Raw genomic sequence first — 42,161 nt, 5'->3', positions numbered from 1 at the left:
AGGACGCAACAGATTCTTAACATAACCCCCATCCAGGAACTTTTCAAGCTCAAAACCAAACTTTTTTACAACTTTTCCGAGAAAAACAACGGGGAACACTTCCCGATTACGCTTGACGAACTGTCCGAGGAACGATACATTAATAAAATATTTGACATAACCAATTTTGTGGAGACACCCATGATAACTGCCTCAAGTTCAGCGATCGACGCTTTTTTCAAAAACAATGACTTTTCCAGCCCGGGAACGATCCTCTCTCTGCTCCTGGTCGTTCTGGTTGGAATCTTCATCTTCCTCTTCAACGCCATGGCCATGCGACGCAAACAGCTTGACATCAAGATCCATTTCATTTCCGTGATCCTGAATCGGCGGCGGCAGATCGCAGCAGAACTCGACAATGATTCCCCCTCCCCCGAAAACAACTCCATGACCGCCAGACTCGAATGCGACACCCGGGCGGCGACTCAGATCGACGCTCTTCCCGCAGATACCCTCAGCCAGCCGCTTCTCAACGAATACCGGAAACTCGGAGAGGCTCTGCAGCAGGCCCTGCCGGAATGCCGCGCGGAACTCGAACATTACAACCATCTCGTCGAAAAATCCGATACACGGTGGTTCACAAAACTCTGCCGCTTCACCCCGCGCGAACGCTTCTGACGGCTCAATCCTGTTCTCTTATATGAAATACATCGACCTGCACGTACACAGCAACTCTTCAGACGGCAGCGATCCTCCCGCTGATATCGTGAAAGCCGCCGCCGCTTCCGGCCTCGCAGCCGTCGCCTTGACCGATCATGATACGGTCGGCGGCTGCCCCGAATTTCTCGAGGCCGCACGCACATTCCCGGAGCTGGAAGCCATCCCCGGGGTCGAGATTTCCACCATGTTCGGCAATCGAGAACTGCATATTGTCGGTCTTTTCCTCGACCACAAGAATCCGGAACTGTGCTCATTCCTCGAAGAGATGCGGCAAAACCGCGAGATCCGCAACGAAGCGATCCGCCGCAAGCTCAACTCGCTCGGATATCCGCTTACCTGGGATCACCCGGCTCTCGCGGCCGCAGGCGACACCGCCTCGATCGGACGGCCGCACTTCGCCCGGGCTCTCATGGAAGATTACGGCTTCCCCACTCTCCAGTCCGTTTTCGATAAACTGCTGAAACGCGGCTGCCCCGCTTATGTTCAGCGAACGCTTCCCGATCCGGTCCGCGCTTTCGACGCGATTCATGCCGCCGGAGGCGTCTCCGTCTGGGCCCATCCGGTCTATCGCGAGCGCAATGAGCGGGCCTGGGCGCGGCGCGTCATGAAGCGTTTTGCTCCGCTCGGACTCGACGCCGTTGAGGGTTATTACAGCCTTTTCGGGCCAGGGGAAACACAGATGATGATCGAACTGGCTCAAATCTATGAACTGGCGCTCTCGGGCGGCAGTGATTATCACGGCAGAAACTCCCCGAACATCTCACTCGGCATTGGAGCAGGGAGACTGCGCGTCCCGGCTGAACTGCTCAGCCCGTTGAAAGCGCGCATCCCGAAAAACATCTGATTTTTCCGTTTCTCCAGTTGCAAACCGCGTAGAAACGTGTTATAGTAATGAAATATTTCAATACAAAAATCCGATAAAGGGGGTGAATCAGCATGGATACCGAGGTCCGCGTCAAGAAAGGCGAGATCATCGACCGCGCTCTGCGTCGGTTGAAGAAGAAACTCGACAAAGAGGGCACCCTCAAGGAACTCCGCAATCGGCGTCATTACGAGAAGCCGAGCGAAGTCAAGCGTCGCGAGGCGAAGCAGCGTCATCGCTGAGCCTGAGTTGCGATCTGAAGAGAGCGTCACGGTGAAGTTTCACTGCGACGCTTCTTTTTTGCCTTGACGCGACGCGCGGGCGGTGTTACCTTATGTAAAACACGAACAGGAGAATACCATGAAGATTTCTGCAGAACAGACTTGGGATCTCGAAGCAATTTATCCCGATGCCGATGCGTGGGAAGAGGATTTCAACCGGATTAAACCACTGGCGGAGGCGTTCCTCGCATTCCGCGGCCGACTCGCCGAAAGTCCGGCTACCCTGAAACAGGCGATCGAAGCGCTCGATGCGTTTGAACGTCTCGGCGAAAAAGTCTATGTTTACGCCCACCTCCGTTCCGATGAGAACACTGCCGACAACCGGAACCGCGCCCGGGTCGACCGGGTCGAGGGACTCTTCGCATCGCTCGCCGAAACCAGTGCATGGTTCGATCCGGAGATCATGGCAATCCCGGACGAACGCATAAAAACATTTCTCGATTCTCCCGAACTCGAACTCTACCGCCGCAGCCTGATCGAACTCCTGCGCGAAAAACCCCACACATTGAGCGAACCGGAAGAACGGCTGCTCGGCACCCTAGGCGACGTGCTCGCTACGCCATCCAAGACGTTCAGCATCCTGAACGACGCCGATCTCGATTTCGGGAAAATCAAGGGAGAAACCGGGAAATCCGAGTTGCTGACCCACGGCAGCTATCGCCGCTTCCTCGAAAGCTCCGACCGGGAAGTGCGCAGACGCGCGTTCCGGAAAATGTTCTCCACTTACTCAAAGTTCCGCAATACTTTCGCCTCGACGCTCGACGGTGTGGTCAAAAAGCATGTGGTCGGCGCCCGTATCCGCCACTATCCCTCCGCGCTGGAACAGGCGCTCTTCTCCGATAACGTGCCGGCAGAGGTCTACCGCAACCTGATCTTGGCGGTACATGGCAAACTCGACGTGTTTTACGATTACATGACGCTGCGGCGCGAGGTGATGAAGCTCGACAAACTCGACATGTATGACATGTACAACCCGCTCGTACCCTCCTGCCGCAAGGCGTACACCTTTGCCGAAGCGGTTGAGCTCGTGAAACAGGCGCTCTCTCCGCTCGGGAAAGAGTATGCGCAGCATCTCGAACTCGCGTTCAGTCAGCGCTGGGTCGATGTTCCGGAACGCAAGGGGAAACGGTCTGGCGCCTACTCGAGCGGCTGTTACGATACTTATCCCTATCTGCTGCTGAACTACAATGATACGCTGAACGATGTGTTCACGCTCGCGCACGAGCTCGGACACTCGATGCACAGCTTCTACTCGAACCGGACACAACCCTATCACTACGCGGATTACAGCATCTTCGTAGCGGAAGTGGCGAGTACGACGAACGAGATTCTGCTCTTCAATCATCTGCTCAACCACACCGACGACCGTGATTTCCGCTGCTATCTGCTCGGACATCTTGCCGATGAGATCCGCGGCACGATCTATCGCCAGACGATGTTCGCGGAATTCGAGCTTATGATTCATGAACTGGCCGAGCAGGGAGTCCCGCTGACCGCCGATCTGATGAATGAGAAATACTATGAGCTGAACAAACTCTATTACGGTCCGGAAGTTGATGCTGATCCTCTGATCGGGGTTGAGTGGGCGAGAATCCCGCACTTCTACTATAACTTCTACGTCTACAAATATGCGACGGGGATGTCGGCGGCGGTGAAACTCGCGGGGAATCTGCTTTCGGGCGATCCGGCGAAGCGGGAAGCCTATTTCGGGTTCCTGAAAGCCGGAGACTCAAAAGATGTGCTCGACATCATGCGCGACGCGGGAGTCGATCTCTCGACGCCTGCGCCGGTGGAGGCTGCCCTCGATTACTTCGGGGAGACGGTCCGTCAACTGCGCCGGGAGCTTGCAGTTCGTTGAGTTGGTTTCATTTTTTTCGTAATTTTTTTAAAAGAGGATTTGCATTTTCCCTCAAGAGGGAGTATTTTTAATAACACATCAGGGGCATTAGCTCAGTTGGCTAGAGCATCACACTGGCAGTGTGAGGGTCAGCGGTTCAAATCCGCTATGCTCCACCATTTTTGTCGTGGATTTGGAGATTTGAGGTTAAACTCACTTCTCCGTTTTTTTTGCCATTCCTCCGGATTTTTTCCAAATTCCTTGTTTCGTGCAGAGAGAGAGATAACATCCGGAAAATATGCGCAATTTTCCGGACGTTATCCTAGCCAGAGCCGGCTTCTGGCATATTTCCACGACAAAATGGAGAACTCGTCGGCAGATGAGCACTTGCAAACTTTACGAAAGTGGTATAAGGTAATAAATGTGAGGATCTGACCTCTGCTCGTTTGTCATCTGCAATCACTCAAAAACAAATGTGCACAAAAGATTGGATGCCGCTGAAGTCTCATCCGGGGTTTGTGTTTTTCCTGCAATAACGAAATAACACTCAAAATTCATGGGAGAATTAGATGATACAAAATTATCTGGATTTTCACAGGTCGGTAGCTGCCGGCAATTTCAAACGGATAAAGGAATTTTATGACAACGGCGGCAAAGCCTTTCTCAATAATAATCTCCAATATGGCTGCGGAGCAACTTGGATCATTCCTCTTCCGCTGGTTGTCGCCTTTCAGAAAGGATATTATGACATTGCAAGACTTCTTATTGCAAACGGAGCTGATCTGGATGCGTATTGTAAAAAGAACAATATCACCCCAAGAGAATTGATGCCGAAAGATTTTCTTCTGGAAGACACGAAAACCATTGACATAATCAAAGATTTTCTTTGGAAAATTCGAGACGGGAAACTTGAAGAAGTAAAATCGTTTCTGGAAAATCATCCCGGAACAAATCTCAACGAAAACCTTGTCGTAAACGAGAAACTTTATCCCCTCCCTCTGGCTGTCGCTTTCAAAAAGAACCGGAAAGACATTGCAAGATTGCTTATTGCAAACGGCGCAAGTTCGGATGCGTACTGCAGGAAATATGATTTGTATGTCAATGAATTAAAACCCAAAGATTTCTGACCGGATTTCGGGCAGATTTGCAAACTCACGTCTGTCATCGGTGATCGCTCAGAAACAAATGTGCGCAAAATATCGGACACTACCCACAAATCAAATTGACCGACGCAGGAGAATCGGCTTTTTCAGGGAAAGACGATCCGGCAGCTTTCCCCGTCTGGGAATGGCCGATGAAAACATTCGTCCACGCTTCTCCGACGCCGCCCTCCCCAAAAAATACCAGAATAACACATCCAGAAAACTTCAATAAACATACCAGTAAATATACCAAACATGACAAAAAAAACGGTTTTTTTGCAAGTATTGGTCAATAAACTATTGACTTTTTATTCAAATCGCACTATAATATCCGTGTAAATAAACCAAGCGGAGTAAAAAATGGGACGCCCGTCACTAAGTGGAAAACTTTCAGAGCAGATTTTAACGGAATATGGTCCCTCCGGCCTGTTGCCGAGCGAACGCGAACTGGCAATGCGTTACGGATGCAGCCGGCTGACACTGCGGAAAGCCCTGCACCTGCTTCATGATTCAGGGCTGGTCGCCTCCGCACCCAGAAACGGCCATTTCTTCACGGAAACCGGGAAAGAAACCCTCTTTCAATCCCAGCGGTTCATGCCTAATATCATGCTCTTCTCCATGGAAGAACGCCTCCGGGATCCGGCCCACACCTACATGATCGGCGGAGCCATCCATCAGGCACGCCTCAATCATGTGAATCTGGTCGTACGAGAACTCGCCGACGGCGAAAATAATTTTTCTCCTCTCCGCGGCCATGTCGACGCCGACGGATACATCATTGCCGGAGCCGCACCCTCCGCACTGGTCGACACCCTCGCCGCGGAAGGGAAACCCTGTGTCGTGCTCGGACTGCTTTACGAACAGGACGATATCCCGGCAAAACTCTGCTGTCAGCAGCTTCTGCTGGGCACCACTCACATCTATCGGGAAGTCGGACGCCATCTGCGCAGCCTGAACCACCGCAGAATCATGGTCGCCTATACCTACGGGGAAAGTCACGATATCGTCGAAGCGATCCGCAGCGCCTTTGCGGATCTCCCTCCCGGCGAAGTGACAATCGAACCATTCTGCCCCCCACTGATGCGGCAGGAACGCACGCCGGAAACACTGCGGCACGCTGCACTCGAAACCGTCCGGAAACTCAATCAATACACCGCCCTGGTCATCCCGGAGGGGCATATCTATGCGCTGGAAATCATTCGGCAGATGCAGCTGCACCACATCCGGTTTCCGGAAGATGTCAGCCTTGTGATTCAAGGATGCGAAACCGACTGGTTCCTCGACAGTTACCAGATCAGCAGCGTTTATGCCGAATATCGTGATCAGGGGATGGCGTGCATCCGGGAACTCCTGCGCCAGCTCCATAACGGACGCCGGGAAGCGGGAGTCAGATACACCCCGGCCCAGTATATCATGCGGCAGTCAACCGGACCGGCTCCGGTCCCATCGGAGGTGGTCTCCAGAAATGAATAACAGTACGATCGAAACCCCTACACGTTCTAAAACAATTACAGGAGAATGGTTATGCGGATGAAACACTTCACATTGATTGAACTGCTGGTCGTAATTGCGATCATTGCAATTCTCGCTTCGATGTTGCTGCCGGCTCTTTCCAGAGCACGCATGGCCGGGCAGGATGCCAAATGCAAATCCAACCAGAAACAACTCGGAACGGGATTCGCGTTTTACAATAACGACAACAACGATTACCTGATTCCAACCGCGATCTGGATCGACGGATTGCAGTACAACTGGCCGGCAGCGATCACGAAGCTGAACGGGTTGAGCGAAGATGTTCTGGCCTGTCCGGGCGGAGTCATCGTCGCTCAGCGCGGCGAAGGCAATACCGGAGTCGATCAGACCAAGTTCGGCGGCGGACTCTACGGATACGACGCTGCCGGCGGAGAGTGGAACTCCCCGCTGAGCAGCCCCGGGCAGGGAGGCGGGTCCGTGCAGGTAAGGCGTTGCGGTTATACGGTTTCCGCCTCGTTCAACCTGTACAACGAGCCGGGATGGATGCCGGCGAAAAAAATCACCCGTCTGAAGCTGAAATTCGGGTTGAGCCAGACTTTCCAGGCCGGAGACGGCACCACCGGAACCATCTGGCCCTCTGAGACGAAAAACAGCCGCAACCGCTATCCGGAACTGTGGAACACGGCGCTGCGGCACGGCGGGAAGATGAATTTTCTCTTCATGGACGGCCACGTCGACCGGATCATGAATGTCGCCAACTCGCCTTACGAGGACGAGGATCACTACCGGGAGGAAATCTGATTCGATGAAAGCATTCCGTTACATAATCGGGCTGCTGCTGTGCATCACGTTCCTGCCGCTGGCTGCCCTGGAGGCACCGCCGCCGGGGAATCTGATTCCGGAACTGAACTTTCAGAATCCGGCCGGGTGGAGTCTGGGCAGTGAGGGGTCGATTCAGTCGGTCGGCGGAAAATTCGCCGATCAGGTACTCGAGATCCGGCGGAGCGACCGGAGTCGCTATCAACCGGTGTCCTATCAGTTGAATCGGAAACGGCTGCGGAACAACACCATCTACACGTTCGGCGCCTGGGTTCAGGGCAGCAGGGATTCCAATCCGTCGCTGGCAGTGGAATTTCATGACAAAGAGGGGAAGTATCTCTCGGGAGTCTATCTCGGCGACCACACCCCCTCGATGACGGAATGGCATCTGTTCAGCGGCGAATTCACGATTCCGGAAAACGCCGCCCATGCAAAACTGACGCTCTTTCTGCCGAAAAACCGGGTGGGGGTCAACCGATTCTGCGGAATGTTCGTCGCCCGTGCGGAGCGGGACCCCGAACTGTGGCTCTACTGGAAGAAACCGCGCGGAACACTCTTCACCGATGCGGAGAAAACGGAGATGAAATTCGGCATTCAAATGCTTGGACTGCCGGAGAATCTCGTGGGCAAAACACTCCCGCTGCGCGCCTCAATCGAGCAGAACGGTTCGGTCTATGGCAACTGTTCCGGAAAATGGAAGAGCACATCCGGTGAAATCGCGTTCACGCTGCCGGTGCGTCCCGGTTATTCGGAAGTCAAAGTGGAAATCACCACCCCCGACGGCAAACCCGTCGCCGCACGGAAAATGCCGCTGACGGCGGCGCCCGCCTCCGAAGCGCTCCATTCCGGAACAGTTTCGATCGACGCCGCAGGACGAATCCGGATTGACGGGAAGAAATTCCTGCCGGTCGGTCTTTACATGAACTGCGTCGACGAGCGGCTCACACAGGCGCGGAATCTGGATGAGGATCTGCGCATCATCGCCGAAAGTCCATTCAACTGCATTCTGGACTATTCGGCGATGAACTGGAAAGAACCGGGGAAAGTCATGGAATTCTGCGAAGCGAACGGAATCAAGGTGATCGCACCGATGGGATCGGACCAGAATATTCCGCACATGGGTCGTTTTCAGAACTCTCCTGCGCTGCTCGCATGGTACATCGCCGACGAACCTCCCGGCAATGAGCTGGAAAATATCCTGAAACGCAAAGCGGAACTGCTCAAACGCGACTTCCGCCATCCGATTCTGGCGGTATTCTGCCGGGACAACGATGTCGCCCGTTTCGCATCGCTCTGCGATCTTTACGGAGTGGATCACTATTCCATCACGAATCCCGGAGACACGCTCGACGGCGTGGTCGGCGCGCTGGAGAACACGCTCCGGGCGCTGGAGACACCGGCTCTTCCGCTGGTCGGCGTGCCGCAGTTCCACAACATCGGCAACTACGCGACCCGGAATCAGGAAGAGTATGCGAAGTACCGCGCTCCGACTGAAACGGAAATGCGCGCCTCGGTCTGGCTCGATGCGATTTCCGGAGCCAAAGCGTTTCTCGGATACAGTTACTTCGACCTCTTCAGCGGCGTGAACGGCAAGGCCGAATTCGATCGCCGCTGGCCGGAGGTGTGCCGGGTCGGCGCGGATCTCCGAACTTTGAGCGACTATCTGCTCGGGGATACTCCGATGCGGAAAATTGTATTCCGCGGTGATGGCGGAATTCTGCGCGGCGGACTGTTCACCGCGGACGACGGCAGGCGCTGCGTGCTCATCGCCGCACCGCACGGTCCGGTGAAAGGGAGCTTCACGCTGCCCGCCGGCTGGAAGCCGAAATCACGTTACGGACACGTCCGGCCGCTCGGCGGAAACCGTTGGGAATTCTCCTCCGACGGAGTCGCCGCCGAACTGCTGATCGATTGAACCCAAACACTTCTCCTCTTTTCCCGGGAGAGCAGACCATCCCTCTCCCGGGAAAAGATTATGAGCGGAATATCCTTTTATGAGTGAATCCCTGCAGCCCCCCTTTCTGCGCCGTACGCTCTTCCGGTATCGTCCGGCGGAAATGCCCGGCGCGCCGGAGTTGAGTACCGGGACGTTGCAATATACGCTTCCCGGTCTCATTTCGACGATGACGCTTCTCTGCATCGGCACCGGCATCTTCACGATGATGCAGGTCATGCTCGGCAACGCGCTGCCTCTGATCGCCCGGAACTACGGGGCGAACAACCAGCTGATCGCGCTTCTGGGGACGACGATCCCATACGTGTTCAACATGATCATCACGCCGATCGTGAGTTTCCGCAGCGACCGCACCCGCACGAAAATCGGCCGCCGCATGCCGTATCTGCTGTTTGCGACTCCGTTGATGGCGCTCGCACTCATCGGAATCGGCTGGATCGACCCGATCTGCCGATGGCTGGGGAGCAGTTTTTCCTGGTACAGCGCCTCTTTCGATCTCTGGATTCTCGGCGGACTGATCGTGTTCTACAACATCTTCTACCTGATCATCGGCTCGATCATCTACTATCTGTTTCCGGACGTGATTCCGGAACGGTACATCGGGCGCTTCATGGCACTGCTGCAGCTGAGCGGGTCGCTGGTGGGATTTCTCTTTTCCCGCTATCTGCTGAAGTTCGTGGAGAACTATCAGGGAATACTCTTCACGTCGCTCGCGGTGCTCTTCGTCGCTGGTATGCTCTGGATGATTTCGACGGTCCGCGAGGGGAATTACCCCGAAGTGGATCCGAATGCGGAAAAACCGTCGTTTTTCGGAAACATCATGGTCTTTGTCCGGGAGTGCTACTCGATTCCTTTCTACTACTGTTTCTTCCTCACGATGGCATTGAGCGAAGTGTCGATGATTACGCGCGGCATGTTCAATCTGCTCTACGCGAAAGAACAGCTCCACATCTCGGTGGAGGAGTTCGGCATCATCAGCGGCTGGTTCGGACTGGTCGGAGTGGTGCTGAGTTTTCCGCTCGGATTCATCGTGGACAAGCTCGGTTCGCTCAAAGTGTACGGGTTCGGACTGGTCATGGTGATCCTGACGAATCTCTTCGGGTTCTTTCTGGTCCACGATTACACGAGTTTCTATGCGGTCATGATCGCGCTCGGAGTGGTCTATGCGATTCAGATGACGAGTTCGCTGCCGGTCTTTGTGGACATTCTTCCGAAAGAGTTTTATGGGCAGTTCAGCGCGGCCAACGCACTTTTCCGGGCGCTCTTCATGACGATCGGCTCCTACTGCGGCGGACTGCTGTTCGACCTGATCGGGGATTACCAGTACATTTTCGCATGGGATTTTCTGTTCACGGTCCTGGCGTTTCTCTGTTTTGTGAAACTCTATCGAGACTGGCAAAAGCGCGGCGGCCGCCGGAGTTACGTCGCTCCCGTCTACCGGAAATGACTTTGCCGGAAGTCAAAGTTCGATGACTTTCCCCCAGGGCGGTTCGCCATGCGATTCCGGAACGATCCACAACACCGGATACGGCGGCCGCTTCTCCGGGAAACGGCTGAACAGATCCGACAATCCGATGAACAGCCGCGGGTTGAGCCGGTGCGCGGCGATGTAGTCAAACACACAGACGTGATCCGTCCCGCCGCCGCCGCGGAATTCAGCACGCTCCAGGAACGTCTCAAGTTCATCGAACGGAATCACCTGCTGAACTGCGCAATCCGCCACAATCAGCGTGATCTCCTGCGCATCAAGTCCCCGGATCTCGGCGGCCGCGCTGCGCATCGCCTCCCGGGTCATGCTCCCGGAGCTGTCGACGGCCACCACGATCGAGGAGATCTCCTCGTCGTATTTCCCCGGCACAATCAGGTCGTCGACCTGGTATCGTTTGTTCGGATGCGCCAGGGAATAATCTCCGGAACTGAGTACGGCGTCGGCATAACGGTGCAGCAATCGACGCCACGGAATCTTCGGCTCGCCAAGCAGGCCGATCCGGCGCAGCAGCGAATCCGGCAGATCGCCGCGCCGGTCGTTGGCCTCAAAATTTTCGACCGCGGCGGAAATCCGTTCCCGCAGCAGCTCCCGCCCGTCGGCATCGACGGCCACCGGCAGATGAATGTCGATGCCGCCGCCGTGATCGGAGACGCCCGGAAGTTTCGTCTGCTTCCCCTCCCCGTCCGACAGGAACAAATCGACCGTCTCCGGCCCGGTCCGGAACTTCCGGCTGCAGAGCTCCTCGTAGATCGTCTCCGCAACCTGATCGCGATACCGGGGCTCGTAAAGACATCCCGCCGGAAGCCGGTAGAGGCGCTCCCCGTACCAGCCCGGCGCTCCCGGCACGGGAATCTCCGCGATGATCGCGTTGATGGCGTAATCGGTCGCCAGATTCCATTTGAAAAGTTCCCGCCCGTTCTGCCGCTCTTCCGACGCAAACACCTGATGGCAGATCTCGTGCGCCAGCACGAAACCGAACTCCGCCGTACTCAGACTCCGCGTCCGCACCGGATTGTACCAGATGTGCCGCACGAAATCCGTCGCCGCGAATTCCGGCAGCGTCAATTCGGGAATCAGACGCATCTGAAGCAGCAGATATCCCCAGAACGGGTGCATCTCGAGCATCTGCATCCGCAATGCAGCGATCCGCGCGCGCTCCGCTTCGAGCTGTTGTGGCGTAATCCCGGTCATGAGAGATAGAGCGACGCCCGCAGATTGACGATCTCCCCGGCGAGAATCCGGAATGCACTCAACGCCTTGAGCCGGTCAAACAATCCGGGCGCCCGCCGGCGCAGCTGACGCAGGAACAGAATCCGGAACTCCGGTCCGACCCCCGGCGACGTGATGAAGTCGACGATGTTGCCGAGGTGTTCGTCCGGAACCGCGGCGGAGACAAGATACCCCGCAACCGCGAAAATCACTGCGTAAAGATACGACGGCTCCGACTCCCGGGTGAAATCAACTTTCTCCTCTCCGGAGATGATCCGGGCGGCATCGACCTTGCGGTAGATCTCACGGTAACGGCAGAAACGATCGGCCATCGGCAGCCCGACGCAGGAGGCGACGGCACGCTTCACGTCTCCGGAGTCGACGCGACTCATGATGCGGCTGGCCATCGCCCAGCTCCGCGGTGTCGGGAAACTGCGATCGTCCGAGGCGCGGAACAGCACCTCCTCCCCGTAGGTCCGGATAAATGCCATAACGGACTCCTGAACGCCGTTCGACGCCGCCCATTTGAGCCAGGTCTCCACATCCGGGCGCATCTCGAAGTGGGCGAACCGGTTGCACAGCGCGCTCGAGAGCGGAGCGACGATCGCGTTGTCCTCCTCGCGATTGCCTGCGGCCAGCACGACGGTATCGGGATGGAACTGAAACTCTCCGATCCGTTTTTCCAATACGATCTGATACGCGGCCGCCTGATGAAGTTTCGTCACCGCGGCGTTGAATTCATCGAGAAAGACCAGACAGGGTTCGTCGCACGCGCGTCTGACCCAGCCGGGCGGAAACAGCTCCAGCGTGTGCGTCTCCCGGTCCGGGAAGTAAACTCCGCCGAGTTCCGCCGGATCTTTCTGGGCGAGCCGGATATCGATCAACCTCCGGCGCATGGCCCGCGCGAGCTCCGCCGCGAGAGAGGACTTCCCGACTCCCGGAGGCCCCAGCAGCAGCGCCGAAACCCCGGACTCCAGCGTGGCGCGCAACAGCGGAAAAAGCTGGTCGTAGGTGTAACCGACGGAGACAACCGGCTCGGGGACTTCACTGTGCTTCGTCATAAGAACGCCTCCAGCAGCTGATAGCGGAACTCCTCATTGCTGAGCAGCACCCCGATGATGTGTTTGCAGTATCCGCGTGTACACACCCGCGCCCGCTGCGCGGCGTCGGGGCAGGTGCAGTCGGGATTGGCCAGCCATTCGGGATGGACGCGCACCACATAATCCTGTGTTCCGCCCGTGACGTCAAAGACGACGAACCCGTCTTCGAGCCGGTCGCGCCGGCAAATCCTGTACTTTTTCAGCACCGACTCGGCCGCGCGGAAAAAACGGTCATCCCGCGCCTTGAGGTTGAGAGAATCGATCCGAGAATCTTCCACTGACAATCTGCCTCCCCTGTTTTCCGCTGCGCGGCAGCGGTTCCCGGAAAATCATGCGAACGATTGTTTCTTACTATAAACGGTTTTCCGGAAATTGCAAACCGTCGTCGCGACACCGGGGGAGAGACGGGGATTTCAGCGGTTCGGGGCGGCGTTTCCGAGTTCCGAAAAAATCCAGCCGGCCAGAAACGCCCCCTGAAGTTCCCGCACCCGTTCCACGTAGTGAACGTGATCGGCAAACGCCTCGTCACCGAATTTCCGGGTGAACCCGAAAAGATCGCAGACCGGAATCCGGTGTTCCTCCATCACCCGGTCGGCCAGACGGTTGTAGAGCTCCACATCCGCACGGAACCGGGAAAAATCCCGGCAGCGGAGATTGTGCAGTTCATCGCAGACCCCCGTCGTCCGGCACCAGAGCAGCTGCAATCCGCTTTTCCGCACCAGTTCCACCCCGCGCTCGAGATTGGCGGCGTAACACTCCGGAGAAACCTGCCGTCCCGCCGCCGTGGTTTTGATGTCGTGCAGACCGCAGTTCCAGAGCAGCCAGTCAAACCGTTCCGCCAGAAGCGGCAGATTCGTCTCCAGAAACTCGAGGCAGCTGCGCGAGTCGCCGCCGTTCGCGTCCGAAACCTGATTCAGGTCTCCCGCCGCCAGCCCCTCCCCCTTGCGGGAATACCCGACCGCCGGTTCCAGAAACCGCTTCAGGTACGGGCCGTAATGCATCGAAATGCTGTCGCCCAGCACATAGAGTTCCGCTCGTTCCGCCATGATTGTCTCACTTCTCCTCTCGGGCTCTCTTCTTCCAATATCCGCTGAAAACGGCGGCAACTGCGGCGGCCGCCCGTTTCGGCCGCCGATATTCGTCAAACAACCCCTTGTTGTTGAACGCCCGGGGACGCCCGAGCGCACGGCCGCAGTTGTAGGTCCGGCAGTCGCAGAACTGCCACAGCGCCACCCCGGCGATCCTCCGGTTGCGCACGACTTCGCGGCAGATCGTCCGGAGCAGCTCCTCCTGAAACTCCTCCGTCCACGGCCCGTTCAGCACATCGTGCCAGCCGTAGATCGCCCCGCCCCCGATCTCGGAGAAAATCAGCGGCTTGTCCCGCAGCTCCGGCCGTCCCTGCAGAAACGCGATATCCGAACGCATCTTCGGGAGCACCTGCTCAACCGGATTCTCATCGTCGACGGCATTGTACCAGCCCGGATAGGTGTTGTATCCGATCACATCGACCTGATCCAGAAAGAGATCGGTCCGACGTTTGAACGAGGCGTAGGTCACGAGCCGGCCCGGATCTTCCTCGCGAATCAGACGGATCAGGCTCTCATAACAATTCCGGGCCTCCTCCGCATCGCTCTCGCCCTCGTTCAGGAAACCGCGGAGAATCACGCACGGATGGTTGTAACTCGCGCGGATCATCGCCCGGGTCTGCTCCAGCTGCGCCGCGACAAAGATCGGATCGGTAAAATGCGTGCGATTCTGTCCCCAGCCGAGACTCTCCTCCCAGACCAGAATCCCCAGTTCGTCGCACAGCTCGAGGAAACGACGGTCCTGCGGATAGTGCACCCCGCGGACAAAATTGCACCCGAGCCGGCGAATCAGCTGCAGATCCTGCACAATCTGCGCGTCGGGCAGCGCGGGCCCGAACTGCGGGTGCGCCTCATGGCGGCACACCCCGAGCAGTTTCACGGGACGGCCGTTCAGCAGAATCCGCCCCGCTTCGGTCCGGAGCTCCCGCAGCCCGAAGCGGACCGTCACATCATCCGTTCCGGCGTCGACCCGCAGCGTGTGTAGCTGCGGCGACTCCGGACTCCACAGCCGCGGAGACGGCACCGTCAGCTCCAGCTCCGCCATGCCCGCCTCGAATCGCACGGATTGCTCCAGTTCCGCCCCGGAGTCGAACGCAAACCGGAGCGGCCGCTCCCCGGTGAATGCGGGGGCGAGTTCGAGTTTCACCGAAACAATCCCCGCCGCCGCATCGCGCGGAGTCACTTCGCAGCGCCGGAAAAACAGCTCCGGCAGTTCGTAAAGCGTCACGCTGCGGAAAATCCCGCCGTAACAGTAGAAGTCGAAAAAGCGCTCGTACAGCGGTGCGCGTTTCCAATCCTGGCGATTGTCCACCACAACCGTCACTTCCCGGACCGGCGCATCGGCGGGCGGAACCGGAATCGTGAACGGCACATAACCCGGCGTGTGTTCTCCGCACGGAACGCCGTCGATCCAGACCCGGACCCACATCCCGGCCGACTCAAATTCGAGCTCGCCCGCGCGTCCGGGCGTCATCGGGAACCTCCGCCGGTAAAGTGCCGTTCCGCGCCGCCCCGCCCAGGCGGGATACGCATCGAACGCGGAGGGAACCGGAATCGGGTCCGGGGTCTCGATCCCGGCAGGATCGAGCGTTTCCGGATCTCCGCAATCCGGCAGGAAACAGAACTCCCAGATGCCGTCCAGCACCATCTGCCGCCGCCGGGAATAACGGGGATAACTCATACTGCGCCTTTCACTCCAGAATCAATTCGCCGATTTCCGCCCGCTGTTCCGGAGCGATCGAGACATTCTCGCCGGAGATCGCCTCAAAGCGATTGCCTTTCACCACAACCCGGCCGACACCGCTGCAGCTTGAAATCCAGACCCCGTTTGCCGCGCTCTTCCGGATGCGGTTTCCCTCGATCTCGACCTCGAGTTTTCCGCGGCTGCGGCGCTTGGCGGCCGTGACGTAGAAGACCGAAACGGCGCCGGGCAGATAATTGAGTTCTCCGAACGCGCAGTTCGACAGTTCGTTCTCCGCGATCCGGATCCGCTCCGGCGGGAAAATCGCATTGACGTAAAAGATCCCGACCCCCGCCATGTACGTGTCGGAAATCCGGTTGCCGCTCACGCGGATCTGATCCCCGTAAGGAACCGCAATGCCCGATCCCTCCCGGGTCCCCTCGATCCGGTTCCCCTCGATCGCGACGAACTGCGGCAGCCGGGCAACCCCGCCGATGCTGCCGACGAAAATCGCGTGATCCCGGCTGTTCGCAATCCTGTTGTTCCGCAGAAACGTGCGGCGCATTCCGGCCAGCATGATCCCGTTCTGCCCCGCATCGGTCACCGTGCAGTTCTCAATCCGCACGGAAGAGCAGTTGTCGAACCGCAGTCCATGTCCCGTCGAACGCGCTCCGGCAATGTGTTCCGCGATAAAGCTGCGGCAGGCGACCACGTCGAGCAAAGCCCGGTTCTTCCGCAGCGGTGACTTCGCAGTCTGCTCAAAAGAAACTCCGCGTATCGAGGAATCCTGCAGTTCAATCAGCCGCAACCCCTCGTGTTCCGGACTGGTGAACACGAGTACGCTGCGCCCGGGCTCGCCGACCAGATGCACGTTTCTGCGCCGCTCGAGCAGCAGATGGTGGCGGATCACGGAAAACGGAATCCGATCCATGTCCGGAGCCGGTTCGATCCGGTACCGGCCCGCCGGAATTTTCAGAACTCCGCCCTCCGCCGGCAGCGCCGCCAGCGCGCGCCGGAACGCGGGTCCGTCATCAGCGACGCCGTCACCGACCGCGCCGAAATCGCGGACGCTCCACTCGCGCCCCGCAACCGGAAAATCCGGTGCGCTCCCCCACTCTTTCCAGTCGGGTTCGCGGCGGATCTCTCCGTAAATATCATGATACTCCTCCGCGACCGGTCCGACGGTGACGCCCGGCACCCCGGCGACGGGCTCAGTATCGGCGCGGTTGCCGGAACCGGTTCCCTCGACCGAACCGGCAAACCGCACGCTGCCGGCATCATTTCCGGCAATCACGTTTCCGGAAAGCTGCAGATTGCGGATGAATGCCGGCTCCCGGTCGGCACGCAGCGAGATGCCGCAGTTCAGATTTCCGAAACTCCGGTTGTTCACGATCCGTACGCCGTCGATCGCCACCCGGGTACTGCTCGGAGACCCGATCCCGTCGGATCCGCTCCCGGCGATGAAGTTGTCCCGGATCGTGATGTCGCGGAACGGATAGTTCAACGAAATCGCTCCCCAGTAGCGGTGACCCCCCAGACGGTTGCCGCGAATGCCGTGCAGATCCCCGCGGATGATCCGGTTGTCCGCCACGACGTGTCCGGTGTTCTGCTGCGCCGCCTCGGGACGACTCCCTTTGAAGCCGACGTCGTGAAACATGATCGCCGCCATCGCCTGCGATTCGATCCAGTTGCCCTGCACAAGGTGGTTGCGTCCGCTGATCGCAATGCCGCGCCCCCATCCCTGATTGTACACCAGCGTATTGTTCAGAAACCGGTTATTCACGGAAGTGCGCTTCATGACCAGCGCGGAGAACGAGTCGTCGTTCGAGTTTTCAATGTAGTTGTAAGCGGCGGTCATATCCTCGCAGTCGTCGAACTTGATCGCATCAGCACCGGTATTGCGCACTTCGCAATCGACGACCCAGCCCTGCCGGTTGCCGGCCCAGAAGCAGATCCCCATGCGCCCCTGGTCGCATTTCACCCGCAGAACCTGCACTCCCGTGCTGTCGCTGAACGCTGTCGCGAAAATCCCCTCGCACCAGCCGGGACTGCGCATTCCGAAACGCGGGAACTGCGAAAACCCGAGGTCACGCAGCGTCAGATCTTCGCATTTCGTGAAGTTCCAGAGATATCCCGCAAGTTTGTTCTGATTCCGCACCGCATCAAACCGGACGAAGATGATGGAGCGTTCCGCGCCGTCCCCGACGATGTGGATGTTCTTCAACCCGGTTTTCCGCCATGAATACCGCCCCTGCGGCGTCAGAGTGGGCCCCTCGAACCGATAGATCCCGGCGGGAACGTACAACACCCCTCCGCCCTGCCGGGTCAGCTCCTCCAGCGCCCGGTCGAACGCGCCGTTGACGCTCTCTTTCCCGGTGGAATCGGCGCCGAAATCCAGCACGCTGACCTGCCGCATCGCGGCGAAATTCCGGACCGGCATTTTTTCGAGTCCCGGACGACGGTAAAACTCCGCCGGAAGATTCTCCACCCCGGCCGCTCCCGCCGCGAGCCAGACACAGCAGACCAATCCGGCGAACAGTTTCCAGATCATAACTCCTCCATTCCCCACTTTGTGTTCAATAACCGACCGGCAGCGGATTCGGCAGATAATCATCTCCCGTCACGGTCCGACCCCGGTAAAAATATCCGCAGCGCGTATTCGCGCTCACCGCGTGCCCGTCGAAAAACGCCACACTTCCGAACCGCCCGTGCGGCAGACAGAACTGATCCTGAAAACTCGCCCCGCCGTCCATCGTCAGCAATGCCGGATTGATCGAATCGAACAGCATCACCGTCATGCTCAACGAAGTCGTCGGCGCATCGTTCGACTCGACCCGCAAATGCGGAGTGATCGTCTTGCCGATCTTGAAGTACCGGGCCCGTTTCTGCGCGTTCTCCGAATTCTTCCCGCCGCACCGGAACGCATACGAACGCCCCAGCTTCGTCGTCCCCGACGGCAGAATCGACGGGCAGGTCAGCACTTTGGACGGCTTGCTCTCCGGCAGATACTTCAGTTTTGAAACCAGAAATCCCCAGTATTTGTCGCTGTCGTCCACCCCGCCCAGCGAGGGATTCCAGTGATTGCCGTCCGTCGTCCGGCACGTCATCGTCCAGCTCTGATTGTCGTCACAATAACTCAGAATCGCAAGCGCACACTGCCGGATATTGGAGAGACACTTCACTTTTTTACCGGACTCCCGCGCCTGATTCAGCGCCGGCAGCAGCATCGAAGCCAATATCGCGATGATCGCAATCACCACGAGGAGCTCGATAAGCGTAAATGCCGCTTTTTTCGTTACCAGGTCGTGGGAGGCTGGGGGCGTGTCCTTTGTTTTTTCAGGCGTTGCGTAGTCTTGGGAGGCTGGGGGCGTGTCCACCGCCCCCCGCACCCCCGGCGTCCGGCAAGGTGCCTCGGTGGGGAGCATTACGTGGTCGTGGGAGGAGGCTGGGGGCGTGTCCGCCGCCCCCCGCACCCCCTGCGTCCGGCAAGGTGCCGGTGCCGCGTACGGGTCGGAGCCGGACTCGGCTGCGGTCGGCCGGTGCGGGGAGAAAGAGCCGCTTGCCGAGCGGAGACTTTGTTGCGGGACGATAACTGGCCGATTGGTTGTTTGAGGGATGGTTGGTACGGGGAGAGACGCGCTCTTACGAGCCGCTTTCTCTCCCCCGATCCCCTCTCTTGTCTGCAGAGCGGAAATACGATAGCCCTTGCGGATTTGACAAGCTTTTACCACGAGGAGGAGTTCGATCAATGTGAAACGAAGAAAATTCCGGCACGCAACACCGGTATGCACGAAACCGGTGTCGGACTGTTGCAACGGCAAACCTGACATCATTCGATCCCCTTTCCCTGAATCCATCTCTGTTATATCCACCCGTGACGAAGCAATCAAAATCCTCGAATGCACTCCAAACCGTATCCACTCACCCGCGGCCGACTGTTGGATGCGGCATAACACTATATCAGGTTTGTATAATATTATACTATATTCATATACCCATGTCAAGGGACAGAGGAAAAAAATCTGATTTTTCAAAGTTTGAACGGCAGTGAAAGTCGCAGCCACAAAGCTGCGGCCTGCAGAAAGAAGATCGTACCGAGATCACGCACATGGTAGGGGGAGGCGTCCGATCCGTCCGGCGGCAGGACTTTCTCCAGAATCGCGCCGTTCAATGCGGGATCCCCGGCTCGCGTGAACTGCATCGACAGGCAGAATCTCAACGCCCGGCGCGCCCCCTCCAGAAACTCCCGCTCCCCGCTCGCACGCCAGGCACGCAGCAGCATCACCGCAGCGGAAGCCGAACCGCTCGCGGCGTGCCCGAATGAGGTGGTGTTGAACGCCGGAGACGTATCCCGGAAGAGTCCACCGTCGAGCCGGAGCGCCCGCAGATACCAGCACGCCGAACGCAGAAAAAGCTCCCGGAACCGTTCCTCCCCGGTGGCCTCGTACACTTCCAGCATCGGATTCCCCCACCAGTAGGCGTGCCGGGGATGCAGCACTCCCTCGTCGCGGCTGCACGGCCCGTAATTCAGCCAGTTTCCGGCGGGAAACTCATCACGGACCAGCATTTCGGCCGTCCGCAGCGCGACCTCGCGAAAACCGGCATCGCCCGTGAGCTGCCACCCGGTCAGAAACACCGCGTCATCGAGCAGCGGACGCCCCTGCGCCGCCTGAATCCCGTGCACGAAACAGCGTTGGTGAATGTCGTAAAGATCGTCGAACAAACCACGTTCCGGCAGCCAGGCGGTCCGTTTCACCCAGCGGAGCGCCCTGACCGCGGCATCGGCAAAACGCTCATCCCCGGTGGCGCGGCTCAACTCAAAAAGTCCGTCAAGCGACTCGAGCACCGCGGATGTGTTCACATAATCTTTGCCCGGATGATCCTCGAATCCGAGCAGCATCCCCGCGTCCGGACCATCGGCGATCTGATTGGCCAGCAGAAACTCCGCATGAAATACCGCCCGTTCGAGCCACTCCGGCCGCCCCAGAGTTTCGGAGGCCGCAACCAGTGCTTTCACTGCCTGTCCGGTGTGCCAGACCGGACAGAATGAGTCCCACTCTTTCGTCGCGGCACGGTACTCCCCGCGGATCGCTCCGACCCAGCTCTTCAGCCGCAGCTTTGCGCCGCGTTTTCCCACGGGAGTTTCCGTTCGATTCGCAGCTGTCCCGGTCAGCCAGCCGACCGCCGCCGCGACCGCCTCGCGCAGTGGAGCGTCCGATTTCGCCGAGTCCATGCAGTTTCCCTCCGATTTCGGGTTCCGGCTCCGGCCTCACATGCCGGAGGTGGATTCCCCGGTGAACAGTTTCGGCAGCTCCGGCTGGAGCACAAGCGGTCCATCCCACGCCCCCTGCTCCTGTGTCATCCAGGAGAAAACCACTTTCAAATAGGCGCTCTGTTCCTCCGGCTCCAGGCAGGTGATTGTGGGAATCGTATAGCGGTTCGTCCCCTGCCCGTTCACGGTGCAGATGCGTACGTCCCGACCGATCCGCAAACCGTGTTCGCGGCACGCCCGGCAGGCGCCGAGCGCTCCGTTCATCGTTACGCTGAGGATTCCATCCATGCGCCGCCCCTGCCGCAAAGCCTCGTCGACCATCTCGAAAGCGTTGCGAATCGACAACGAAAACGGCCGGACATTCCGGGTGAGCAGATCCCCCGGAATCCCGGTCAGCCGCTGCCACAATCGCCACTGCATGACCCGCGCCTCCGTCGTCTCGTCCCGCGGCTGCGCACAGAGACAGTCCACCCGGTGGCAGCCCGCATCCACCAGCAGATCCAGCAGGCGATTCACGTGAATCGCCGGAAACAGATTGATCGAAAGCAGCCCGTGGCTGCTCAAATCATTTCCCAGCACCGCCAGCCGGGGATGACTCCGCAGCAGCTCCGCCACCCGCGGCGGCAGCGCCCCGACCGACGGCAGCAGAAACACCGCCGGAAACGAGTCGAGCGTATGCGGCACCACCGGATCCTCCCAGTGCACATAATCGACCGGATGCACGTTCAAATTGTGCTCGAGCGCCATCCGTTCGAGCAGATGACGCCAGGTCTGATACTCCGTCGACGACCAGGTCGGCACGAGCAATGCGATTTTCTCATTTTTCCGCCCGGCACCCGCCACGCAGACGACCCGCCGGTTCTCCTTGCGTTCCAGCACCCCCTGGCTGATCAGCAGCATGATCGCTTTCCGCGCCGTCATGCGCGACACTCCGACCTCGGCCGCGAGTTTGTTCTCCGTCGGAATCTCCTTGAGCATGTAGTCGCCATGCAGAATGCGATTCCGCAGAATGTCAGCTATTTCCAGATATTTTTCCACCGTCCCGCCCTCATGCGATTACAATCTTTGTATATAGATTATACAATATTGTATGTCCTCTGTCAAGTCAGGACGGCGAAAAAAGTGCCGATTTCACTCGAGATTCGTACCGACATCGCCGCCGGTGGAAGTGTAGCCCGCGCCGGACTCCTGCAAATACCGTTCCATCCGTTCCCGCTCGATCGCGTCGACGTCGACGACATACTCTTCGCGACGCTCCGGACGCAGTTCGGTGGTCGCCTGCCCGCTGGCGTTGTTCTCCGGATAGATCAGGTCCTCCGGGCGCACCTTGATCCGCACGTCGACCCCGCCGTTGCCGAATTCCGGATCGTGATAGAGGTTCACGCCCATGCCGACCAGAGTGTCGCGCAATTTTTTGACGTCGAGCTTCCGGGGAGTCACACCGTCCCGGATCGACAGTGCGGCGGCGGTTCCCGCGGCCTGCCCCATGTTCAGGCATTCGAGCACCAGCCGATTGCCGCTGTGCCCCATGAAATCCGCCGAAAAATCCCGCCCCGCCACCAGAAGATTGTCGATCTTCCGCGTCACCAGGCAACGGTAAGGGACCTCGCGCCAGTTGCCGGGATTGACGTAGAACTTCTGTTCCTCCCCGTCGGCGTTCCGGCGGACGATATGTTTGACGTGGCCGACTTCGAGCGGATGGTGCGCGTCAAACGCATGCATGCCGCGCATCACCGCATCATCGAAGCGGGCTCCGTTGACGAGGTCATCGCCCGTAAGCTTGTAATCGCAGAGAATCCGGCGCGACTCCCGCACGCCCAGCATCGGCGCGGTGTCGATCAGCCACGCATCGCGGAATCCCGGAATCCGTTTCCGGCAGAACTCGATGATCCACTGGCACTGCTGTCGCTGTTCCACCAGCTGGCGCGTCAGATCAAACCCGTCCAGGCAGCGGCATTTGCGACTGTGGGCATAGCAGATGAACAGCTCCTGATGACGTGGATCGCGCCCCGGCGTCTGCACGACCCAGTTCACCCGTTTGTCGATCATATACGGATATTCACCGGAGGCCACCGCCTCCTCGATCTGCTTGAGCCAGCAGGTCGACATGCGCGGAATCTTTTTATACTCCTCCATGTCGACGTTCCCGACGTGCATCACAAGCGAAGTCGCCTGATTGTAGCCGTCCATCTCCGGGTTGCCGACCTCGTACGGGACGCCGGCGGCCGCCGCGACATCGCCGTCGCCGGAAGCGTCGATCACGCGCGCCGCCCGGATCGCCTGGATTCCTCCCTTGTTGCAGATCACGACTCCGGTGATCGTGTCGTTCTCGACGATCGAATCGATCACAGTGGTGTTGTACAGCAGTTCGACTCCCTCTTTGAGCAGCATCTGCTCGAGAATCACTTTCGTCTTTTCCGGATCGACGAACCGCCCCTTGACCGCTCCGGTCTGCTGGAGAATATGGAAGAGTTCGTACCCGATCCCCTCGATGTAACTGAACGTCAATGCGACATATCCCATGGTCACGAGTCCGCCCAGCGCCGACTGCTGTTCGACCAGCAGCGTCTTCGCTCCGTTCCGGGCCGCCGCGAGCGCCGCGCCGAACCCGGCATAGCCGCCGCCGACCACCAGAACCTCCGCCTGCCGGACGACCGGGACATCTTTCCGGGTGAACGTGATTCTCTCTTCCATATCCATCCTCCTGTGTTTTTGATGATGAGTGAGAATGCTCGTAATGAAGCTGTTTTCAACGGCGATTTTCGCCTGACAGCAAAGCGGTCAGCTGTTCCGCGGCCCGCGCCAGGCGCGCCCGGATGCGGCCGGACTCCTCCCGTTCGTACCGGAACAGCGGAAAGTTCACCCCGACAGCGATCGCGCTCCCGTTGCGGTCGAATCCGGCCGACGCCAGAAAAACCGCCTCGCCATCCGAAGTTCTGCGCTCGGCGAAGTTCTCCTCCCGGATCCGGCGCAGCTCCCGCTCCAGCTGTTCGGGCGAACGCATGCGCGGCCATTCCGACGGGGTCGGCATCCCCGCCCGCGCCAGAATCTTCCGGAACTCCGCTTCCGGAGCAAATGCCAGCAGCACCCGGCCCGTCGCGCTGCGGTAGAGGCGGTTCTCCCGGCCGTCGACCGCGCCGACTTTCACGGAATAACGCGATTCCACCTCCGCAATCCGGTGATAACACCCGCCCGAAAGCCGGGCAATCGTCACCGCCTCCCCGAATTCGCTCCCGAGCTCCTCGGCGATATGCCGGGAAAAATGAACCGCCGCCAGCTCGGCATTCCGCCGCGCCGCCAGATCGAACACCCCCGTTCCGAGCGAATACCGGCGCGTTTTCTCCTCTTTCGCCAGCAGACCGTTCTGCACGAGCTGCTTGAGCAGCAGATACAATGCGGGTTTCTTGATCCCGGAGAGCACCGTCAGCTCCTGCAGCGTGCACGGCTCGTGCTCCCCCGTCAAACGCAGCACCAGCGCCGCCTTGTCGATCACCGAACTCATCCGACCCTCCTCTCCGCCTGATATTGATATTATACCGAAACGGGCGCCGTCCGGCAAGAGCTGTTTCAAGTATTTTTTAATTTATTTTTCAATATTTAAAATAATTAAATAAAATGGGGATCTTCCTCTCTGGAATTCCCCGAAAAACGAAAAAAAAAGCGGAGGGAAAATTCCCCCCCGCTCCTTGCGGCATCATGGAAAATGTCCGAATGCGTCAGATCACGCGGACTGCGAGTTCGTAACCGTCACCTGACTCGACGGCGGCGGCACTCGTGACCGGATTCGTGAAATCCGCGAAGATCCCGCCGTCGACGATGTAGTTCACCGCGCACTTCGCGCAGACGCCGTCGAAACCGTCCGTCACCTGATCGTCGCACGGACGATTCTTCTCGTAGGTCGAGAGATAGCGGATCTGTCCAGGCACGAGATCGAACTCCCGAACGAGCAGCGCGTCCTTGCGGATGATGCCGAGATATCCTTTCCGCACCTTGCGTCCGACCACCGCGACAATGCGCGGCGTATCGAGCGAATCCTTCTCGTAATCCATCGCCAGGAGCGAAAGCGAGATCGCATCGCGCGCAGGATAGCCCATCGCGAGTTTCTCGACGATCGGATCGGTCTGAGAACCGTTCGTCGCAACCGCCCACTCGCCCGTAAGCCGGATGCAGTTGTAGGTGATGTACGGATTCTTGCGCAGATCGCCCTCGAATCCCGCCCGCGGCATGATCGAAATCTGATTGTTGTTCAACACCGCTTCCCGGTTCGGAAACGAGCGCGAGGAAACCCGGTACATCGCCGCGGCCTTGCCCGCCGGAGTCATGCCGATCGCCACAATTCTGCCTAAATACATATCACACCTGTCTGATTGAATTTGAAGTTCGTTCGCGAGCATATAACATACGGCCGGAACGCCGGAAATTCAAATTTCCCGCTCACTTTTTCAGGATCTCCGAGCCGAACGGAGGCAGTTTGACGACGCCGCTGCGGGCGGAACCGTCCGCGAGCGCCGTGTAACTTCCCTCCGGCAGCCGGACGCTGCGCTCCTCCGCCGTGTAGTTGAAGAGGAACAGAAACTCCTCTTCGCCGTTGCTGCGCAGCGTGGCGCTGATCCCGGGGTTGTCCGCCGGAATGACCGGCTCCAATCCCTCATCAGCGGCGAGCTTCCCGAGAAACTCCGAGAGGAACTCCTCCCCGGTGCGCGCGGCGATGTAGTACGCTTTCCCCGCGCCGAAACGATTGACCGTCACGGCGGGATTTCCGCTGTAAAGCGGGTCGACGACGTAGGTTGCGAGAGATTCCGCCCCGCGCAGATGAATGCGCTCGGCATATCCGGACACGTCAAATTCGCGTCCCTCGTAACAGATCGACTGGCGATCGAACGCGGGAATTCCGCCGATCTCCTCGTTCCAGATGCCGAAGAGCTCCATGAGCCCGTCCCCGGGCCAACCGCCGAGGAAACAGTTCGTGTCGCGATCCTCATAGCCGGAGAAATAACTCATCACCACGGTTCCGCCCGCCGCGACAAACGCTTTGAGCCGTTCCGCCACGCCGGGCTTGAGCATCAACATCATCGGGCAGATCAGCAGCCGGTATTTCGAGAAATCCGACAACGATTCGATCACATCCAGCGGGATGTTCTTCGTCCAGAGCGCGCGATAGAAAGTCTGAACCGTTTCCGTGTACTTCTTCTCCTCCAGGCTGCCGGGGCCGGAACTGGTCTGGAACGCCCAGAGACACTCCCAATCCCAGACGACCGCCGCCTGAGCCGGATAAGCGCTCCCGCAGATCCCGCCGCATTTGCGGTAGAGCGCGCCGAGCTCGGCGACATCGCGGAACACCCTGGTCTCCTCCGTCCCGACGTGATCGACGACGGCGCCGTGGAATTTCTCGAGGTTGCCGCGGCTCTTCCGCCACTGGAAGTAGAGGGTTCCGTCGGCGCCGTGACCGATCGCGGTGAGCTCCTCGAGTTTGTGCTGATTCGGCCGCTTCAGCCGATGACCCGGCTGCCAGTTCGTCGCGCTCGGAGCGGACTCCATGATGAGAAACGGCTTGCCGTTCTTCATCGAACGGTGCATATCGTGCCGCATCGAACATTCGGCGAGAATCTTGCGGACATCCGGCTCGATTCCCCAGCCGGGATAGACGTCGTCGGAGATGAAGTCACACACCTCCGCCACTCGCCAGTAGTCGAGCCCGTCGAAAAATCCCATCATGTTCGTCGTCACCGGAACGTCCGGCGCACAGGCACGCAGCGCGTCGACCTCAAACTTCATGAACTCACAGCACTGAACGGTATTGAACCGCTTCCAGTCGAACGAGTTCCCCTCGGAACACCCCCACGGCGTGATTTCGGCCCAGTCGGTGTGGATGTGACTCCAGAACGTATTCCACCACGCGCGGTTCAGATTCTCCAGCGTGCCGTACCGTTCGCGCAGCCAGCTGCGGAAACGGTCGATGCACAGATCACAGTAGCAGCTGCCGCTGTATTCGTTCGAGAGGTGCCAGCCGGAAAGAGCCGGATGGTTCGCATACCGTTTCGCGAGTTTCGAGTTGATCTCACGCACTTTCGCACGGTAGAACGGCGAACTCCAGCAGTGGTTGTGACGCCAGGAGTAAGGTTGCCGCAATCCGTTTTCATCGACACGGCAGACCTCGGGATGCGCGGTCGCGAGCCAGGCGGGTTTCGCTCCGCTCGGCGTCGCGAGAATCACATGAAAGTTGTGCTCGGCCATGCGGTCCATGATCCGATCGAGCCAGTCGAAACGGTATTTCCCCGGCGCGGGCTCCAGCGCGGTCCAGCTGAAAATACCGACCGAAAAGGTGTTGCAGCCGGACTTCTCCATCAGCTCGAAATCCCGGTCGATGATCTCCGGGGTTTCAAGCCATTGATCCGGATTGTAGTCGCCCCCGTGCAGAATCTCCGCCGCATTGCGGATGATCGGCCCGAATTTTTCCATGATCCCATCTCCTTGGTATCGTTTTCAGGTGTATTGGCCCGTAACGTACCACGCTTTTCCGCGAAATGAAATAGGCTCTTTGGGAAAAATTCTGTGTTTTCCGGGAAACAAGCGGAAAAAGACGGAGGAACTCACAACTGCTCGGCGAGGCGCCGCATCGCGTCATACTGCGACTCGATCGACTTCACGAGCGCGAGCTGCGTCCGGCAGCGGTCGAGATTGTGACCCGGACGGTGAATGCGGAAATAGACGTCCCCCTCGAGGTAGTCGGTCAGGAACCGGATTCCGATCTCAAGCGTAATGAGTTTCCCGGAGAACGGCAGCAGCGACTTCTCCAGCGGCGAGAGGAAATTCCCCGCCCCCGCGAGGTAACCCCGCAGCAGCGCCTCGTACATGGGGAACCGCATCGTGACCAGCGAAAGATCGCGCTCATCCTCGGCCGCCGGGCTCGTTCCGGTCCGGACCATGTCCCCGAAATCGTAGTGCGGGAGTCCGGGCATGACCGTGTCGAGGTCGATAACGCAGCAGCCGGTTCCGGTCAGGTCGTCGATGAGGACGTTGTTGAGTTTCGTATCGTTGTGGGTGGTCCGTTCGCGGATCTCGCCCGCGGCCTGAAGATCGAGCAGAGTCGAACACTCCGAAGCGCGGGCACGGATGAAATCAAGCTCGGCGGAGACCTCCGCAAGCCGTCCCGCCCGGTTCTCTTTCACGGCGTTCTCAAGCGCGGCGAGGCGCGAAACCGTGTTGTGAAACTCCGGAATCGTCTCATTCAGCCGTCCGTCGAGATCCGCGAGATCGGACTGAAACCCGCCGAACGCCGCGGCCGCCTCATACGCCTGCTTCTCCGTCTCGAGAATATCGTAGGTGCGGGCGTTCTCGACAAAGACGTAGCAGCGGAAGAAGTTCCCCGCCGCGTCGCGCACGAACGGGCGTCCGTCTTTCGCCGGAACGAGTTCGAGCGTCCGGCGGCGGGTCGCGGGATTCGTCTTGCGTTCGCGCCGGAGTTTCCCGCGGATGTGCGAAGTCACGCGCTCGAAGTTCTCCATGAGCTGTTCCGGCTGCCGGAAGACATTCGTATTGATCCGCTGCACGATGTAGCGCACGAGCGTTCCGCCCTGATCGCAGGTCACGGCGTTGGTGTCGTTGATATGCCCGGTGCCGAACGGCATGCCGATCACGTAGTCGCCCCGGAGCGCGAAATTCGCGCAAACCTCCCGCAGATCGTAATTCATCGAAAAATCCTTTCCGTTATTTCGTTTTCAAACAATATAAACCGGAGAGGGCATTTGCAAAATGGAAATTTTCACATCTCCTATGGATTTTTCCGCATTCAAAGGATATAGTAGGAAAAAGGAGGCAACCATGTTCACGGCGTTTGAGCTGTTTCTGAGCGATGAAGTGCAGTCGCTGATCGATCACTTTGCGGCGGTGCTCGATCTGCGCGTGACCTTTTTTTCGGCGGACGGGCGGGAACTGCGCCGCGGCCGCCACATGCGCAACAGCGACTACTGCGCGATGGTTCAGCAGGAGATCGGCACGCTGAAAGAGTGTCTCTCGATGGATACGGCAAAACGGGCCGAGGCGGTCGCGAAGCGGGGCATTATCGACTACCGCTGCCATGCGGGATTGCGCGAGGCGATCGCACCGGTGTTCATCCATGACAAGCTCGCGGGCTTCCTGATGATCGGCCAGTTCCGGACCGGCAGCGAAGTCCCCGGCTGCATGCTGAGCCGCTGCACGAGCGCCGAACAGCGCGAACGACTCGAAAAGGCGTTTCATGAACTGCCGGAATTCAATGCCGAAAAACTCGAAGACATGCTCGGTCTCTTCAAGATGCTGATCGACTATATCGTCGTGCGCGAACTGGCCGTGCTCCAGGGCGACCGGCTCCGACATGAGATCGACCGCTATCTGGAACTTCACTGCACCGAGGAGATCCGGCTGCCGGAAATGGCGCGCAAACTCGGGCGCAGCGTCTCGACCATCTCGCAGTTTCTGCGCCGCAACTACCAGACGAGTTTCAAGGAGCTGCTCATCGAGCGCCGGCTCGAAAAGGCCGAGGAGTTCTGGCGCGCGAACCCGGAAGCGACCGTCGGCGAGGCTGCGTTCGCGGCGGGCTTCACCGATCAATTCTATTTTTCGCGCGTGTTCCGCAAGCGGCGCGGAATTCCGCCCGGCGAGTATCGCGACCGCAAACGCCGGGGGTCTCTCCCCGACAAACGCGACAATTAGGCCCGAACTTTGCTGATGTCGTCCGCGTCGCAGAAGATCATCGCGAGGCGGTCGAGACCCATCGCACAGCCGGAACTCGCCGGCAGTCCGCGCTCGAGCGCGGCGAAGAACTCCACAGGCTCCGGATATGCGTGCATGCCGGCCTCGGCACGGAACTTCAGCGCCGCCCGGAACCGCGCTTTCTGCTCGGCGGCATCGGTGAGTTCCCCGAAAGCGTTCGCCAGTTCAATCCCCTCGATGTAGAGCTCCCAGCGCTCCGCCACCGCCGGATTCGAGGCCTTGAGCTGCGCAAGCGAGGCGCGGTTCGCCGGATAGTCGCAGAGAAACGTGAGTTTTCCGCGTCCGAGTTCCGGTTCGATCTTCGTGACCATGAGTTCGTCGAAACGATCCGCGGCATCGGCTTCGGCCGCCGTGCACCCCGCATGACGCCGGAACGCCTCGTCGACCGTGACGAATTCATAACTCCCCAGATCAACGGGGTTGCCGCCATACTCGATCCGGGTGGAGCCGAGCACCTGTTCCGCCGCGCGGCGGACAAAATCCGCAGTGAAAACCGCCTGTTCGCGGTACGCCATGCCGCGGCAGTAGAATTCGAGCATTGTGAACTCCTCGCGGTGTTTCCGCCCGAACTCGTTCGCCCGGAAACAGGCGCCGATCTGGAAGATCTTCTCCATGCCGTCGGCCAGCAGAACTTTCATCGCCAGTTCGGGACTGGTTCGCAGAAAATCCCCCTCGGCACGCACCGACTCGATGTACTCCTCCGGCGCGGGCGCGTGGATCTTCACCGGGGTCTCGACCTCGATGTAACCGGCGTCGTAGAAGAAAGCCCGGATCGCCCGGAAGAGCTCCGAACGAAGTTTCAAATTCCGCAGTTTTTCCGCATCCATAAATCCGCCTCCCCTGCCGTCACTTCCGGTTTCGCCGGAAACAATCCGTATACGGCTTCGCGGCGGGGGCGGGAGTCACCCACTCCCAGCCGTTCTTCTCGGCCTCGTCGATGAACCGCTTCGGATTCTCCACATCGAACGCGCGCAGAAAAATCCGCGCACCGTAACGGCGCTGAAATTCCAGAACCGGTTCGACCGTCCCGGCAGCGGAACGCGGAACCGCAACCGTGTAACTCACGTCCGCAAGCGGCAGCGGTCGAAACTCCCGGAAATCCTCCACCTCTCCAAACGGCGCGGGTGCGGCGAAGAGCGGCAGATTCTCCGCCCGGGCGCGCACGGTTTCCGCCCGTTCCAATGTGTCCGGGGCCGCGCCGAGGTCGATTCCGGCCAGTGCCGGATGCGCCTTGACCTGCTCGGCAATCACCGCCAGAGAAGCCGTCGACAGCGCCGAACAGTCGAGCAGCACCGGAACGCCCGCCGCCAGCGCCGCATCGAGTTGCTCAAGCGGCTTCTCCCCCGGCGCGAAACGCAGCAGATTCGCACCGGACTCCACGGCCTGCTGCACCGCGTCAGCTGAAAACGGCTCCGGCAGTGTGCAGCCGCGCCGCAACGACGGCCCGGTGACCCGCGCGGAGTATTCCGACTTGAAATTCTCCGGCAGAGTCCATTCGGCACATTCGATGTTCGCAAGCCGGTTGAACGCCTCGCGGACACGGGGCGCGCCGAGCGGATCTTCCGGAGAACCGGCCAACGCCCGTTTCAGAAGTTCGCTCCCGGGCAGCAGAAAGACAAATTCGCCGACCTCCCCGTAAACATCTCCGTCATAGAGAAAAAGGTGCGCCTCCCCGACCGGATACTCGATGAGAAACTCCCGACCGTCCCCGGCGGTGACGAACTCCCGATGCAGCAGCGGCACAACCGCGTCAGCGGCGGAGAAGAACCGCCACGGCCGTGCCCCCGGCTTCACGAGCCGCAGAACCGGACAGGATTCCGTCGAACGCCGGAGCGCCTCCCGCTCCTGAGCTCCGACGGGCGTACAGTGAAACCGCGTTTCGCCGGCCATTGAGACAACGGCGGCACAGGCGGCGGACAACAGCAGCAGCAGCGGGATCTTCATGGTCGACCATTTTCCTTTCTTCTTTTCGCTTAAGATAGCGTTCCGGGAGCGGAAAAGCAAGCATTTCCCCTCGAAAAATCTGCAGCGGGACCGGGATTAACAGTTGTAATTCCGCCAAAAACGATTATACTATTCCGAAACGGAGACGCAACAGGAGAGAAATGACGCAGGACGACGCAACACAACCGCCGGGAACCACACCCGCCGCCCCTCCCGACGCCACCCTTGTGCTCTCCTCCCGAATCGGAGCGGAGGACGCGGAATCCGCCGCAGAGCAGATCGAGCAGATCGACGCCCCGGAATTCGCGCGGAGATTTGAGTTTATCTGCAACTTCGCCTCCGGCGGCATGGGCCGGATCAGCAAGGCGCGCGACATCGTCTTCAACCGCGTCGTCGCGGTGAAATCCCTGAAAGAGCCGTTCAACCGCGATCCGCATGCGATCCGGGCATTCATCGAGGAGTGCCGTTTGAACGCCAGGCTCGACCACCCGTCGATCGTCCCGATTTACGCGATGGGGCGCGGACGCGACGGCAACTGGGAGGCGGTCATGAAACTCATCAACGGCGCATCGCTCACGACACTGATCCGGTCGGCACGCGCCGCGGAGGAGAAAAGAGTTCTCCCGTTCCGGCAGCGGCGCGCGGCGGTCATCTCCCGGCTCGAATATTTTCTGAAAGCGTGCGAGGTGATCGAATACTGCCACAGCCTGAAGATCGTCCACGGCGACATCAAGCCGGACAACATCCTGACCGGCCAGTTCGGGGAAGTCTATGTCATGGACTGGGGATGCGCCCGGCCGTTCGGCGTCACGCCGGAACGACTCAGCGGCACGCCGAACTACCTGCCGCCGGAGTTCCTGCGCGACCGGAAAGTGACGCCGCAGGTGGATGTATTTTCTCTCGGCATGCTGCTCTTTGAGCTGGTCACGCTCCGGCGCGGCTGGAACGGAAGTGCTCCGGCAAAGGAGGAGGCCGCCGGCGAAGCCACCCGCTGCGACGTGCGCGATCCCGCGGCTTTCCGCCGCTATCCCGGCAACGGGAAGATCAGCCGGCAGCTGGAGGCGATCATCCGCAAGGCGGTCCATCCCGACCCCGCCCGGCGCTATGCGACGGTCCATGAACTCTCCGCCGACGTGCGCAGCTGCATCTACGATGAAGAGGTGAAAGCCGCCCCCGACAATTTCGTGCGCAAACTTTTCCGGATTCTCTACCGGCACCGCACAACGACGGTTCTCGTCTCCGCGGGGATTGTGCTGTTCTTCTGCGGCTGGCTGTTTCTCCTCTACTTTCACGCGAATCTCCGCGAACAGGAGCGGACCCGCGACCTCATGCAGCGGCTGAAGTTCCAGTCCTACAACGACGGGATCGGAATCGCGGTGGAAAAGAATTTTCTGCTTGCGCAGGCGCAGCTGCTTTTGTTCGCGGACAATCTGATCGAGGACATGCAGGAGCCGAAAGAGCGGGACAGCCGCTTCATCGACAACGAACAGTATCTCGACCCGGCGACCTCACCGCCGGGGATGACCGTTTCGGAACTTTATCCGCATCCGGTCAACCTCGACTACATGGTCCGGATCAAGCCGGAGACGCCCGGTGACTCGCAGCAGGAACTCCCCGGCGCGAAGCAGTACGTCGACATCTGCCGGAAGATCCTCTGCTACAACCTGAGCAGCCATGACGTGAACGAAAACCGTTCGGCGGCCGACGAACTGCTCAGCGGCCGCCGTCCGATCCTGCGGCTCTTCGTGCGCTGGGCGAACCAGGTGTTTTACAGTTACCCGGGCACCCGGGAAGAGCTCGGGGCGGAAGCATTCCGGCAACGCTGGCGGAAACTCGGAGACTTCGGCAGAGGCCGGAAGATCGTCTGGTCGGAACCATATCCCGGAGAGGACGGGAAACTGCATGTGAACTGTCGCTACCCGATGTACGACCGCGCGGGAAAATTTCTCGGCGTCGCCGGGCTGGAACTGCGTCTCGACCAGCTCTTTGAACCGGTTGTGCGCGGCTATGTGCTCGACCCGATTCATGAGTTCTACTACGTCGACGAACGCGGCACGATCGTGACGGTCCTCGACGACCGCCTCGTCATTCTGAAAGAGGGAGAAACACTTCCGGGGAAAATCCCCGCTTCCGAAGTGATCGCTATTGCGGAAAAACTCAAGCAGAGCGGCCGTCCGCAGCTGGAAGCCGCTGTCGGAAAAATGAACTATTTCGTCTCCGGCGCTCCGATCGCCACGACGCGCGGCATGCTTGTGCAGTTGATCGAGACCGGCGTCATGGCGACCCATCATCACCGGGATTGATCGGCCCGCAGGCTTGAAAACCGCTGCCTTTTGTGGTAAAGTAATAAGCTGGAAGACGATCTATTCATGTTCAGCAGAGAGGGGGGCATGAGACAATGAGCGAAACTCCATACAATATCGCCTGGAACATCATCAACCGCCTGTCGGCCGCCGATCCGGCGGAACTGTTCCGGAAACTCGCCTCCGATGCGGCGAAACTCGAACCGCTCCGCAAGCTGGGGCTGACCTCCAGCGCGATCCTCGACCTGATCTGGGAGCGGGAGAATCAGAGTCCGACCACGATCGGCTGCGGTCTGATTCTGCCGCACGCCCGGATTCCGCAGCTCGAATCGCTCTGCGCGGTCTGTGCGGTGCTGGAGAATCCCCTCGACTGCGAGACCCCCGACGACATCCCGGTGGTATTCGGCTGCATGCTGCTGATCCCGGAAGAGCGGCCGATGGAGGGACTCCGTTTCATGGCCGATATCGCGGCGGTCATGCACAATCCCGCCCGGCGCGACCGGCTGCGCAGCTGCGACTCGACGGAAGAGATGCTGCGGCTGTTCCGGGAGGTCCGGCGGCAGCGGCCGCCCGCGGTCATCGCTTCCGATATCATGGCACCGCCGCGCCTCACGCTGCCGCCGGAGATGCCGCTGCAGGAGGCGACCCGCATGATGGCCGACATCCGCGCGGCGGTGGTGCCGGTGCTCGACGGGGAGACGCTTGTCGGGGAGGTCATCGCGGACGACCTCTTCAAGCTCGGGATTCCGGAGTTTTTTTCGCAGCTCAAAAGCGTCGGCTTCATCCGGTATTTCGATCCGTTCGAGGAGTATTTTTCGGTGGAGGCCGCGTCGAAAGTGTCGGACGTCATGAACAAAGCGTTCCGCACGTTTCCGGAAGATGCGACGCTGATTGAGATCGTCTTTGCGATTTCGGTTCTGAAATGTCCGCTCGTCTATATCGTCGGGGAACGCAACAAGCTGCTCGGGGTCATCGACCGCACGCTGCTTCTGAAACGAATCATCCATCTCTGAGGAGTCTGACATGTTTCTCTCATCGGCAATGATAACCGGAGCGGTCGAAGCCGCGAACGGCACCGGAAACGGCACCGACATGTGGCTGGGGATCGCGATCTTCGTCTTCGCCTACATTCTCATCGCCTCGGAAAAGATCGACAAGACGATCGCCTCCATCCTCGGAGCGGGACTCATGGTCGCGGTCGGCGTCGCCGGATTCACCGAGATGCTCGGGAAAATCGATCTGAACGTACTCGGACTTCTCATCGGCATGATGGTGATGGTCAACATCATGGCGACCACCGGAGTCTTCGAGTATCTCGCCGTCACGATCGCCCGGCAGACACGCGGGAACGGCGCGCTGGTCGTACTCGAATTTCTCTGTGCGACCGCGTTCATTTCGGCATTCATGGACAACGTCACGACGGTGATTCTGATGGCTCCGGTGACGATTCTCATCACGCAGCTTCTGCGGCTGCCGACGGCGCCGATTCTGATTCTCGAGGCGATCTTCTCGAACATCGGAGGGACCGCCACGCTGATCGGCGACCCGCCGAACATCCTCATCGGCGCGAGCTGCGGACTTTCGTTCAACGATTTTCTGCTGAATCTGACGCCGGTGGTGATTCTCATTGCGGCGGCAAGTCTCGCGGTCGTGCTCTTCCAGATGCGCAAGAGCCTCCGGACCGCTCCGGGCGCCGTCGCCCAGGTCCGGATGACGGAACCGAAGCTCGCGATTCTCGATCCGGTGCGGCTCTCACGTTCGCTCTGGGTCTTTGCGATCGTGCTGATCGGATTCTTCACAGGCCGCGTGACCGGACTCGAGCCGGGACTCATCGCGATCTGCGGTTCGTTCGTCATGGCGCTGGTCTGCAGAATCGAACTCTCCCGGATGCTCGAAAAAGTCGAGTGGAACACGATCCTCTTCTTCTGCGGGCTCTTCATGATGGTCGGGGCACTCGAGATCGACGGCGTATTCGAGAAACTCGGAACGGAAATGATCGGCCTCACCCGCGGCAATTTCGCATTGACGATGATGATGATCCTCTGGGGGAGCGCCCTCCTGTCGGCAGTGATCGACAACATTCCGCTGGTCATCTCGATGATTCCGCTCATCACTTCGATCATCCCGGAACTGGCTGAGAAAACCGGAATGAGTCCGGATCAGGTCCGCGAACCGCTCTTCTGGGCACTCGCCCTCGGCGCCTGCCTCGGCGGCAACGGCACGCTCATCGGAGCGTCAGCGAATGTGGTCGTCAGCCAGATCGCGCGTCGCAACCGCTATCCCGTCAACTTCCGGCAGTTCACGAAATACGGATTTCCGCTGATGATCCTGTCGGTCGCGATCAGTTCGGTTTATCTCTATTTTCGTTACATCTATTGAAAGGACATCGGAATTCGTTTCGCCATGCACACATTTTTTACGGAAACCTTTTTCACGCCCGGAACGCACGCGCAGCTGAGTGCCCGCGAACGCGATCATCTGTTTAAAACCCTGCGGGCACGCCCCGGCGACGAGGTCGAACTGCTCGACGGATGCGGCGGGCGCATGACCGGAATCGTCCGCGAGGGACGTGTCGTTGAAATCCTCTCCGCGACCCGGGAGCCGGAACCGGAGAAGAAGCTCCATCTCTGCTGCGCCGTGCCGCGCCGCGCCAAATTCGACGTGCTGCTCAAACAGGCCGCGGAACTCGGCGTCTGGTCGATCCGGCTCATCGAATGTGAACGGTCCGTCGCCAAACCCGAGGGCAGCGACCGCTGGCAGACGCTGCTGCAGGAGGGGTGCAAACAGTCGAAAAATCCGTTCCTGCCCCGCATTGCCGCGCCAGAGCCGCTCGCGGCGCTGCTCGAAGAGCTTAAGACCGGAGAGATCCGCGGCTTCTTCGGGGCGATCCGTTCCGCCGCAGCCCCGGCCGCCGTCGACGGCACAGCGCAGGAGTTCGCCTGGCTGGTCGGTCCGGAGGGAGGCTTCACTCCGGCGGAAGAGAGTGCCATGCACGCCGCGGGCGTCCGCGGGCTGAATCTCGGTCCATACGTGCTCCGGCTCGAAACCGCCGCCGTCTGCGGGCTGGCGGTGCTGCGGCAGAAAATGGAGGAGGTGCAACCATGAGAGTCACGGCAGTCACAGGAATGCTCCTCGCCGCACTGCTGTTCGTCACGGCGGGCGGCTGCGGACAGAACGACCCGAAAAAACATCCGCTCTACCTCAAGGGAATTCAACTGCGCGACGATGGGGATTCGCAGGCCGCGGAGACCTATCTGAAGCGCTACCTCGAAAAGGTCCCCGAGTCTCCGCACGGCCACCTTGCGCTTGCGAGTCTTTACGATGAAACGCTGAACAATCCGGCAGCGGCGCTCTACCATTATGACGAATATCTGCGTCTCGCGCCGGAGGACGATCAGGACCGTTCGACCGTCGAACACTACCGGATGCTGACCCGGACGAAACTTCTGAAACAACTCTCCGGCGAACCGCTGCCGGAACTCCCGGCTGCGGCCCTCGCCGCCGAAAACCGTCAGCTCCGCAAAACCATCGAACAGCTCCGGCGCTATATCGCGAACCAGAGCCGGCGACTGGCACAACTTCAGAACCAGCCGGTTCGGGAGATGCCGCCGGATCGATCGGCGACCGCAACCGGAGGAAACCGGCTCTACACGGTGCAGAAAGGAGATACGCCCGGCAGCATCGCACGCAAATTCTACGGCTCCGCCTCAAAGTATCCGAGGATCATGGAAGCGAACCATCTGACCGGGAACGGCAATCTCCAGGTCGGCCAGAAGCTCGTCATTCCTCCGGCCGAACCGTAATGAGCTGCCGGCGCTCCCTCCGTCAGAGCTTCTGGAAAAAGGCGTCGATCTTATCGAAAGGGATCTTTTCAAAATTGTCGTAAAGATCCACATGCGAAGCCCCGGGGACGATGAAGAGTTCCTTGTTGTCCCCCGTCAGCTTCCGGAATGCATCCTCGCTGAAGTAGCGGGAATGCGCCTTTTCGCCATGAATCAGGAGACAAGCAGAGCGGATTTCGCCGCTGTACGTAAGCAGCGGCGCATTGAGAAACGCCAGTGCCGAAGTTTTGTTCCATCCCTGATTCGAGTTCAACGAACGGGGATGGTAGCCGCGCGGCGTCTTGTAATAGGCGAAATAATCCCTGACGAACTGCGGAGCATCGTCCGGCAGGACGTCCGGCACACCTCCGGCGGTCTCGTATGTCCCTTTTTCTGCATCGATCAGACGCTGCGCGTTGAGCTGCCGGCGCAGTTCGTAACGTCCGTCGGCATCCATGGAGTCGAAATAGCCGTTGGCCGTGACCCGGCTCATATCGTACATGGTGACCGCGACGGTCCCCCTGATGCGAGGATCGTTCGCGGCGGCGTTGAGCGCGAGGCCGCCCCAGCCGCAGATTCCGAGGATGCCGATCCGGTCGGGATTCACGAAAGGCAGCAGTGACAGGCAGTCGACCGCGGCGGAGAAATCTTCCGTATTGATGTCCGGCGAGGCGACGTAACGGGGTTCGCCCGAACTCTCCCCCGTATACGACGGATCAAACGCGAGCGCGACAAACCCGCGTACCGCCAATTCCTGCGCATAGAGACCGGAAGATTGTTCTTTGACCGCGCCGAACGGCCCGCAGACCGCGACGGCCGGATACCGTTTCTCCGGTTCAAATCCCCGGGGCAGATAAAGATGTCCGGCCAGTTCAATGCCGAACCGATTCTGAAAACGGATCTCTTGCGCCTGAATCTCCGGATTGATCCGGAAAATGCGGGTGTCGTTTGCAATGTGATTCATATGGACTCCTCCTTTTTTCTGCAGATTGTCCGTCCCGGCCACTCCGGCGACGACGAGCAGAGCAAATGCAGCTGCTGTGAAAAGAAACTTGTTCATTTGAACGCTCCTCCGTGGTTTCATGGTTGTGTTCTCCGACCGGGCATCCCTCTCAAATACGTTTCCCCATCTCAAAGGCCTCCCGATATGCCGGGGTCTCTTTCACCTCGCCACGATCCATGACACCGAGGCCGAACACGATCCCCTTTTCCCGGGAGTTTTCCAGACAATCCTCCGTGAAGCCGCGCAGACTCTCGAGAGTCCGATTCATCGCGGCCCGGCTCGTGTCCGCCGCCGTCAGAATGAAGTAGAACTCCTTGTTTGAAATCGCCGTGTAACGCGGACAGCTGCGATCGATCAGGGTTTTGAGCTGGGCGCACATCGTATAGAAGTAGACCGGCGTCGCCAGAACGATGACATCCGCCCCCACCATTTTTTCGAGGATTTCCGCGACGTCGTCTTTCTGCACGCAGGGACGGGTTGCATTGGCACAGGCGCCACAGCCGGTGCAGTAATGGATCGTTTTATCCGCGAGAAAAATCTTCTCCGCCCGATGTCCGGCCTCGATCGCACCTTTCATGAACTGATCGCAAAGCAGATCGGAATTTCCGTTTCTCCGCGGACTCGAGGAGATCACCAGAACTTTTTTCATTTCGCACTTCTCCTTTTGCTTTCCTTACCGGATCGTATAACCGCCATCAACGGCGATACCCTGGCCGACGATGAAACTTGCGGCCGGACTGCAGAGCCACAGTACGGTAGAAGCGACCTCATCCGGATGGCCGAAACGACCGATCGGCTCGGCAACACCCTTGATGGCTCCGGTCGCGACCATCTTTTCCACCATCGGAGTCTCGATCGTTGCGGGGCAGACCGCGTTGATCCGGATTCCGCGGGAGGCATATTCCAGCGCCGAGCACTTCGTCATGCCGAGGACCGCATGCTTGGATGCGTGATAAGCCACCCGCCCCGGCAGCCCGATCAAACCTCCGATCGAGGAACAGTTGACGATCGCATATCCCCCGCCCCCCTGCCGGAGCATCTGACGCAACTCGTATTTCATGCAGAGAAACATGCTCCGGAGATTGATGTTGATGACCCGGTCGAATTCGGAACTCGCAAGTTCGGCCGTCTCCACATCATCACTCATGATTCCGGCGTTGTTGTAGGCGCAGTCCAGTCTGCCGAATGTGTCGGCGGTGAATCGAATCATATTTTCCACCTGTTTCTCATCGGTCACATCGCAGACGACGTATGCCGCGCTGCACCCCTCTTTCTTCAGAGATTCCGTGATCTCACGGAGCAGATTTTCCCGACGGCCCGCCAGTACGACAGACGCACCGGCCCGGGCGAACATCTCCGCAGTGGCCTTTCCGATCCCGCTTGTGGCTCCGGCGACCAGAGCAACTTTCCCCGTCATTTCCATGTCCATTTTCATTTTCCTCCTGCAATTTATTCTGATTTTTCCACCGACTTCATCGAATCGATCAGAAAGTCGAGGGAATCGATCCTTTTCTGAGCGGCGTGCAACTGTTCCAGAAGAGACTGCCGGTGTCTCAGAAGCAGTCGATATTGCTCCTGAGACCTGCCGGCCGCCTGAAACCGGAAAAACCGTTCCACAACCGTCGCATCACACCCCGCGTCGCTCAAATTCCGACGTAATAGAAATTCCACCCCGGAATCCAACTCCATCACCTCCCTGCGCTTTTCAATATAGTGGCTTCCTGTCAAATAGCAAATACTTATTTATTATGTCATGATATGCTTGAAAATCATATCAGATTCTGCTATTTTATCATACAACCCAGGAGAAGATTATGGAACTCAGAGTATTGCGGTACTTTCTCGGGGTCGCGCGCGAGGGAAGCATGACGGGTGCGGCGAAAACCCTCCATGTCACCCAGCCGACTTTGTCGCGGCAGCTGCAGGACCTGGAAGAGGAACTCGGACAGCAGCTTTTCATTCGCGGCAGCCACTCCCTGACTCTGACGCCGGAGGGCGTACTGCTGCGCAAACGGGCGGAGGAGATTCTCGAAATGGTCCAGAAGACCGAGTCGGAATTCAGTTCGATGGGCAACACGGTTGCCGGAGATGTCCACATCGGAGGAGGCGAAACCGAAGCCATGCGGCAGATCGCGTCTCTGATCCGGGAGATTCAGGAGGATTACCCGGAAACCCGGTTCCACATTTTCAGCGGCAATGCGGAGGATGTGACCGAACGGCTTGACAAAGGCATCCTCGACTTCGGAATCCTGATTCAGCCGGTCGACATCATGAAATACAACAGCATCAGACTGCCGGACAAAGTCGTATGGGGCGTCATCATGCGGAAAAACACTCCTCTGGCGGCCAAAAGGTCGATTACGCGCCGGGATCTGTCCGGGCTTCCGCTCATTTGTTCCCGCCAGGCCATCCGGCATCTGCCGCAGAAAAACGAATACTCGGAGTGGTTTGAAGAGGCCGTCCGCGAAATGAACATCGTCGCGACCTACAACCTGATCTACAATGCGGCGCTGATGGTCGAAGAGGGCGTCGGTTACGCCATCGCGCTCGACCGGCTGATCAATGTGACCCGCCACAACGGACTCTGTTTTCGTCCGCTCGAACCGCGCGTGGAATCCGGCATGAACCTCGTCTGGAAAAAATACCAGGTTTTTTCCGCCGCCGCGGAGCTTTTTCTGGAACGGGTCCGGCAGCGATTCCGCGTTCCGGAATCACAATTCAACCCCGGGCGCAATCCCGCACCGGAGCATTGAATCCGGGAACAGACATTTCCCCGCAAATGTGAAGTCGTCCGTCTAGAACTGCTTGAAAACCGGCAGAAAGCGATATAAAGTAAACAATCGACAGATTGCACCAGGCTGCGCCTGCAATCCGCACGCGCCCGGGAATCGATGTACGCGGAGACCTCAAACGAAAAGAGAGAGGGAGTCACCTTTATGAAGCTCATGAGATTCATCGCCTTTCTGCTGCTGGCAGGAGTTACCCTCACTGCCGCGGCCGGCAAGCCGGAACCGGTTGAAACCCTGCGCCGTGACACACTCGCGAAAATGCGTGCATTTGTCGAATCCCGGCCGCAATCCCCGGCCTTGGAACAGGCCGAACGCATCCTCGCACAGGAGGCGGCCGACCCGGATCCGAACCGCTGGATCGGCGACACCATCCGCTTCGGCAGAAGCGTACTCCGGGAAAATCCTCCTCAAAGCAACCGGGACGAGATCCGCCAAGCGGCGCTGCAGATTCTCGACATTCCGCTGAGCGTGGAGGACACCGATCCAGCCGCGCCGGCCGGGTTCGGGCAGGCCTGGCGCGAAACGATCAACTCGATCTACCAGCCGGTCAGCGACGAAATGCTCGATGAGATCCTGAAAACCCGGGTTGCGTCAGGCGTTCGGATCTGGAAAGTTTACAACATGGGCTTCATCGTGAAAACGCCGAA

At 59.2% G+C, this 42,161-nt stretch carries 37 protein-coding genes and 1 tRNA gene; 18 read left to right on the top strand and 20 right to left on the bottom strand.

The window, feature by feature from the left end; translation table 11 throughout:
- Positions 1 to 180 precede the first annotated feature (180 nt).
- The 10 genes from Q0J85_RS10210 to Q0J85_RS10165 all read left to right on the top strand — a co-directional run bounded on the left by Q0J85_RS10210 (position 181) and on the right by Q0J85_RS10165 (position 10,514).
- Positions 181 to 657 (top strand): hypothetical protein, encoded by a 477-nt coding sequence (locus tag Q0J85_RS10210; protein WP_294481074.1) that lies wholly within the window; start codon positions 181 to 183, stop codon positions 655 to 657.
- A 22-nt stretch (positions 658 to 679) separates the two neighbouring features.
- Positions 680 to 1,543: a PHP domain-containing protein gene (locus tag Q0J85_RS10205; RefSeq protein ID WP_294481071.1), complete on the top strand. Its 864-nt coding sequence runs from the start codon at positions 680 to 682 to the stop codon at positions 1,541 to 1,543.
- Between the two features lie 92 nt (positions 1,544 to 1,635).
- The gene (gene rpsU / locus Q0J85_RS10200; protein WP_106054251.1) at positions 1,636 to 1,803 is read left to right on the top strand and encodes a 30S ribosomal protein S21; all 168 of its coding nucleotides are present in this window, start codon (positions 1,636 to 1,638) and stop codon (positions 1,801 to 1,803) included.
- 118 nt (positions 1,804 to 1,921) lie between these two features.
- Positions 1,922 to 3,700, top strand: a complete 1,779-nt coding sequence (gene pepF, locus Q0J85_RS10195; protein WP_294481064.1) for an oligoendopeptidase F — start codon at positions 1,922 to 1,924, stop codon at positions 3,698 to 3,700.
- A gap of 81 nt (positions 3,701 to 3,781) precedes the next feature.
- A tRNA-Ala gene (locus tag Q0J85_RS10190) sits at positions 3,782 to 3,858 on the top strand.
- Positions 3,859 to 4,248: 390 nt separating this feature from the next.
- Positions 4,249 to 4,806: a hypothetical protein gene (locus Q0J85_RS10185; protein ID WP_294481063.1), complete on the top strand. Its 558-nt coding sequence runs from the start codon at positions 4,249 to 4,251 to the stop codon at positions 4,804 to 4,806.
- A gap of 375 nt (positions 4,807 to 5,181) precedes the next feature.
- Positions 5,182 to 6,294, top strand: a complete 1,113-nt coding sequence (locus Q0J85_RS10180; RefSeq protein ID WP_294481060.1) for a GntR family transcriptional regulator — start codon at positions 5,182 to 5,184, stop codon at positions 6,292 to 6,294.
- A gap of 51 nt (positions 6,295 to 6,345) precedes the next feature.
- On the top strand, positions 6,346 to 7,095 hold the full coding sequence (locus tag Q0J85_RS10175) for a prepilin-type N-terminal cleavage/methylation domain-containing protein (RefSeq protein ID WP_294481057.1): 750 nt from the start codon (positions 6,346 to 6,348) through the stop codon (positions 7,093 to 7,095).
- Between the two features lie 4 nt (positions 7,096 to 7,099).
- Complete coding sequence (locus tag Q0J85_RS10170) at positions 7,100 to 9,028, top strand: carbohydrate binding domain-containing protein (protein WP_294481053.1); 1,929 nt, start codon at positions 7,100 to 7,102, stop codon at positions 9,026 to 9,028.
- Positions 9,029 to 9,107: 79 nt separating this feature from the next.
- Positions 9,108 to 10,514 carry an MFS transporter gene (locus Q0J85_RS10165; RefSeq protein ID WP_294481051.1) on the top strand — a complete coding sequence of 469 codons (1,407 nt, stop codon included), beginning with the start codon at positions 9,108 to 9,110 and terminating at the stop codon, positions 10,512 to 10,514.
- 12 nt (positions 10,515 to 10,526) lie between these two features.
- Here Q0J85_RS10165 and Q0J85_RS10160 read toward each other — a convergent pair whose 3' ends face one another.
- The 14 genes from Q0J85_RS10160 to Q0J85_RS10095 all read right to left on the bottom strand — a co-directional run bounded on the left by Q0J85_RS10160 (position 10,527) and on the right by Q0J85_RS10095 (position 28,594).
- On the bottom strand, positions 10,527 to 11,747 hold the full coding sequence (locus Q0J85_RS10160; protein WP_294481049.1) for a VWA-like domain-containing protein: 1,221 nt from the start codon (positions 11,745 to 11,747) through the stop codon (positions 10,527 to 10,529).
- Complete coding sequence (locus Q0J85_RS10155) at positions 11,744 to 12,826, bottom strand: AAA family ATPase (protein ID WP_294481046.1); 1,083 nt, start codon at positions 12,824 to 12,826, stop codon at positions 11,744 to 11,746. Before Q0J85_RS10155 ends, Q0J85_RS10160 begins: the two co-directional genes overlap by 4 nt.
- Positions 12,823 to 13,143, bottom strand: a complete 321-nt coding sequence (locus tag Q0J85_RS10150; protein ID WP_294481043.1) for an SWIM zinc finger family protein — start codon at positions 13,141 to 13,143, stop codon at positions 12,823 to 12,825. The genes Q0J85_RS10155 and Q0J85_RS10150 overlap by 4 nt, the downstream gene beginning before the upstream one ends.
- 135 nt (positions 13,144 to 13,278) lie before the next feature.
- A complete protein-coding gene (locus tag Q0J85_RS10145) occupies positions 13,279 to 13,911 on the bottom strand; it encodes an SGNH/GDSL hydrolase family protein (protein ID WP_294481041.1) in 633 nt (210 codons plus the stop codon).
- Between the two features lie 7 nt (positions 13,912 to 13,918).
- Complete coding sequence (locus Q0J85_RS10140) at positions 13,919 to 15,631, bottom strand: glycoside hydrolase family 2 protein (RefSeq protein ID WP_294481039.1); 1,713 nt, start codon at positions 15,629 to 15,631, stop codon at positions 13,919 to 13,921.
- Positions 15,632 to 15,641: 10 nt separating this feature from the next.
- Positions 15,642 to 18,182, bottom strand: coding sequence for a right-handed parallel beta-helix repeat-containing protein (locus tag Q0J85_RS10135; protein WP_294481036.1), 2,541 nt, complete (start codon positions 18,180 to 18,182; stop codon positions 15,642 to 15,644).
- A gap of 25 nt (positions 18,183 to 18,207) precedes the next feature.
- Complete coding sequence (locus Q0J85_RS10130; protein WP_294481034.1) at positions 18,208 to 19,464, bottom strand: prepilin-type N-terminal cleavage/methylation domain-containing protein; 1,257 nt, start codon at positions 19,462 to 19,464, stop codon at positions 18,208 to 18,210.
- A gap of 197 nt (positions 19,465 to 19,661) precedes the next feature.
- The gene (locus Q0J85_RS10125) at positions 19,662 to 20,864 is read right to left on the bottom strand and encodes a hypothetical protein (RefSeq protein WP_294481031.1); all 1,203 of its coding nucleotides are present in this window, start codon (positions 20,862 to 20,864) and stop codon (positions 19,662 to 19,664) included.
- Positions 20,865 to 20,900: 36 nt separating this feature from the next.
- Positions 20,901 to 21,941: a GntR family transcriptional regulator gene (locus Q0J85_RS10120; protein WP_294481028.1), complete on the bottom strand. Its 1,041-nt coding sequence runs from the start codon at positions 21,939 to 21,941 to the stop codon at positions 20,901 to 20,903.
- 93 nt (positions 21,942 to 22,034) lie between these two features.
- Positions 22,035 to 23,597, bottom strand: a complete 1,563-nt coding sequence (locus Q0J85_RS10115; RefSeq protein ID WP_294481027.1) for an FAD-dependent oxidoreductase — start codon at positions 23,595 to 23,597, stop codon at positions 22,035 to 22,037.
- 55 nt (positions 23,598 to 23,652) lie between these two features.
- The gene (locus tag Q0J85_RS10110; RefSeq protein WP_294481022.1) at positions 23,653 to 24,405 is read right to left on the bottom strand and encodes an IclR family transcriptional regulator; all 753 of its coding nucleotides are present in this window, start codon (positions 24,403 to 24,405) and stop codon (positions 23,653 to 23,655) included.
- 214 nt (positions 24,406 to 24,619) lie between these two features.
- Positions 24,620 to 25,255: an IMP cyclohydrolase gene (locus Q0J85_RS10105; protein ID WP_294481019.1), complete on the bottom strand. Its 636-nt coding sequence runs from the start codon at positions 25,253 to 25,255 to the stop codon at positions 24,620 to 24,622.
- Between the two features lie 82 nt (positions 25,256 to 25,337).
- Positions 25,338 to 27,362 carry a beta-galactosidase gene (locus Q0J85_RS10100; RefSeq protein WP_294481017.1) on the bottom strand — a complete coding sequence of 675 codons (2,025 nt, stop codon included), beginning with the start codon at positions 27,360 to 27,362 and terminating at the stop codon, positions 25,338 to 25,340.
- A gap of 131 nt (positions 27,363 to 27,493) precedes the next feature.
- Positions 27,494 to 28,594, bottom strand: a complete 1,101-nt coding sequence (locus Q0J85_RS10095) for a phosphotransferase enzyme family protein (RefSeq protein ID WP_294481015.1) — start codon at positions 28,592 to 28,594, stop codon at positions 27,494 to 27,496.
- 130 nt (positions 28,595 to 28,724) lie between these two features.
- On the opposite strand from Q0J85_RS10095, the gene Q0J85_RS10090 reads away from it, so the two are divergent.
- A complete protein-coding gene (locus Q0J85_RS10090; protein WP_294481013.1) occupies positions 28,725 to 29,594 on the top strand; it encodes a PocR ligand-binding domain-containing protein in 870 nt (289 codons plus the stop codon).
- Here Q0J85_RS10090 and epmA read toward each other — a convergent pair.
- Positions 29,591 to 30,481 (bottom strand): EF-P lysine aminoacylase EpmA, encoded by an 891-nt coding sequence (gene epmA / locus Q0J85_RS10085; protein WP_294481011.1) that lies wholly within the window; start codon positions 30,479 to 30,481, stop codon positions 29,591 to 29,593. The two genes, Q0J85_RS10090 and epmA, sit on opposite strands and share 4 nt — an antisense overlap.
- Positions 30,482 to 30,500: 19 nt before the next feature.
- Entirely contained in the window at positions 30,501 to 31,598 is a 1,098-nt protein-coding gene (locus tag Q0J85_RS10080; RefSeq protein ID WP_294481010.1) for a hypothetical protein, read from the bottom strand.
- 161 nt (positions 31,599 to 31,759) lie between these two features.
- On the opposite strand from Q0J85_RS10080, the gene Q0J85_RS10075 reads away from it, so the two are divergent.
- From Q0J85_RS10075 to Q0J85_RS10055, 5 genes are all read left to right on the top strand, one after another.
- Complete coding sequence (locus tag Q0J85_RS10075) at positions 31,760 to 33,901, top strand: serine/threonine protein kinase (protein WP_294481008.1); 2,142 nt, start codon at positions 31,760 to 31,762, stop codon at positions 33,899 to 33,901.
- A gap of 95 nt (positions 33,902 to 33,996) precedes the next feature.
- Positions 33,997 to 34,914, top strand: coding sequence for a PTS sugar transporter subunit IIA (locus Q0J85_RS10070; RefSeq protein WP_294481006.1), 918 nt, complete (start codon positions 33,997 to 33,999; stop codon positions 34,912 to 34,914).
- A 10-nt stretch (positions 34,915 to 34,924) separates the two neighbouring features.
- Positions 34,925 to 36,280 carry an ArsB/NhaD family transporter gene (locus Q0J85_RS10065; protein ID WP_294481005.1) on the top strand — a complete coding sequence of 452 codons (1,356 nt, stop codon included), beginning with the start codon at positions 34,925 to 34,927 and terminating at the stop codon, positions 36,278 to 36,280.
- Between the two features lie 24 nt (positions 36,281 to 36,304).
- Positions 36,305 to 37,006 (top strand): 16S rRNA (uracil(1498)-N(3))-methyltransferase, encoded by a 702-nt coding sequence (locus Q0J85_RS10060; RefSeq protein ID WP_294481004.1) that lies wholly within the window; start codon positions 36,305 to 36,307, stop codon positions 37,004 to 37,006.
- Positions 37,003 to 37,704 (top strand): LysM peptidoglycan-binding domain-containing protein, encoded by a 702-nt coding sequence (locus tag Q0J85_RS10055; protein WP_294481003.1) that lies wholly within the window; start codon positions 37,003 to 37,005, stop codon positions 37,702 to 37,704. The genes Q0J85_RS10060 and Q0J85_RS10055 overlap by 4 nt, the downstream gene beginning before the upstream one ends.
- 22 nt (positions 37,705 to 37,726) lie before the next feature.
- On the opposite strand, the gene Q0J85_RS10050 is transcribed toward Q0J85_RS10055, so the two are convergent.
- The 4 genes from Q0J85_RS10050 to Q0J85_RS10035 are packed head-to-tail and all read right to left on the bottom strand — an operon-like array spanning position 37,727 to position 40,414.
- A complete protein-coding gene (locus Q0J85_RS10050) occupies positions 37,727 to 38,782 on the bottom strand; it encodes an alpha/beta hydrolase (RefSeq protein ID WP_294481002.1) in 1,056 nt (351 codons plus the stop codon).
- A 52-nt stretch (positions 38,783 to 38,834) separates the two neighbouring features.
- Positions 38,835 to 39,374 carry a flavodoxin family protein gene (locus Q0J85_RS10045; protein WP_294481001.1) on the bottom strand — a complete coding sequence of 180 codons (540 nt, stop codon included), beginning with the start codon at positions 39,372 to 39,374 and terminating at the stop codon, positions 38,835 to 38,837.
- A 24-nt stretch (positions 39,375 to 39,398) separates the two neighbouring features.
- Complete coding sequence (locus Q0J85_RS10040; protein WP_294480999.1) at positions 39,399 to 40,154, bottom strand: SDR family oxidoreductase; 756 nt, start codon at positions 40,152 to 40,154, stop codon at positions 39,399 to 39,401.
- Between the two features lie 20 nt (positions 40,155 to 40,174).
- Positions 40,175 to 40,414: a hypothetical protein gene (locus Q0J85_RS10035; RefSeq protein ID WP_294480997.1), complete on the bottom strand. Its 240-nt coding sequence runs from the start codon at positions 40,412 to 40,414 to the stop codon at positions 40,175 to 40,177.
- A 125-nt stretch (positions 40,415 to 40,539) separates the two neighbouring features.
- On the opposite strand from Q0J85_RS10035, the gene Q0J85_RS10030 reads away from it, so the two are divergent.
- Together Q0J85_RS10030 and Q0J85_RS10025 are read left to right on the top strand one after the other, a co-directional pair.
- A complete protein-coding gene (locus Q0J85_RS10030) occupies positions 40,540 to 41,478 on the top strand; it encodes a LysR family transcriptional regulator (RefSeq protein WP_294480995.1) in 939 nt (312 codons plus the stop codon).
- A gap of 183 nt (positions 41,479 to 41,661) precedes the next feature.
- On the top strand, positions 41,662 to 42,161 hold a 500-nt coding region (locus tag Q0J85_RS10025), incomplete at its 3' end, for a hypothetical protein (protein WP_294480994.1).

The sequence above is a fragment of the uncultured Victivallis sp. genome (assembly GCA_944389935.1).
Taxonomy (GTDB): Bacteria; Verrucomicrobiota; Lentisphaeria; order Victivallales; family Victivallaceae; genus Victivallis.
The sequence above is the reverse complement of the archived record's forward strand: the minus strand, read 5'-3'. Positions and strand labels throughout refer to the sequence as shown.

Bases quoted from the DNA above. Each gene is read 5' to 3' on its own strand.
- Q0J85_RS10090 (WP_294481013.1), top strand. From the start codon at position 28,725: ATGTTCACGGCGTTTGAGCTGTTTCTGAGCGATGAAGTGCAGTCGCTG.
- Q0J85_RS10170 (WP_294481053.1), top strand. From the start codon at position 7,100: ATGAAAGCATTCCGTTACATAATCGGGCTGCTGCTGTGCATCACGTTC.
- Q0J85_RS10095 (WP_294481015.1), bottom strand. From the start codon at position 28,594: ATGAATTACGATCTGCGGGAGGTTTGCGCGAATTTCGCGCTCCGGGGC.
- pepF (WP_294481064.1), top strand. From the start codon at position 1,922: ATGAAGATTTCTGCAGAACAGACTTGGGATCTCGAAGCAATTTATCCC.
- Q0J85_RS10070 (WP_294481006.1), top strand. From the start codon at position 33,997: ATGAGCGAAACTCCATACAATATCGCCTGGAACATCATCAACCGCCTG.
- epmA (WP_294481011.1), bottom strand. From the start codon at position 30,481: ATGGATGCGGAAAAACTGCGGAATTTGAAACTTCGTTCGGAGCTCTTC.
- Q0J85_RS10075 (WP_294481008.1), top strand. From the start codon at position 31,760: ATGACGCAGGACGACGCAACACAACCGCCGGGAACCACACCCGCCGCC.
- Q0J85_RS10155 (WP_294481046.1), bottom strand. From the start codon at position 12,826: ATGACGAAGCACAGTGAAGTCCCCGAGCCGGTTGTCTCCGTCGGTTAC.
- Q0J85_RS10125 (WP_294481031.1), bottom strand. From the start codon at position 20,864: ATGGACTCGGCGAAATCGGACGCTCCACTGCGCGAGGCGGTCGCGGCG.
- Q0J85_RS10100 (WP_294481017.1), bottom strand. From the start codon at position 27,362: ATGGAAAAATTCGGGCCGATCATCCGCAATGCGGCGGAGATTCTGCAC.
- Q0J85_RS10110 (WP_294481022.1), bottom strand. From the start codon at position 24,405: ATGAGTTCGGTGATCGACAAGGCGGCGCTGGTGCTGCGTTTGACGGGG.
- Q0J85_RS10115 (WP_294481027.1), bottom strand. From the start codon at position 23,597: ATGGAAGAGAGAATCACGTTCACCCGGAAAGATGTCCCGGTCGTCCGG.
- Q0J85_RS10145 (WP_294481041.1), bottom strand. From the start codon at position 13,911: ATGGCGGAACGAGCGGAACTCTATGTGCTGGGCGACAGCATTTCGATG.
- Q0J85_RS10130 (WP_294481034.1), bottom strand. From the start codon at position 19,464: ATGATGTCAGGTTTGCCGTTGCAACAGTCCGACACCGGTTTCGTGCAT.
- Q0J85_RS10055 (WP_294481003.1), top strand. From the start codon at position 37,003: ATGAGAGTCACGGCAGTCACAGGAATGCTCCTCGCCGCACTGCTGTTC.
- Q0J85_RS10080 (WP_294481010.1), bottom strand. From the start codon at position 31,598: ATGAAGATCCCGCTGCTGCTGCTGTTGTCCGCCGCCTGTGCCGCCGTT.
- Q0J85_RS10065 (WP_294481005.1), top strand. From the start codon at position 34,925: ATGTTTCTCTCATCGGCAATGATAACCGGAGCGGTCGAAGCCGCGAAC.
- Q0J85_RS10160 (WP_294481049.1), bottom strand. From the start codon at position 11,747: ATGACCGGGATTACGCCACAACAGCTCGAAGCGGAGCGCGCGCGGATC.
- Q0J85_RS10030 (WP_294480995.1), top strand. From the start codon at position 40,540: ATGGAACTCAGAGTATTGCGGTACTTTCTCGGGGTCGCGCGCGAGGGA.
- Q0J85_RS10180 (WP_294481060.1), top strand. From the start codon at position 5,182: ATGGGACGCCCGTCACTAAGTGGAAAACTTTCAGAGCAGATTTTAACG.
- Q0J85_RS10040 (WP_294480999.1), bottom strand. From the start codon at position 40,154: ATGGACATGGAAATGACGGGGAAAGTTGCTCTGGTCGCCGGAGCCACA.
- Q0J85_RS10050 (WP_294481002.1), bottom strand. From the start codon at position 38,782: ATGAACAAGTTTCTTTTCACAGCAGCTGCATTTGCTCTGCTCGTCGTC.
- Q0J85_RS10035 (WP_294480997.1), bottom strand. From the start codon at position 40,414: ATGGAGTTGGATTCCGGGGTGGAATTTCTATTACGTCGGAATTTGAGC.
- Q0J85_RS10140 (WP_294481039.1), bottom strand. From the start codon at position 15,631: ATGAGTTATCCCCGTTATTCCCGGCGGCGGCAGATGGTGCTGGACGGC.
- Q0J85_RS10105 (WP_294481019.1), bottom strand. From the start codon at position 25,255: ATGTATTTAGGCAGAATTGTGGCGATCGGCATGACTCCGGCGGGCAAG.
- Q0J85_RS10210 (WP_294481074.1), top strand. From the start codon at position 181: ATGATAACTGCCTCAAGTTCAGCGATCGACGCTTTTTTCAAAAACAAT.
- Q0J85_RS10060 (WP_294481004.1), top strand. From the start codon at position 36,305: ATGCACACATTTTTTACGGAAACCTTTTTCACGCCCGGAACGCACGCG.
- Q0J85_RS10135 (WP_294481036.1), bottom strand. From the start codon at position 18,182: ATGATCTGGAAACTGTTCGCCGGATTGGTCTGCTGTGTCTGGCTCGCG.
- Q0J85_RS10205 (WP_294481071.1), top strand. From the start codon at position 680: ATGAAATACATCGACCTGCACGTACACAGCAACTCTTCAGACGGCAGC.
- Q0J85_RS10165 (WP_294481051.1), top strand. From the start codon at position 9,108: ATGAGTGAATCCCTGCAGCCCCCCTTTCTGCGCCGTACGCTCTTCCGG.
- rpsU (WP_106054251.1), top strand. From the start codon at position 1,636: ATGGATACCGAGGTCCGCGTCAAGAAAGGCGAGATCATCGACCGCGCT.
- Q0J85_RS10045 (WP_294481001.1), bottom strand. From the start codon at position 39,374: ATGAAAAAAGTTCTGGTGATCTCCTCGAGTCCGCGGAGAAACGGAAAT.
- Q0J85_RS10175 (WP_294481057.1), top strand. From the start codon at position 6,346: ATGCGGATGAAACACTTCACATTGATTGAACTGCTGGTCGTAATTGCG.
- Q0J85_RS10185 (WP_294481063.1), top strand. From the start codon at position 4,249: ATGATACAAAATTATCTGGATTTTCACAGGTCGGTAGCTGCCGGCAAT.